The sequence below is a fragment of the Pseudomonas sp. KU26590 genome (assembly GCF_026153515.1).
Taxonomy (GTDB): Bacteria; Pseudomonadota; Gammaproteobacteria; order Pseudomonadales; family Pseudomonadaceae; genus Aquipseudomonas.
The window spans coordinates 3,107,337-3,165,007 of record NZ_CP110644.1 but is presented as its reverse complement, the minus strand read 5'-3'; the positions used below and the strand labels follow the sequence as shown (position 1 = coordinate 3,165,007).

Here is a 57,671-nt window from a genome sequence, read left to right as displayed (position 1 = left end):
GCAGTTGGAGCAGGAAAACCGGCAGCTCAAGACGGACAACGACATCTTAAAAAAGGCTACCGCCTTCTTTGCCCGCGAACTGAAGTGACGTATCGGCTGGTTCGGCAACTGCAACAGAAGGCTTATCCGGTGGCGCATGTCTGTCGTTTGCTGAACGTCAGTCGGTCGGGGTTTTACGAAGCCCAGAACCGTGCACAAAGGCCTGCTCGGCTCAGTTGCCCCATCGTCGCGCAGCTCAAGGCAGCTTTTGCCGCAAGCGACGGCTGCTCCGGCAGCCGCCCATTGACCAGGGCCCTGCGGGCCAAGGGCATGAAAATAGGCCTCTATAAAGTCCGCCGACTGATGCGAGCCAACGGTTTGCGCTCGGCGTGGAAACCCAAGTTTGTGCATACGACCGACAGCAAGCATGACCTGCCAATCGCCGAGAATGTGTTGAACCGTCAGTTTGAGCCGCAGGCTATGAATACCGCTTGGGTCGCCGACATTACCTACATCCGAACGCGCAGCGGCTGGCTCTACCTGGCCGTCGTACTGGACTTGTTCTCACGCAAGGTGGTGGGCTGGGCGATGGCCCCCAACATGCCTGCAGAGCTGGTGTGCAGCGCGATGCAGATGGCCGTCGCCCAGCGTCAACCTCCACCTGGCCTGATCGCCCACTCCGATCGCGGCAGCCAATATGCGAGTGCACTCTACAGATCGCTGCTGGCCAGACACGCCATGCAGCAAAGCATGAGCCGTAAAGGTAACTGCTGGGATAATGCGGTGATGGAACGTTTCTTCCTGAGCCTGAAAATGGAGCGGGTATGGCGGCGCAATTACGCTAACCATGGCGAAGCGACACGCGACATCACTCAATACATCGTTGGGTATTACAACAACGAGCGGCTGCACTCGAAACTGGGGTACCTGCCACCGACCGTTTACGAACGGACGATGGCGTCGAAACCACCTATCGAGGTGTCCGGAATTAGTTGACCACTACAGTGGTCACACCGAAGATTATGATGGTGTACCCGAGTGCCCCTTCCCGGCTAAAGCCGGTCCTACAGAAGTAAACCGCGTGCATTCAGCAACAAGCACCCGGCGGACCATCGCTCAAATGAATTCTAATCAGGACACCCCATGACTGTTTTTTTCATCGGCGCCGGCCCTGGCGATCCGGACCTGATCACTGTCAAAGGCCAGCGGCTGATCCGCGAGTGCCCGGTGATCATTTACGCGGGCTCCCTGGTGCCTGAAGCAGTGCTGGAAGGTCATCAGGCGGTTCAGGTCACCAACAGCGCTTCGTTACACCTGGAGCAGATCATCGAGCTGATGAAATCCGCTCATGCACAGGGCCTGGATGTGGCGCGGGTGCATTCCGGCGATCCGAGCCTGTATGGCGCCATCGGCGAGCAGATCCGCTGCCTGCGCGAGTTACAGATCCCCTTCGAAATCATTCCCGGCGTCACCGCTACTGCTGCATGCGCCGCGTTACTGGGCACGGAGCTGACGCTGCCGGACATTTCCCAGAGCGTGATCCTGACCCGCTACGCCGACAAAACCGACATGCCCGCAGGTGAAGCGCTCGGCGATCTGGCGCGGCACAGGGCAACCATGGCGATTCATCTGGGGGTCAACAACCTCGGCAAGATCATCGCCGAGCTGACCCCACACTATGGCGCTGACTGCCCGATTGCCGTGGTGCATCGCGCCAGTTGGCCGGATCAGGACTGGGTCACCGGCACACTGGCGGACATCGAGGAGAAGGTGCGGATCAAGGGATTTCGCCGCACCGCGCTGATTCTGGTGGGTCGGGTGCTGGGCAACGACGTATTCAGCGAGTCATCGCTGTATCGCGCCGGCCACGCCCATCTGTTCAGGCCCTAGATGCTGGCTGCGAACGTGTACATCTGTAGGAGCCGGCTTGCTGGCGAACGCGATGGTCAACGATAAAAAGATCGCCTGGGCCAACGCTTTCGCCAGCAAGCCGGCTCCTACAGTCGGATTCAGCGGAGATCACTGGGATTGGGTGGCCAAACTACTAATAAACGCGCCCACAAAAAAGCCCCGAACCAGTCGGGGCTTTGCTTGCAACACGCTACTTCTTACTAATACGCGCTGACTCAGTAATACGCGTTTTCTTTCTGGGTGTGGTCGGTCACGTCACGCACACCGGTCAGCTCGGGAATGCGCTCCAGCAGCGTGCGCTCGATGCCTTCCTTGAGCGTCACATCTGCCTGACCGCAACCCTGGCAACCACCGCCAAACTGCAGAATGGCGACATTCGCCTCATCTTCTTCGACGACCTCAATCAAGGTCACCTGGCCGCCGTGGCTGGCAAGACCCGGGTTGATCTCGGTTTGCAGGTAGTAATTGATGCGCTCGTTGATCGGGCTGTCAGCCTTGACCATCGGGACTTTGGCGTTTGGCGCCTTGATGGTCAACTGGCCGCCCATGCGATCGGTGGCGTAATCGACGACGGCGTCATCCAGAAACGCTTCGCTGAACGCGTCGATCCAGGCGGTGAAGCTTTTCAGGCCGATGGCCGTGTCTTCAGGTTTCTCTTCGCCCGGCTTGCAATAGGCAATGCAGGTTTCAGCGTACTGGGTGCCAGGCTGGGTAATAAACACGCGGATGCCGATGCCGGGTGTGTTCTGCTTTTCCAGCAGATCGGCCAGGTAATCGTGGGCGGCATCAGTAATCGTAATAGCGGTCATGAAAATTCCTCGCAGACGTGGGACGGAGTTTACGCCAATCAACTGCGCCTGACAAAGCCCTAGTGTTTTAGTCGGGTAAACGACCCGACCACCACCCGGCGCCTGTCAGGACAGCGCCGCCTCCTTGTTCGCCCGTCGCTGGTCCAGCCAGCCTTTCATGCGCCGGTACAAGCCCTTCTCGATCCACTCATAACTGAGCCACGCACCCATCGCGATGACCGGCACACACACGGCAAACACCAGATACGGATTCAGGCCGTAGCGCTCGCTCACCAGCCAGCCCGCATACAGCACCAGCACATGGAGCAAATACACCGAGTACGAGCAATCACCCATGACCTTGAGCAGGCGGTAGTTGCGCAGATAGGGTTCGAGGGAGATGCAGGCCACTACGATCACCGCACTCGGCAGGCCCCAATTGATGATGCGCGGCGCCGGTTGCAAGTGGTCGATGGCGAACAGCGCAGCGCCGATCGCGATTAATGGCAGCCACAGCCGTTCGCTGATCCAGCCCCGGCGATACATCACGCCGACGAAGATGCCGAGCAGGAATTCATACACGATGTCATTGGCGTAGAACCGGCTGACCAGCCCGGATCGACCCAATACGTCGGTAATCGCGAACAGCGCCGCTGCAAGAATCAGCGGGCGCAGACGCTGCTGAAAGAGGAACACCATCGAGAACAGCACGTAGAACAGCATCTCGTAATTCAGCGTCCAGCCCACGTTGAGGGTGGGATAGAGGCCGTAGCCGCCAGGGTTTTCCGAAGGGATGAACAACAGCGACAGCACAAAGCTTTGCCAGTCGACGACCTGGTGGGGCAGCAGCGGCTGGGCGACCACGACCAACAGGCCCATCACCAGTGTGTAGAGCCAGTACGCCGGGACGATGCGAATGACACGGTTGAGCATGAAGCGGCCAGCGGGGATGTCCTTGTCCACGGTTGACAAGTAGATGACCAGACCGCTGATGACGAAAAAAACGTCGACGCCGACGGCGCCTTTTTCAGTGAAAAAACGGCCGACGGGCCCACTCGGATGGAAGTCGAAAAAAATCTGCATGAAGTGGTGACACACCACAGCCCACGCGGCGAGTGCCCGCAGGGCCTGAACCGAAATCAACATCTGCAACCTCTTGCTTCGTCTGGATTGGCCCTCAGTCCCACGCCCGAACAGGGCGGGTGTCGAGGAGCGACTCCCAAGGTCCGACTTCACAAGTTGCGAAAAGGTTCGGTTTCACTGACGGGCTGCATAATGGCTGCACGCCATGTATTACAAGGGTTTCAGCGTTTCAGACAGCGTATGCGGGGCTGACAGCTGAAGCAGCGTTTCGCAAAACCTGTAGGAGCCGGCTTGCTGGCGAACCAGTCCGGCCGCTCGCTGCGGTGTTGGATGAAATGCCGCTTTCGCCAGCAAGCCGGCTCCTACAGGTCGATAACGGTGTTCGCTCAAGCCATGCAATCAGAATGCGCCCGGCTCAGAAACAATCGCCCGCGCAACGTGAGCCAAATTCATGTAAATCCCGGAATGATTTAAAACCGCGCAGGTTTGCTATTATTTCGCACTTTTCAGCGTCACCTTATTTCGTACTTCTTCGTCCGGGTAACCTCATGTCAGATCGCAGCGCGCGTCTTCAAGCACTCCAGCAGGCTCTTCAACAGCGAATCCTGATCCTCGATGGCGGCATGGGCACGATGATCCAGAGCTATCGGCTGGAGGAAGAAGACTACCGCGGCAAGCGTTTTGCCGACTGGCCGAGCGACATCAAGGGCAACAACGACCTGTTGATCCTGACCCGGCCCGACGTGATTGGCGCGATCGAAAAGGAGTACCTCGACGCCGGCGCCGACATTCTCGAAACCAACACCTTCAACGCCACCCAAGTGTCCCAGGCGGATTACGGCATGGAGGCGCTGGTCTACGAACTGAACGTGGAAGGCGCGCGCCTGGCACGTAAGGTCGCCGACGCCAAGACCCTGGAAACCCCCGACAAGCCGCGCTTTGTCGCCGGCGTGCTCGGCCCGACCAGCCGCACCTGCTCGCTGTCGCCGGACGTCAACAACCCTGGCTACCGCAACGTGACCTTCGACGAGCTGGTGGAGAACTACACCGAGGCCACCAAAGGCCTGATCGAAGGCGGTGCGGACATGATCCTCATCGAGACCATCTTCGATACCCTCAACGCCAAAGCAGCGATCTTTGCCGTTCAGGGCGTGTTCGACGAGCTGGGTTTTGAGCTGCCGATCATGATCTCCGGCACCATCACCGACGCCTCCGGCCGCACCCTCTCCGGCCAGACCACCGAAGCGTTCTGGAACTCCGTGCGCCACGCCAAGCCGATCTCCGTGGGCCTCAACTGTGCGCTGGGCGCCAGCGAGCTGCGGCCGTACCTGGAAGAGCTGTCGAACAAGGCCGAGACCTACGTGTCGGCGCACCCGAACGCCGGCCTGCCCAACGAATTCGGTGAATACGACGAAGCCCCGGCAGAGATGGCCAAAGTCGTCGAAGAGTTCGCACAAAGCGGCTTCCTGAACATCGTCGGCGGTTGCTGCGGCACCACGCCGGCGCACATCAAGGCCATCGCCAACGCCGTCGCCCCGTATGCGCCGCGCCCGATTCCGGAGATCCCGAAGGCCTGTCGCCTCTCGGGTCTGGAGCCGTTCACCATTGATCGCAGCTCGCTGTTCGTTAACGTCGGCGAGCGTACCAACATCACCGGGTCTGCCCGTTTCGCCCGCCTGATCCGTGAAGATAACTACACCGAAGCCCTGGAAGTCGCCCTGCAGCAGGTCGAAGCCGGCGCCCAGGTGATCGACATCAACATGGACGAGGGCATGCTGGACTCGAAGAAGGCCATGGTGACCTTCCTCAACCTGATTGCCGGCGAGCCTGACATCTCCCGCGTGCCGATCATGATCGACTCCTCGAAATGGGAAGTCATCGAAGCCGGCCTCAAATGCATCCAGGGCAAGGGCATCGTCAACTCGATCAGCATGAAAGAAGGCGTCGAGCAGTTCATTCATCACGCCAAGCTGTGCAAGCGCTACGGCGCGGCGGTGGTGGTGATGGCCTTCGACGAAGCGGGCCAGGCCGACACCGAGGCGCGCAAGAAGGAAATCTGCAAGCGCTCCTACGACATTCTGGTTAACGAAGTGGGCTTCCCGCCGGAAGACATCATTTTCGACCCGAACATCTTCGCCATCGCCACCGGCATCGAAGAGCACAACAACTACGCCGTCGACTTTATCAACGCCTGCGCCTACATCCGCGACGAGCTGCCGTACGCGTTGACCTCGGGCGGCGTGTCCAACGTGTCGTTCTCGTTCCGCGGCAACAACCCGGTGCGCGAGGCGATCCACTCGGTGTTCCTGCTGTACGCGATCCGCAACGGCCTGACCATGGGCATCGTCAACGCCGGTCAGCTGGAGATCTACGACCAGATCCCGGCCGAACTGCGTGACGCGGTAGAAGACGTGGTGCTCAACCGCACGCCGGAAGGCACTGACGCGATGCTGGCCATCGCCGACAAGTACAAGGGCGACGGCTCGGTCAAGGAAGCCGAAACCGAAGAGTGGCGTGGCTGGGAGGTCAACGAGCGCCTCAAGCACGCGCTGGTCAAGGGCATTACCACGCATATCGTCGAAGACACCGAGCTGTCGCGCCAATCGTTCAAGCGCCCGATCGAGGTCATCGAAGGCCCGCTGATGGCCGGCATGAACGTGGTCGGCGACCTGTTCGGCTCGGGCAAGATGTTCCTGCCGCAAGTCGTTAAATCCGCCCGCGTGATGAAACAGGCCGTGGCGCACCTGATTCCGTTCATTGAAGAAGAGAAAGGCGACAAACCCGAGGCCAAAGGCAAGATTCTCATGGCGACGGTCAAGGGCGACGTCCACGACATCGGCAAGAACATCGTCGGCGTGGTACTGGGCTGCAACGGTTACGACATCGTCGACCTTGGCGTGATGGTGCCGGCGGAGAAGATCCTGCAGGTCGCCCGCGAGCAGAAGTGCGACATCATCGGGCTGTCGGGCCTGATCACGCCGTCCCTGGACGAAATGGTTCACGTCGCCCGCGAGATGCAGCGTCAGGATTTCCACCTGCCGTTGATGATTGGCGGCGCAACCACCTCCAAAGCCCACACGGCGGTGAAGATCGAGCCCAAGTACAGCAACGACGCGGTGATCTACGTCACCGACGCCTCCCGCGCCGTGGGCGTGGCGACGCAATTGCTGTCCAAGGAGCTGAAAGCCGGCTTCATCGAGAAGACCCGCGCCGAGTACGTGGAAGTGCGTGAACGCACGTCCGCCCGCAGCGCCCGCACCGAGCGCCTGAGCTACGGCGCGGCCATCGCCAAGAAGCCGCAGTTCGACTGGGCCGGCTATCAGCCGGTGAAGCCGACCTTCACCGGGGTCAAGGTGCTGGAAGACATCGACCTGAATGTGCTGGTGGATTACATCGACTGGACGCCGTTCTTTATTTCCTGGGACCTGGCCGGCAAGTACCCGCGCATCCTCACCGACGAAGTGGTGGGTGAAGCGGCCACGTCGCTGTTCAAGGACGCCCAGGAGCTGCTGCGCAAACTGATCGACGAGAAACTGATCCGCAGCCGCGCCGTGTTCGGCTTCTGGCCGGCCAATCAGGTCGATCACGACGACATTCAATTGCTCGACGACAACGGCGCGCCACTGGCCAAGCTGCATCACCTGCGCCAGCAGATCATCAAGACCGACGGCAAGCCGAACTTCTCCCTGGCCGACTTCGTCGCGCCTCAGGGCAGCGGCGTCACCGACTACGTGGGCGGCTTCATCACCACCGCCGGCATTGGCGCCGAAGAGGTGTCCAAGGCGTATCAGGACCAGGGCGACGACTACAACGCGATCATGGTCAAGGCGTTGGCGGATCGGCTGGCCGAGGCCTGCGCCGAGTGGCTGCACCAGCAGGTGCGCAAAGAGTATTGGGGTTATGCCCGCGATGAGCAGTTGGGCAACGACGAATTGATCAAGGAGCAATACACCGGCATCCGCCCTGCCCCCGGCTACCCGGCCTGCCCGGACCACACCGAGAAAGGCGTGTTGTTCGAGCTGCTCGACCCGGCCCAGGGCGACGGCAAACCTGGGGTCAGCGGGGTATTCCTCACCGAGCACTACGCGATGTTCCCGGCGGCGGCGGTCAGCGGCTGGTATTTCGCTCACCCGCAGGCGCAGTACTTCGCCGTGGGCAAGGTCGACAAGGATCAGGTGGAAAGCTACACGGCGCGTAAGCACCAGGAGTTGAGCGTGACCGAGCGCTGGCTGGCGCCGAATCTGGGGTATGACGAGTAAGGCCCAGGCAGACCGCTCAGGACCAAGGCCTGGAGCACAGGCCGGGACAGATTGATTGACGCTGAGACGCGGTCAATCAATCAGCCCCCTATGATCGCTACTGCTGCCGATGCTGCAGGTATTCAACGACGGCCTGCTGATCGCCGGCGAATTCGATCCGCACGTCTTTGCTGTCGCGCTGGTAGGCGTACATCGGGTCGTAGTATTCGCTCAACATCCCGCTGATCCAGCCACGGTGCAGATCGACTGCGCCGCTGCGCGCCTGTTCCGCCAGCGCACTGTCCATGATCGCGGCCAGCCGCTGATAACGCTCCCCGCCCAGGCGCCGAACAATGCTCGACAGGCTCTGCTGCAAACGCTCGGCGTAGGCCGCGAAGCCTGTTTCAGCGCCTTGCACGGCAATGAACTCGGCGCACAGGTCGGTCACGTAATCCTTCAGGATCCGCTCGACCCGGCTGTCGAAACTGTCTTCCAGCCAGACCAGCGGCGCCTCCTGCATGGTCCGGTACAATTCGACGGGCACCGCACGACTGCCGACGATCCGCCCTTCGTCCTCCAGCACAAACTGATTGAGCTGCCGCGCGCGTTTTTTCAGAATGTCCACGGCCAGCAGATTTTCGAAATCGATCTGCCCCGGCTGCGGCGTTGCATGTTTGCCAAAGCTGGAACCGCGATGATTGGCATGCCCTTCCAGGTCCAGCCCGTTGTCGAGCTGTTGCAGCACCTCGGTCTTGCCGCTGCCGGTCAGGCCACCGATCAGCACGAAATCGCACTCGGCCACGGCCTGTTCGGTCACCTCGATCAAAAAGCTGCGCATCGCCTTGTAGCCACCGATGACCCGGGGATACTCGATGCCCGCTTCGCTTTTCAGCCATTGCTGAGTGATCTGCGAACGCAGGCCACCGCGAAAGCAATACAAAAAACCTTCTGGCTGGTGACGCGCAAAACTTGCCCACGCTTCGATTCGCGCCTGTTTCAAGTCGCCGGACACCAGCGTGTGCCCGAGCTCGATGGCGGCCTGTTGCCCGTCCTGCTTGTAACTGGTGCCGACCTTCTGCCGCTCGGCGTCATTCATCAGCGGCAGATTGATCACACCAGGGAACGCGCCCTTGGTGAATTCCACCGGCGCGCGCACGTCCATCATCGGCACGTCGTTGAGGAAAATCTCGCGCAGGTCGGCGCTGTTGTCGCGCATCAGAACACCTCGACCGCGAGTGGCTGTCGTTCGACCAACTCGCCAATCGGCGCAAGGCTCAGGCCCAGTTCTTCGGCCATGGCCAGGAACGCCGCTTCTTCGGCAGGCTCGACGGCAATCAGCAGACCGCCGCTGGTTTGCGGGTCGCACAGCAGCAGTTTCTGCGCCTCGGTCAACGTGCCAATGCGCTCGCCATAGCTGTCGTAGTTGCGATGGGTGCCGCCGGGAATGCAGTCCTGCTCGATGTAGTAATCGACACTGCCCAGTCGGGGCACGGCAGCAGCGTTCAGCCGTGCGGTGACCTGGCTGCCGTCGGCCATCTCGACCAGGTGCCCGAGCAAGCCGAAGCCTGTGACGTCGGTCATGGCCGTGACGCCGGCCAGCCTGGAGAAACGGCTGCCGGGCTTGTTCAACGTGCACATCACGTCGCGCGCCAGGCCGATGTCTTCGTCGCGCAGCAGGCCTTTTTTCTCAGCCGTGGTGAGGATGCCAATGCCCAAGGGCTTGGTCAGGAACAGCTTGCAGCCAACGGTCGCGGTGTCGTTGCGCTTCATGAAGCGTTTTTCAACGAGGCCAGTAACGGCCAGACCGAAGATCGGCTCAGGCGCATCGATGGAGTGACCACCGGCCAGCGGGATGCCCGCCGCATCGCACACCGCACGCCCGCCACGGATCACTTCGCGGGCAATTTCCGGGGCCAGCACGTTGACCGGCCAGCCGAGAATGGCGATGGCCATCAACGGGTCGCCGCCCATGGCGTAGATGTCGCTGATGGCGTTGGTCGCGGCGATGCGGCCGAAGTCAAACGGATCATCGACGATGGGCATGAAAAAGTCGGTGGTGGAGACGACGCCCTTTTCATCGTCGATGGCATAGACCGCCGCGTCATCGCGCGAAGCATTACCGACCCACAGGCGCGGGTCGAGGTTCTGCGCGCCGCTGCCGGCGAGAATGGTTTCCAGCACCTTGGGCGAAATCTTGCAGCCGCAGCCGGCGCCGTGGCTGTATTGGGTGAGACGGATCGGGTCGGTCATGGGAAGCCCCTGAGTTTCAAGGCGCCGAAGTCTACCAGAGGCGCCAGTGGGTTGAAGGGTTGCTGGATGGCTGGCTGGATCGGCGGACTCTCAGACGGTCTTGTAGGAGCCGGCTTGCTGGCGAACACGGTAGGCCAGAAAAATAGATGTCGACTGACACGCCGCCTTCGCCAGCAAGCCGGCTCCTACAGATCGAAGGTTCGCGTGAGTGCGTTTTAACCCTTGGCCATGCGCCGTGCCGTCAGCACCTGCGCGAGCATCAGCGCGCCGACGCACAACAGCGCTTCCCGCAGGCCTACCACGTGCGCGGCAAAACCAATCAACGCCGGCCCCAGCAAAATCCCGCAGTAGCCGATACCGGTAATCACCGCGATCGCCAGCCCCGCCGGCATCCGCGTTTGCGCACCGACCACCGAGCAATACACCGGAAAGGTGTTGGACAGCCCCAAGCCGATCAGCGCGAAGCCCAGCAGGAACAGTGGCCACGGCTCCAGCAGGATCGCCATGGTAAACCCCACCATCACCAGCAGCCCGCCGCCGATCAGCAGGTTCACCGCGCCGAAGCGGTTCCTCAACCAGTCCCCGGAAAACCGCCCGGCCGCCATGGCCAGGGAGAACACCGCGTAGGCGCCGCCGGCCACCGCCACATCGATCTGGTGCATGCGGTTCAGGAACACCGCGCTCCAGTCGAGCATCGCGCCCTCCACCAGCAGCGCAACGAAGCAGAGAATGCCGACGATCATCACGTGGGTGGTCGGCCGGGCGAAGGGCGCCGAGGGATCGTCCGCGCCATGGGGCACCAAGTAGCGCGCGTGCCAGAGCAGCATCCCGGCAATCAACGCCACCACCACGGCCACCGCCAGTAACGGCGACGCGCCCAGCCACAGCAGCAAGGTCATCAACAGCGCACTGCTGATGCCGCCGAGGCTGAACAAGCCATGGAAGCCCGACATCATCGGTCGCCCGTGATCGCGCTCGACCATCAGGCCTTGCACGTTCATGGCCACGTCGATGCTGCCCAACCCCGCGCCGAACACGGCAAGGGCCACTGCCAGCGCCGGCAGGGATGACAACGTGGCGAGCAGCGGCAGCATGCAGCAGATCAACGCGCCGCCCATTAGCGACACAAACCGGCAACCCTTGCGCGTGGTCAGCATTCCCGCCAGCGGCATTGCCAGCATCGAACCGAGGCCGAAGCACAACAGCAGCAGGCCGAGCTGGGCTTCTTCAAGACCGGCACGGTTGCGAGCGAATGGCACCAGCGGCGCCCATGCGCCCAGCGACATGCCGGACAGCAGGAACGTCAGGCGGTAACTCCACAGGTGAACGAAAACGGGGGCACGAACGGACTGAGCTACTGACACAAAAAACGACCTGAACGGGTCTGCGCGAACGGCAGACGTTGAAAAAAAGTGATCCCTCACTGCACGCATCCCCTCGTAGGACCGGCTTCAGCCGGGAAAAGGCCAAGCCGTACGCCCTCATTTTAGGGTGTGACCGCTGACGTCTTCCCGGCTAAAGCCGGTCCCACGATTGGAACCCACCCCAGCCCTGCGGGTGTGCAATATCCCCAGTAGGACCGGCTTCAGCCGGGAAGAGGCCAGTCCGTACGCCCTCATTTTAGGGTGTGACCACCGACGCTTTCCCGGCTGAAGCCGGTCCTACGAGAGCCCCGATCACATCATCGGTGCCGCCATGCTGACCACGCGCAGCGCCAGGCCTTCGTAGGCGTCCAGCGTGATGGTGAATTCACCCTCTTCGCTCAGATCGCCTTCGACCCGCTCGTTGATGATGTCCACCACCGGGCCCGGTGCGATACCGGGCAGGTGCAGAGTCTCGACGATGGGCTCCCCACTGAAGTTCAGCGCAGTGATCTGCGTGCCCTTCCCGGCCGGCAGCTCGTGGACCATGATCAGCAGCCCCGGGTGTTCGACATCCGGAATCAGAATCTGGCGGCTGGCGGCGATGTCGTAGGCGCGGCGCACGGCCAGCAGTTTCTTCAGCTGCGAGGCGAACGAATCCGGCCGCTTCAACTGCTCGACGAGGCTGCCGTACAGCGCGCGAGCCCGCGGCATGCCGCCCTCCGAGATCTCGCAGTCCGGGTCCATGTCGACCAGATCGTAGCCACCGCGATGGATCCAGCGGGTGTCGCCGTCGCCCATCAGGTGCTCCACCTGCTCGGCCGGCAGCGGCAAGGCGCCCACCAGGTCCCAGCCCGACAGCGCGAACACGCCCGGTTGCATGGCGTTGAACATCACCAGCAGCAAATGGATGTGCTGGATCTTGTCGATGTCGGCGGCGGTCATGCTGTCGAGCTCGCGAATACCCAGCGCCGCGGTGATGATGCTCGCCGTGGTGCAGGACACGCCGTTTGTGACGAACTTCAAGTTGTACGGCGCGTGCTCGCCGGCCAGACGCTCGTACATCTCCTCGCGGATGTGCTCGCGCAGGATGTTGCCCGGGAAGGTCTGGCCCTGATACAGGTACTGATCGTGGGCGTGCAGCGTCCAGAAATGCACCAGCTCCAGGGTCAGCTCGTCGTGGTTCTGCAGCGCGTGGATCAGCGACGCAGGGTCGATGCCGAACTCATGCACCTGGCGCAGCATCAGCCGCAGGAACTCGGTGCGGCCGGTCAGCAACGCATGCTGATACGCCGGGCGGGTGATGAAGTCATAGGACAGATCAGCACCGCCGTGGGACATCGCCGCTATATCGTCGATGGTCAGGTTCAGCTCCTGGAAGCTGAAACCGCCGGCCTTGCGAATCGCGCCGGCGAGCAACTGGTTGCCGGTGATCGACAGCGGATGGCTTTCGGACCACGCCGTGCCGTCGGCCTTGCGCTCGACGCCGAGGAAGCCGTTGGCGTCCAGACGCAGGACCCGCGCGCCCATCACGTCGATGGCGTGCAGGGCATCGCCGATGATCATCTGTTGCGCGGCGAAACTGGGGTCCAGCCAGTTCAGTGATGGCTGGCCTTCTTTGAAGTAATGCAGATAGACCCAGCGGCGGTCCTTGCCGTCGACGCCGGTGACGATGGGCGTGGCGCTCCAGTCAGTCTCTTTGACGCCGGGTTCGAAGAAGATCACCCGCTGCAACTGGCCAACGATGTAATGCTTGTCGCGCAACGCATCGACGGTGGCCGGCTGCAGGTTGACGGCGTCACGGCCGGCGGGGACTTCAGGCAGCAGCGACCAGTCTTCTTCCTTGATCTCCACCATGTGGTAGAGGCCCGGGTACTCTTCGTAGGCCATCTCGGCCAGGCGGAAATCCGCGCCCTTGCCGGTGTGGGACGGGATCACGTCATCCACGACGATCGCGTTGTGCGCGGCTGCAATGCGGCTGAGGTTGAGAAACTGCGCGTCGGTGCCCAGGGACGAATCCACTTCAAAGCTGATGCGGTCGAAGTTGCCGTCGATGCTCGGGGTGCGCTCGCGGCCTTTCAAACCGCCGGAGGCTTTCAAAGGGCCGTTATGAATGCCCTGGATGCCGACTTCCGACAGCGCGTGCCAGAGTGTTTCATCGGCCAGCGCTTCGAGGACCGAGCCGCCTTCGCGGGTGATGATCGACGCCGGGTAGGCGGTAAACCAGACCGAGCCGATGGCCGAAGCATCCCTTGGACGGGCCTGGGCGTAAGGCCGCTGCCAGAGACGGCCCTGGCCGCCATACAATTTTGCGCGTTGCTTTGCGGCGTTGAGCATCGATTGCTCAACCAGCCATTCCACGTACTGCTTGTCCGGGGTGGTCATATGTTCGGGGTTCCATCTTCAAGTGGATGGGAGCGGCGGCCCAGGGCTCTGCGAGCGCTGTCCGGACCGTCCTGCCTGTGCGTGTCAGGTTTATGCCTAACTCTAAGAGCACCTTGGCGCGTAAACGTTGCATCGGTTGCTGTGACGCGCGCTGCTGCACTGGCTAAAATCCACCGGTGTGCATCCGCACCGCCGGCGCTGTTCAGGGGTTTGCGTGGAATTACACATCGTTATCGAGGGCCGCAAGGACCTCGCCCATCAAGTCTATGAACAGCTGCGCGACAGTATCGTGTCGGGCCGGCTGGCGGCGGGCGTGCAATTGCCGCCCAGTCGCCTGCTGGCCGCGCAACTGGGGCTGTCGCGCAAAACCATCTCCGACACCTACAGCCGGTTGACCTACGAAAACTACCTGGTGGGCAAGGTCGGCAGCGGCACCTTCGTCAACGCCTTGAGCGCTTACAGCCCGCCTCGGCCGGCACCTTCGGCGCTGGCCAGCGCCCACATCGTGGCGAAATGGGAAGCTATCTCCCTGCCCCTGCGCCACCCGACCCGCGCGGGCACCCTGCGCTTTGATTTTCTCGGCGGCGCGACGGCAAAAACCCAGTTTCCCCATGACGAGTGGCGGCGCTGCGTGCACCACGCGGTGCGGCAGATGTCCACCGAACGCGGCTTCTATAGCCAGCCCGAAGGCCTGCCCGCCCTGCGCGCCGCGATTGCCGGGCACATTGCCTTTGCCCGCGGCGTCCGCTGCGTGGCCGATGACGTGGTGGTGTGCAACGGCGCGCAACAGGCCCTGGACCTGATCGCCCGCGTGCTCATCGAACCCGGCAGCCCCGTCGCCGTGGAAGACCCGGGCTACACACCGGCGCGGCTGCTGTTTGCCGCCCAAGGGGCCGAGGTCGCCAGCGTGCCGGTCGACAGCGAAGGCATCATCGTCGAGCAGATCCCGGACAACGTCTGCGCCATCTACGTCACGCCCTCCCATCAGATGCCGCTCGGCATGCCCATGAGCCTGGCGCGTCGACACGCCTTGCTGGAGAAAGCACGCCGGATTGGCGCGATCATCATCGAAGACGACTACGACAGCGAATTCCGCTACGAAGGGCGCCCGACTGACTCGTTGCAGAACATGGACGAACACGGCGTCGTGGCCTACGTCGGCACCTTTTCCAAAACCCTGCTGCCGGAACTGCGGCTGGGTTACGCCGTGCTGCCGGCGGCGATCCTCGAAGCGGTGATCAAAGCCAAGCAACTGACCGACTGGCACACCTCGACGCTGCCGCAATGGGCGCTGAGCAAATTCATCAGTGAAGGCCTGCTCAACAAACACATCCGACGCTGCCACAGCACCTACGCCGGACGCCGCGAACGCATCCTGGCGCGCATCGGGGGCGATCTGTCGCCCTGGCTGGAAACCATCCCGTGCACGGCCGGCTTCCACATGGCGGTGATGCTAAAGCCCTCGCTCGACCGGGCGGTCGATCTGCACCTGCTGGTCGACCGCGCGCGGGACAAAGCGCTAGGCCTCTACCCCCTCCACGGTTTCTACAGCGACGCGCCGCCGCGCGACGGACTGATGCTCGGCTTTGGTGCGATTGACCTGCTCGACATCGACCCCGCGCTGGACCGGTTGCGGGATCTGCTGATGGAATTTGGTTGAGCAGGGAAGTTGATAGCGCCCACACCGGCCCCTTCCCGGCTAAAGCCGGTCCTACATACCCACTCCGCGCGCATTCAGCAGGATCGGGTTCAGCCGGAATGGACGCGGAGCGTCCCGGGATGCATGCCCACGCAGAGCGTGGGTACGATCATAAATGATAGCGCCTGCACCGGCCTCTTCCCGGCTAAAGCCGGTCCCACTAAAAAACAGCGCGTGCACCCAGTGGGATTGGCGGCGCCCCCTGTAGGACCGGCTTCAGCCGGGAAGCTGTTGATCTGCTGTTGATCTGCTGTTGATCTGCTTTTGATCTTCGTACGCATAAAGCTCAGTCACCGCCAATCGCGACTTGGGTGCAGGCTGAACGCAGGTCTCGCGCAGTGGGCCGAGCCGCAGGGATGCGGCGAGAGCGCCGTCAGGACATGGATGTCCGTTCGGCGCGGGCCCACGGAGCGGGACCGGAGTGAAGGAACCCCGACGCAGGAGGGGCCCAACCACGAGCAAGCACCTTTGGTTACTTGGGGATGGTGCGACTTTCGACTTTTCCAAGTAACTCGCCGAAGGCGAAACAGTCTGCCCTTAGGCAGACGCCCTTGACCTTGATCTTGATCGTGCTAAGCCCCACCGCAGGGTTCACGAGGGACGATTGGATTGAACTTCTGCCCCCGCCACCTGCCGACTACAGAGCTGCCGGACACACCGTCCGCTGAGAAATGGAGGCTTATACATGCCAGACGCAAACGGCAAAATCCGCTACGCAGTGGTCGCTGGAGGCTGGATCTCCCAAGGCGCATTCATGCCGGGGCTCGAACAGACCGACAACTCCGTCATGACCGCCCTCGTCACCGGAGACCCCATCAAGGCCGACCAGTTGGCGGCGCTCTATGACCTCAAAAGCTACCACTACGACGAATTCGACACCCTGCTCAACTCCGGCGAAATCGACGCCATCTACCTGGCCACCCCCAACTTCCGCCATCGCGAATTCGCCGTTCCTGCCCTGGAAGCCGGCATCCACGTGCTGCTGGAAAAGCCCATGGCCGCCAACGAAGAAGACTGTCTGGCCATCGCCGAAGCCGCTAAACGCTCGGGCGCCAAACTGATGGTCGCCTACCGCCTGCACTTCGAGCCCGGCACCGTCGAAATGGTCCACCGTGTGCGCGCCGGTGACCTCGGCGACCTGCGCCTGTTCACCGCGACCTTCGCCCAGACCACCGACCCGGCCAACCACCGCATGCAGAGCGGCTTCGACGCAGGTCCCGTGGCCGACATGGGGCCTTATCCGATCAACGCCGTGCGCAACCTGTTTGCCGCCGAGCCGATCGAAGTCCACGCCGTCGGCATCAAAACGCCTGGCCGCGAGATCAACACCTTCGACACGGTCAACGTGACGTTGCGCTTTGCAGAAGAACGCCTTGCGACCTTCACCGTGAGTTACAGCCTGCCGTCCACCGAGCGGTTCCAGCTGATCGGCACCAAGGGCGAGTTCGAAGCCTCGCCATGCTTCGGTTTCGGCGAAGGCGTAGCGATTGGTTACCGCGCGATCATCGACGGCAAGACCACCGAGCACACGCACCCGGTGGTCGACCAGTTTGGCGGCGAGACCCAGTACTTCTCCGACTGCATCCTGCAGGACCGCGAACCCGAGCCGGACGGCGACGAAGGCTGGCGCGATGTGCGGGTGGTCGAGGCGATTGAACGCGCGCTGACCACCGGCCAGCCGCAGAAGCTCGAGCCACTGCCGGAGCGCCCGGGCATCGGCATCGAGCAGGCCCGCCGCCTGCCGCTGGCCAAAGTGCCGGAGTACATCAATACAGACGAGCCGAATGCCTGATCGTCTTATTGATAGTGCATGACTGGCGTAGGCCCGTTGATCGCAATCCAGAGCCCGGCTATTTTGATGGCCGGGCTTGCTCGGTACCTCATCGCTGCGCGCCTTGCGGCTGAAAAAATGCAGTTGTATGATGACTGTCGACTTTACGATGAGCCCCTGAGCTCTTCCCGCTACGCTTCATACGATTTCGAATTCCTCCATCAGGCCCACGCCTGATCGATTCGCCCCAAAAATAACAGGAGAAGCAGATGCCTACCGTTCTCGGTCAGAACTTCATCGGCGGCGCCCGCAGCGGCCTCGGCGAAGCACGCCATAAAAGCCTCGACGCCACCACTGGCGAAGCACTGCCTTACACCTTCTATCAAGCCACTGACGCGGAAATCGACGCCGCTGCATCGGCCGCCAAAGACGCCTTCCTTGAATTCCGCCAGCTGAGCCCGGCCCGTCGCGCTGAATTCCTCGATGCCATCGCTGACGAACTCGACGCCCTGGGCGATGATTTCGTGGCCCTCGTTTGCCAGGAAACCGCGCTGCCGGCCGGTCGTATCCAGGGCGAGCGTGGCCGTACCTCAGGCCAGATGCGCCTGTTCGCCAAAGTCCTGCGTCGCGGTGACTTCCTGGGCGCGCGTATCGATCAGGCGCTGCCGGATCGCAAGCCGCTGCCACGTGTCGACCTGCGCCAGCAGCGCATCGGCGTCGGCCCGGTGGCCGTGTTTGGCGCCAGCAACTTCCCGCTGGCCTTTTCCACCGCCGGCGGTGACACCGCTTCGGCACTCGCTGCCGGTTGCCCGGTTGTGGTGAAAGCCCACAGCGGCCACATGGCGACTGCCGATCTGGTGGGTAACGCCATCGTTCGCGCCGCCGAGAAGACCGGCATGCCAAAAGGCGTGTTCAACATGATCTTCGGCAGCGGCGTCGGCGAAGGCCTGGTCAAGCACCCGGCCATTCAGGCCGTCGGTTTCACCGGTTCCCTGCACGGCGGCAACGCCCTGTGCAAACTGGCGTCCGAGCGTCCGCAGCCGATCCCGGTGTTCGCCGAGATGTCGAGCATCAACCCGGTGGTCCTGCTGCCCGGCGCACTGACGGCGCGCGGCACGGCCATCGCCGGCGAACTCGCGGCGTCCGTGGTCATGGGCGCAGGCCAGTTCTGCACCAACCCGGGCGTGGTGATCGGTATTCGCTCCCCTGCCCTGACCACGTTCACCGAGCAGCTGACCGAGCACATGGGCGGTCAGCCACCTCAGACCATGCTCAACGAGGGCGGCCTGCGCAGCTACAGCAAAGGCGTCGAGAAGCTGCTGGCGCACAAGAGCGTCACGCACCTGGCCGGCAAGGCGCAGGAAGGCAAGCAGGCCCAGGCCCAGCTGTTCAAGGCTGACGTCAGCATGTTGCTAGAAGGCGACGAGTTGCTGCAGGAAGAAGTGTTCGGCCCGACCACGCTGCTGATTGAAGTGGCGGACGACGCGGAACTGAAAGCCGCACTGCTGGCCCTGCGCGGCCAACTGACCGCCACCCTGATCGGCGAAACTGCCGACCTGCAGAAGTATCAGTGGCTGGTGCCGGTGCTGGAAGAAAAAGTCGGCCGCATTCTGGTCAACGGTTACCCGACCGGCGTTGAGGTTTCGGACGCGATGGTGCACGGCGGTCCTTACCCGGCGACCTCCGATGCGCGCGGCACTTCGGTGGGCACCCTGGCCATCGATCGTTTCCTGCGCCCGGTCTGCTACCAGAACTACCCCGACAGCCTGCTGCCGGCGGCGCTACAAAACGCCAACCCGCTGGGCCTCAAGCGCCTGGTGAACGGCGAATGGAGCACTGACGTCATCGCTTGATGGTGATTGGCCCGTTCACTCAGGCCAATGAAAACGGCGTGACCCTGTAAAGGGCCGCGCCGTTTTTTTTTGCTTTGCAATGTGCGGGAGCGTTGCAAGGGGGCGATGGGCTGACTAGCATCTCGCGCCATCTCGCCGTGGAAATCTGAACATGACTGAAGCACTGAGCATCATCGATCTGCAGGAAGGCACCGGAAAAGCCGTCGTCAAAGGCGCGCTGATCACTACCCAATACACCGGAACGCTGGTGGACGGCACAGTGTTCGATTCCTCCTGGGAACGCGGCAAGCCCTTTCAATGCGTGATTGGCACGGGGCGCGTGATCAAAGGCTGGGACATTGGGCTGATGGGCATGAAGGTCGGCGGCAACCGCACGTTGCGGGTGCCTGCGGCGCTGGCGTACGGCGCGCGCTCGATGGGCGCGCACATTAAACCGAATTCGGATCTGGTCTTTGAAATAGAACTGCTGGAAGTACTGACCCGGGATGATGAGTAGTCACGCCTGACGCTGATCCTGTAGGAGCGCGCTTGCCCGCGAATTCGGTGTGTCAGACGTAGCCGATGTCGAATGTGCCTACGCCTTCGCGGGCAAGCGCGCTCCTACAAGGTATTGCGGCGTACACAACATTCCAGTAGGACCGGCTTCAGCCGGGAAGAGGCCAGTGTGTACGCCATGAATCTCGCGGTGTGGCTCCCGACGCTTTCCCGGCTAAAGCCGGTCCCACAATCGAAATCCACCGCCAGTGCTACGGGTGTACGCAATTTCCAGTAGGACCGGATTCAGCCGGGACAAGGCCAGTGTGTTCGCCATGAATCCCGCGGTGTGGCTGCCGACGCTTTCCCGGCTAAAGCTGGTCCCACAATGGGAGTCGACCGCCAGTGCTGCGGGTGTACGCAACTGCCAATAGGACCGGGCGCAGGATTTACGGGCCAGCCGAGGCGTTCATCAACACACGGGCCAGTTTCTTCGCCAGTTCTTCTTCCTTGTAGGGCTTCTGCACGATCAGCTTGGGGTCGACGTCGAGGATGTCGATGTCGGCAAAGCCGGTGATGAACATGATCGGCAGCTGCGGCCGCTCTCGGCGGACGATTTCGGCCAGTTCGCCGCCAGTCATGTTGGGCATGGCGAAGTCGGTGAGGAGCAGCTCGATGCTGGCGTCGAGTTTCTTCAACGCATCGTCGCCGCTGTCCGCCTCGACCACCGAATAACCCAGCGACACCAGCATCATCGCCGTCACCGAGCGTACGTCCGGATCGTCGTCGACAAGGAGAATCGTGCGGTGCTTGTCGTCGGCGTCGGCGCGGCCGGGCATGTCGGAGGCGCTGATCACCGGGACCGCCGTGCGCGCAACGCTGGGCAGGTAAACGCGCAGCGTGGTGCCGGCGTTTTCAGCCGTGTCGATGCTCACGCCGCCGCCGGACTGCTTGGCGAAACCGAACACCTGCGCCAGGCCCAGCCCCGAACCCTTGCCCACCGCCTTGGTGGTGAAGAACGGTTCGAACGCCTTGGCCAGCACCTCTGCGCTCATGCCGCAGCCTGAATCGCTGACCGACAGCACCACATACGCACCGGGCTCCGGATCTTCAGGCCGTAGCGGCAGGCGATAGACCATCTCGTTCCAGGTGCTCAGGCGCAATTGCCCGCCCTGGGGCATGGCGTCCCGCGCGTTGATCGCCAGGTTGAGGATGATCATTTCGGTCTGCGTCGGGTCCACCAACGCACTCCACAGGTCCTCGGCCAGTTCGGTTTCCACCCAGACGCTGCCGCCCAACGCACGACCCAGCAGCTCGCGCATGCCGGCAATCGTGTCATTGAGGTTCAGTGCGACGGGCTCCAGACGCTGGCGACGGGAGAACGACAGCAACTGACTGGTCAGCTTCGCGCCCCGCTCGCCCGCTTCACGGATGTTCTGCAGGCGCTGAGGGGATTTGGTGAACACCCCTTTTTCCAGATCCCGGCTGAGGAAATTCGCGCTGGTCAGAATCACCGTCAGCAAATTGTTGAAGTCATGGGCCACGCCAGCGGTCAACTGGCCGACCACCTCCAGCCGCTGCATCTGCTGCAGGGCAGCTTCGACGCGTTCACGTTCCTTGATCTGATCGCGCAAGCGCTTGTTGGTCGCGGCCAGTTCGTCCACCACTGCGCGCTCGCCGGTGATGTCGCGCACGGCGGCGTACATCAGGCCGTCGTCCGGCACGATGGTCCATGACAACCAGCGAAAGCCACCATCGGCATGGCGCATGCGGTTGACGAAGCGCGTGGTCACATGGCCGTCGGCGATGCTGGCGGTCTCGCGCAACGTGGCGGCAAGATCATCCGGGTGTATGAATTCGCTCAACCGCTGCTGGCCGACTTCATCGCGGCCCCAGCCCAATGTCGCTTCCCAGGCCGGATTGAGGGCAATCGGCGTCATGTCGAAATGCAGCACGCCGAGCAGTTCGCGGGACAGCTCCCAGGTGCGGTCGCGCTCGCGGGTTCGCTGGACGACGCGTTCGCCGAGAATGTCGTTGAGCTGATGCAGCGCCTGGGTGGCGTGTTTGCGCTCGGTGATGTCCTGCATGACACCGGTGAAGCGCACGCACTGGCCGTCTTCGAATAGCGAGCGGCCATTTAAAAACACCCAGCGCTCGGCGCCGTCGTCGGTGATCAGTCGGTGTTCGATCTGGAAGGTGGTGTCCACCGTCAGCGCGGCCATGACCTTGCTGTGCAGGTGATCGCGGTCATGCGGATGGCAGAGCAGAAACATGAGGGCCAGGCTGACGGAGGTGTCGGCGCCAACGCCGTAAAGCATTTTGCAGCGTTCGTCCCACAGCAGCGTGTCGGTGCGCGGATCGTAGGTCCACACACCCATGTCTGCGGCTTCTATCGCCAGCTGAGCGCGTACTTCCGCCACTTGCAGGGTTTTCTCGGCGTACAGGCGCTTTTCCCGCTCCCGCACTTCAGCCACCGCGCGCATCACCGCCTTGGGCAGCATCTTCATGTTCTGCTTGAGGACGTAATCGATGGCGCCCATGCGCATCATTTCGACGGCATGCTGCTCACCGAAAATCCCGGAGAGAAAAATGAACGGTGTCTGCGGCGCCAGGCGCAGCGCGCTGTTGAGCACATCTGCCCCTGAAGAGCCAGGCAGCAGATAGTCGCTGAGAATGAGGTCGAACCGCGCGGCCAGGAGCTCGCGTTCAACTTCCTGGTGGTTGTAGACCAGCGTCGCGTCGATCTCTAGCCCGCTGTTTTCGAGGGTGAGCAGAATCAGCTCGGCGTCGAGCGAACTGTCTTCGACCAAAAGCAATTTAAGCTGCGATAACGACATGGATAAAAGTCATTGTTCCAGTAAGGGCGTGCGAGAAATGCGTTTACGCAGGCCGGCAAGCGCCTGAATCAGGAGCCTGGGCGACGGGCGAGTCGCAGGGAACCCGGTGGTGGCTCGTTCAGGACTGCCCAGAACACGCCAAGATCCGAGATCGCCGAGACAAACTCCTTGAATTCGACCGGCTTGACCACGTAAGCGTTCACCCCTAACGAGTACGCACGATCTAAATCGGGCTCCTCGCGCGAGGACGTCAGCATCACCACGGGAATACTGCGCAGCTCCTCGGTCTCACGGATGGCTTTGAGCACTTCAAGGCCGTCGACTTTCGGCAGTTTGAGGTCCAGCAGCAGTACCGCCGGGTTGCCTGCCACACGGTCGTGATGCTGGTTGCGGCGCAGCAGGTAATCAAGCGCTTCGGCACCGTCACGCAGCACAATCACTTCGTTGGCCAACTGGCTACGTTCAAGAGCGACAAGGGTCAGCTCGAGATCGTTTGGATTGTCTTCCACCAGAAGAATGGGTTTAAGCATTGGGCGTCTCCTTCGACACTCAAAGGGTTACAGTCGAACCGCGCTTTGGCAGCGCAAAGTAAAAGGTGGCGCCATGGCCCAGCTGGCTGTGCGCCCATACGGTGCCGTCATGGCGTTCGATGATCCGCCTGACGCTCGCCAGGCCGATGCCGGTGCCTTCGAACTCGTCCATGCGGTGCAGGCGCTGGAATACGCCAAACAGCTTGCCGGCGTACGCCATATCGAAGCCGACACCGTTATCGCGGATGTACACGACCACCTTGCCGTCCTCCTCGTAACTGCCGACCTCAATCACCGCCGCGTCCTGGTTGCGGGTGTACTTGATCGCATTGGACAACAGATTGCGCATGGCCAGGTGCAGGAACGCGGCGTCGGCGATCACCACCGGCAGGCGTTCCTTGATCTTCCACTCCAGCGCACGGCCTTCATAATCGGGCAGCATTTCCCGGCGGATCGACTCGACCATGGCATTCAGGTCAACGTCGGAAAAGCGCATCGCCGACCGGCCCATCTGCGAAAAGCTCAGCAGATTGTCGACCAGCGTACCCGCGAACCGTGCCGAATCGGTGATGTTTTCCAGAAAACGGACGCCACGTTCGGACAACTTGCTGCCTTCAACGTCGCTCAACAGCTCGGCGTAACCGGCGATGTGTCGCAACGGGGCGCGCAAGTCATGGGAAACGCTGTAGGAAAACGCTTCAAGCTCCTTGTTGGACTTCTTCAGCTCATCGGCGAGTGCGGCCATTTCTTCAGCCTTGCGCAGCACGATGCCCAGCACCGCCGTGCGCAGCTCGAGCACGGCTTCGCAGACCATGTCGTTCCACGGACTGGAAAAGCCGCTCACGGTCTGTTCCCACAGGGCGAAGCTGTGACGCGGACTCAGGGAGCCGGTCGGACCGATGTTCTTCTCAAGTTTGCCCGCCCAGTTCACCACACGCGTGAGCTCGGGCCGGAACCAGATGATGAAATTGGAATGCAGCTCGGAGATCGTCGTCGCCAGCACGCCGCTGACCGAGGTCGCCAGCGCAGGCAGCTCGGGAATGTCGCGGCTGACGTTGTCCGAGCGAAAGACGCCATGGGGATCGCGGTCGCCCAGCCACTGGGAGAGTTTCACCAGCTGCTCACGATCGGGCGTGTCTCCGTAGACATCGACGCTGGCGCCGGAGATCACCGCCGCGCCGGTCGCGCCCGCAAAATCCAGCAACACCTGGGGCATGGAGCGCAGGCCGCCGGTCACGCTGTCGAGGTCGGCCATGGCCGCCAGCATCTGCACGATCTGCCGGCGCAGGCTGAGCATGCGCTGGTTGTCGACGTGGGCTTCCTTGCTCTCGATTTGCAGCGACAGCAGGCTGCCCAGCAGTTCGCACGCGGTGCGGGTCTGGAAACTGACCCGCCGGGGCGTGGCATGGTGACAGGACACCAGGCCCCACAACTGCCCGCGAACCACAATGGAGATCGACATCGACGCCAGCGTCTGCATGTTGCGCATGTACTGCAAATGCGCGGGCGACACCGCGCGCAGAGTGGCGAAGGTCAGGTCCAGCGGTGCGCCGGTCAGTGGATTGTGAGTGGGTATGAGCGGTGATGCCTGGTAGTTGGCGTCTTCGATGACGCGAATACGGTTGGCCAGATACATCGCCCGTGCCTGGGCCGGAATGTCGGACGCCGGGAAGCTCAGGCCGAGCATGCTTTCATAGCCGTCATCGGCTATTTCAGCGCTGACCAGGCCGTTGCCATCGACGTCGAAATGGTAGGCCAGAATCCGGCCGAAACCGGTAATGCGCTTGACCTCGGCCGCCGCGCGCTGACACAGCGCGTCGATGGTTTCCAGCTCATTCATCTGGCTGATGAAGCCGCGCATCAGCGGATACACGTTGCCGTAGGCGGCGCTCATGTCCCCGGCCGGCTCGAACTCGGCGATCAGCACCTGATCATGACGATGCACCATCATGGTCATCGGTTGACCGGCCCTAGAACCCTGCAGGAAGCGCACTTCACCCAGGTGGAAGGGGTTTTGCTCCTCATCGGGCAGCGCCTGCAAGCGCTGGAGCAGTCGCTCGTGTTCGGCGAACACGCCGGACAGCGTTGCGCCAATCAACGACTGCGGATCAAGCCCCAGCCAGTCGCTGACGTTGGCACTGACCTGAATGACGGTCGAGGTCGCCTCATTGATGACCAGCAGAAAGCCCTGGGGCTGAATGCTCCCGGGAATCTGGATCGGCTCGCGCGCGCACTGGTCTATCGCGCTTTGAAGGACGTCATCGGTGAGGGTCAAGGTTTTGCTCCTTCAACCTTCAACGTTTGAGCAAACGGCGTCGGCAGGTGTGCCAAAGGACGGCACGGGTGGGAATGGGCTACACGGTAACAAAAACCAGCTGCCTCAAACACTTCAAAGTCACTGATTAGCGAAAAAAACCATCCATTCACATCAGGCATCCAGCATGGCGCGCACCTTCGACAGAAACTCCACCAGCTGAAACGGCTTGAGAATCATGTCCATGCGCTCACCGAGAAAATCCTGGCGGTTGAGCGCGTTCTCGGCATAACCGGTCATGAACAGCACCGGCAGGTCAGGACGCCACCCGCGACCGCGCTGGGCGACCTCGCGGCCATTCATCTCGGGCATGCCCACGTCGGTGAGCAACAGGTCGATGGTGCCGTCGTGCTCAAGGCACGACAGCGCCGTGCCGACGTCGGCGACCGGGGTGCAGCGGTACCCGGCATCGGTGAGCACTTCATTGACGAACATGCGCACCGACGCCGTGTCTTCGACGATGAGCACGTGCTCCCCTGCCCCCTGCGCCGCAACGGCAGCGGGCGGCTGGGGTTCGACGCTCTGCTCGTCCGCCGCCGGCAACATCAACGTCACTTCGGTGCCGTGGCCGACGACGCTGCGAATCTGCACGTCGCCGCCCGACTGCCGGGCGAAACCGTAGATGGTCGACAGGCCCAGGCCAGTGCCCTGGCCGATCGGCTTGGTGGTAAAGAACGGGTCGAACACCTTGTCGATCAAGTGGTGCTCGATGCCGAGGCCGTCATCGCGCACGGTCAGGGCGATGTACGCCCCATCCGCCATACGCGAATGGCCTTGGGAATAGGTTTCGAAGGTGCTGATCCAGATATTGCCGCCCGACGGCATGGCGTCACGGGCGTTGATCACCAGATTAAGCAGGGCGCTTTCCAGCTGGCCCGCGTCGACCATCGCCACGGCGCTGCGCGAGGTCAGCTCCAGTCTCAGGCAGATGCCTTTGCCGATGGTGCGGCCCAGCAGGTCCTCAAGGGAACGCACGTACTGGTTGACGTCCGAAGCGCGCGTGTCGAGGGGCTGCTGGCGGGCGAACGCCAGCAGACGATGGGTCAGTGCCGAGGCGCTTTTTGCCGACGCCAGGGCGGCATCGGCATAGGCCATGACCTTTTCCGTGCGGCCGTCTTCCGTGCGTTTCTTGATCAGCTCAAGCCCGGTGACGATACCCGTCAAGAGGTTATTGAAGTCGTGGGCGATGCCGCCGGTGAGTTTGCCGATGGCGTCCATTTTCTGCGCTTGCAGCAGTTGCTCTTCGGTCCGCGCCCGCTCGGCGACTTCATGGGCCAACCGGGTGTTGACCGAGTCCAGTTGCTGCAGGTGCGACTGCTCGCGGCGGCGGTGCTCGGTGACGTCCTCAATGAAGACCAGGCTCATGCCGCTGATCCTGTACGGCGACACCTGCCATTCGGTGTCGCGCGTTTCACCCTTGACCCGCATGCTCAGGGTGCCCATCCAGCGCTCGCCCGCTTCCAGCGCTTCACGCAGCCCGTCCAGCGCCGAACCCTGGTCTTCGCTGAAGCTGCGCAGCACCGACCCCTCATCGGCGCCTTGACCGAGCAGCTGGGCAAAGGCGTGGTTGGCCTCGTGGACTTTCAGGCTGCCGTCCATGACCGCAATCGGCGCCGAGACGTTGGCGAATATCTCGCGAAAACGCTCCTCGCTGTCGCGCAGCGCGTACTCGGTGTCACGCACCCGCAGCAACGTGCGCAGGGTGGCGAGCAGCACGTCGGGGTCGACCGGGTGCACCAGATAGGCGTCCGCGCCGGCTTCCAGGCCGGTCACGATATCGCCGGTCTGAATCGACGCCGCCGACACATGCACCACCGGCAACAGCGCCGTGCGGGGCGCTGCGCGCAACTGGCGAACAATGTCGAAGCCGCTCATGTCCGGCAAGTTGACGTCGAGGATCAGCGCGTCGGGGAGTCGCTCGGCGATCAGCGCCAGGCCTTCGGTTCCGGTGCCGGCTTCGGACACCAAAAAGCCCTGACGTTCCATGCGCCGACGCAGAGCGTAGCGGGTCGCGGTGTTGTCATCGACGATCAGCAGCCGGGTTTCAGGCTTCATCGGCAGGCCCCTGGGCCAGGGCCAACGGGATCACCACATAAAAGGTCGAGCCCACGCCGGGTTCACTGTCCACGCCAACCCGGCCACCGAGCAATTCGGCGAAGCGTTTGCACAGCGACAGGCCCAACCCTGTCCCGCGCAGGCGTTTTTGCAGCGGCGAGTCGACCTGAGTGAAATCTTCGAACAGCGCGCCATGCAGTTCCGAGGGAATGCCGATGCCGGTGTCGGTCACCGCAAAGCGAACCGAGTCATCGGACTCCAGCCGCGCCGAGACGCGCACTTCGCCGCGCTGGGTGAATTTCAGGGAGTTGGAAATGAAGTTGCGTAGAATCTGCGCCAGCTTCTGGTCATCGGTGTAGAGCCTCGGCAGACCCGTCGGCTCTTCGAAGATCAGGTCAACGGCCGAGGTGTCGACGATAGGCCGGAACATGCCGCGCAGGGCCGAAAACAGATCGAACATGTCGAACCACGCCGGCGAAATACTGATGCGTCCGGCTTCTATCTTCGCTAGGTCCAGCAGGTCGTCGACCATGTCGCTCAGCTCACGGGCGGCGGTGCTGACGAAGGCGACCTGCTTATGCTGTTCAGGGCTCAGGGGGCCGTCCAGCTCATCGGACAGCAGGCTGGCAATGCTCAGGATCGAGCCCAGCGGCGTGCGGAATTCGTGGCTCATGTATGACAGGAAGCGACTCTTGAGGTCCGACGCCTCGCGCAGCTGGTCGGCCTGATCTTCAAGCTCGGCGTACAGGGCCAGCACGCCCTGATTGGTTTCATCCAGTTCTGAACGCAGCGACTCGGCTTCAGCGCGCAAGCGTTCAAGCTCCAGCCGGGTCTCGACGTCGAGCACGGCGGCACCCTCGAGGGTCCCACGGGCGTTGTTGTCAGTCATTGAACGTCTCCAGAGCCATCACCAATACCGTCACATCGTCCGTGCCACGGCTGTAATCGCGGTGCAATACCGCTGCAATGATTGCCGGGTGTCTGTACATCAGACCGGGGTAATCGCGAAGATTCCAACGCGATTGCAGGCCGTCGCTGAACATAATCAACAACTGCCCGGTGCAGTCGGCGTAGTCGATCGGGGCAACCTTGCGGTATTGCAAGCCGACGATCCCGGGGTGCGATGGAATGCCACGGTTTTTGTCATCGCCGATCAGGGTCGCGCCGATGTTACCGATGCCGGTAAAACGCAGCTTGCCTGTCGCGCCGTCGAACTGCACCAGCGCTGCGGCGCCGCCACGGCTGCCACGCATGTCGAAGTGCAGGTCGTCCAGCAGCGCGCCGGGGTCGGCAAAAGGGTTGCGAATGAACGCCCGAGCACCGGCCATGCCGGCTTCTTCGGCTTCCGGGCCGTGACCGAGGCCGTCGATCATCATGATCGACACCTGCTGCCCCTTGACCGCGACTTCCCAGACATCGCCGCAGGCCGGGTCATCGTGCAGCGACTGCTGGGTGATGCCCATGGGCAGGTCTTTGACGATCGCTTTGCGCGGAAAGAACCGCGCCAGCAGCACGCTGCCGCGCGGGTCGCTGTGCACGTCGAAAACCTGTGCCTGACGCAGCACCGAACCCAGGCCGATACCTTGGGTGCCACGGCTGGAGAAGCCATCAGCCATGCAGTTCTGCACGTCAAAACCCTTGCCCCGGTCGATGGCAATGATCTCGACGCCCGCCACGCCACCCGAGACGTCGCCCGGCAGCAGGCGCACATGCAGCTCGCCATGCTGCGCGTGCTTGATGATATTGCTGGCCAGCTCGGTCACCACCAGCGCGACGCGGCCGCAATCGGTCTCGTCAAAACCCGCCTGCTCGGCGAGTCGCTGCACCGTGCGCCGGGCATGGCCCACCTGGCTGACATCCTCCACCGACAACACCTGGGTCAGGTGGCTGTGCAGGTTCACGTCCATTTGCAGATCGTCACGCGCGTGCCCGCACCGGGTGCGGTGTCCAGCTCGAAATCATCCACCAGCCGCTTGGCGCCGGTCAGGCCCAGGCCAAGGCCGCCGCCGGAGGTCCAGCCGTCGGTCATCGCCAGCTTGAGGTCGGGAATACCGGGGCCTTCGTCGCGAAAGGTCAGGCGCAGGCCGACGCGCAGGCCGTCTTCGATGATCTGCCAGTCCATGTCACCGCCGCCGCCGTAGACCATGGTGTTGCGCGCCAGCTCGCTGACCGCCGTGACCAGCTTGGTCAGGTCGATCAGGCGCAGGCCGCATTCCTGAGCCAGCTTGCGCGCGGTCTGCCGGGCCAACACGACATCCTGCTCGATGCGGATGGGCTGAGTGCCGCTGCTGCGCACGGTCATTGGGAATAGGCTCGCTCACGCAGCAGCTTCATGCCGCGCTCGACGTTCAGCGCCGTGCTGACGCCGGGCAGGGTCATGCCCAGTTCCACCAGGGTGATCGCCACGGCGGGCTGCATGCCGACCAGCACGGTTTCAGCGTCCATGATCCGCGACAGGCCGGAGATCATGCCGATCATCCGGCCGATGAACGAATCGACCATGTCCAGCGCGGAGATGTCGATCAGCACGCCACGCGCCGAGGTGCGGCTGATGCGTTCGGACAAATCATCCTGCAGCGTCAGCGCCAGTTGGTCGTGCATGTCTACCTGGATGGTCACGAGCAGAAAGTCGCCCATCTGCAGAATCGGGATGCGCTCCATGGGCTCATACCGCCTTGGTGAGTGTGACGCCGAGACGGCGCAGGGCCAGCGCGAGGGCATCGGCCAGATTGGCTTTGGTCACGACGCCTTGCAGGTCCAGACCCAGGTGCACGATGGTCTGGGCAATCTGCGGACGCACGCCGCTGATGATGCAATCGGCGCCCATCAGGCGGATCGCCGTGACGGTCTTGAGCAGGTGCTGGGCAACCAGGGTGTCGACGGTCGGCACGCCTGTGATGTCGATGATGGCAATTTCCGCGCCGGTGTCGACGATGCGCTGCAACAGCGATTCCATGACCACTTGGGTGCGTTGCGAATCCAGCGTGCCGATCATCGGCAGCGCCAGAACGCCGTCCCACAGTTTGACCACCGGCGTGGACAGCTCGAGCAGTTCTTCCTGCTGACGCTTGATCACCGCTTCACGGGACTTCTGATAGGTGCGGATGGTGTGCAGACCCAGACCATCGAGCAGTTCCGACATCTGCAGCACTTGCTCGGCAATCAGCAACGGCTGGTCGGCGAAGGCATTTTGCAGTTGGGTGAAAAGCGGGCCCTTGAGGGCGAAGATGAAGCTGGCGGTCTGCTGGGAATCCTGACCGGCCAGCGCGCGCTGGCTGGACAGTTTTTCCAGGAAGTGGCGAACGTCATCCCACTCGGCGGTGGTGATATTGGCAGAGCCACCCTTCTCCAGCGTCGAGGTCAGCAGGCGCAGGAAGTCGGCGACTTGCTGGCGGATTTCCTCGGGCTTGAGATTGCGCGTTGCGCCGCTGGCTTCCAGGTCGGCGTGCCACTGAACGGCCAGCTGGGCTTCGGAGCGCTTGAGGGCGTCAACGGTGATTTGTTGCAGTGCTGCCATGAGGGTGGCTCCAGTGAGTGCAGGTCGAGAATTAGAATGAGTCGACGTGAGCAGGCCTGTGAAATATGCGAAAGGGTCAAAAAAACGGCGCAGAATGTTGCGCGGCAGTTTGTTGCAAGGTGTGGACCAAGAAGCTGTCTGGCCCATGGGATGGCAGCCGCTGCAACCCGCGCGAACCGGGCACACGAAATACGCCTGCCGCCTTTGGGTGTCAAGGTAACATCACCCCGCTGCCCATGTTTCTTTAGCCAGTTAACTGCCGGCGCCTTAAAACACGCTGCCGACGACCTGCACGTAGATCGAAAACGCCCCCAGCAAAAACCAGAACACCGTGAACAGCCACGGCGTGCGCATGGAAAACATCAGGGACTTGCGATAGCCCTTCTCGCTGGATTCATGCTCGCTGAACAAGGGCGAGTCGTCATAGGCAAGTCCCATGGCGGGCTGGCTGCTGAGCAACTGGGCCTGCTTGAAATGCCAGTGATCGATGATCTCGTACGCCGCGCGGATGCCCGGCCAGGCGTGCATGGAGCTGATCAGTCCGAGCAATGTCAGAAACGGCGGCACCACCAGCGTGAACAGCTTGCCCCACTCTGGATTGAGGTTGGCCATCGACGAGGCGAAGGCGATCACCAGAAAGGACTGCGCGGACAGGTAGGCGTTGGTGCGGTTGGAGAGGATGGTCGTTTCGTACTGGATTTCATTGCGGTAGAAATTCAGCCGGTCTTTTGGCGAGCCGAACAGCATGGCGTCGGCCACCTGATCACTCGCCGCCTGCTCTTCGACGGGCGGGTTGCTGCTGGTGATGATGATCGGTATTTCGGTGTCACGGCTCACAACGGTGCCTCCTGCAAAGTGAAAGGCGGCGCAGGCATCACCTGCGACGCACCTCTATTTCTGAATAAGTGATCCGCCCCGGGGTGCCCGGAACTGGACGAACGGCGTGGGAGGTCATGACCCCGTTCGCGGCTAAAGCCGGTCCTGCAAGTGCGGCGGTGTTTCAGTGGGACCGACGTTTGCTGCCTTTGTGGGACCGGCTTTAGCCGGGAAGCTTTTATGGATCGCACCCTCACTTCAAAGAACCCGACGCCCGCGCCATGCAGCGAACCCGCCGCTCTTCCACCCGCTGCGCGAACCAGGCCGTGGTCAGCGTGCGGGTGATCTTGGGGCTTTCCAGCACGATGCCCGGCAAAATAGCCCTGGGCAGCGGTTTGCCGGCGGCCTTGTCGCCCATGGCGAAAATCTTCGCGTACAGCTTGGTGTCTTCGAATCCCAGTGTTTCGCCCTTCTCCAACTGGCTGCGGATGGTCGTATTACGCATATCCAGCCGCGGGTAAAGGCTGCGCACCGCCAGCTCGGTCTGCCCCAGCGCCGGGCCGAAACCGTAGCTGATCAGGTCGCCATCCAACGCCAGACGCTTGCCGGACACCCGCGCCAGTGCGCTCTGAAACGCCGCATTGCGACTGGCGTACCAGCCGGCGTTGAAGTCGGCGAAGCGATACAGCGGCTTGTCGTAGCTGACCGGATAACCCAGCAAGTGGGCGATGCCGAAGTACATGCCGCCACGACGGCTGAACACTTCATGGCGAATGGAACCCTCGACCGGATACGGATAATCCCGGGCCTGCCGCTCGGCAAATTCGATGCTGACCTGCATGGGTCCGGCGGTGTGCACCGGGTTGAAGTTGCCGAACAGGGTCCGGCCCAGGGGGACCATGCCGATAAAGTCATCGAAAATCACGCTCAGGTCTTTTTCCGTGCGGGCGGCACTGAGGCGTTCACTGTAGGTTTTGCCCGTTGAGGAGCGGATGTCCAACGCGCTGCGCACCAACAGATTGGGGATGTGCGCCTTGCTGGCGCGGCGGTCGATTTCGTCCTGGGCGATCTTGCCCATGCCGGGGACGGCCGGATCGACTTGAAAATTCGACTCCTGCTCGGTCACGGCCAGCACGGAACAAAGGTTTTCAACGCTTGGGTTGATGTTCTGTGCTTCGAAGGCGCGCTGAATGTCTTGGGCCCAGCCTTGCCGGTCGGCGACGCTGGCGGGCAATAACCGCACAATTTCACGGCGTACCACCGAGGGGTCTGGCGCGGGTTCCTGGCTGCGTTGCGAGCTGCAGCCGGCAATCAGCGTCAGCAGGATCAGGCTGGCTAGGGCATGGAGGTGGCGGCTGATTCCATTCACGGGCATGTCTTCTCGTTGGTGACTCAACTAAGGTGGCGGCTTATGGACATCGACAAGCGCCGCTGATTCAAACGGGGCCGGTTGTGGTTCCTAAAGTGGGACTTGCTCTGACCTCAATTGCTCTGACCTCAATTGCAGGACCGGCTTCAGCCGGGAAAGCGTCGGGCGTCACGCCGCAAATTGATGTCGCACACGCTGGCCTCTTCCCGGCTAAAGCCGGTCCCACTGTCACTCCGAGTAGCCGGTTCCACTGTCACACTGCGTGCCCTCAACAGGACCGGCTTCAGCCGGGAAGACGGTGCTTGAGCGTACGATGCTGTCGTTGCTCGCCGCTCTGTTCAGGTGGTAATACTCTGTCCACACCCGACAACCCATGAACAAGGAAGGCTTTATGTCCACCACAGCGCTCATCGTAGTTGATATCCAGAATGACTACTTTCCCGGCGGAAAATGGCCGCTGGTTGGCGCCGACGCCGCCGCTGACAACGCCGCCAAGGTGATTCAGGCCGCCCGGGAGGCCGGGGATTTCGTTGTTTACATCCGCCACGAGGCCGGCAGCGCCGACGCCCCCTTCTTCGCCCCCGGCTCCGATGGCGCCAAGCTGCACCCCAAAGTCCTCAACCTTGAGGCTGAGCCGGTGGTGCTCAAGCATTTCCCCAACGCGTTTCGTGAAACCGGGCTGCAGGCGCTGCTTCAGGACAAGGGCGTCGAGCAGTTGGTGATCATCGGCGCCATGAGCCACATGTGCATCGACGCCACCACCCGCGCGGCGGCAGACCTCGGTTACACCGTCAAAGTGATTCATGACGCGTGCGCCAGCCGCGACCTGGAGTTCGAAGGCAGTGTGGTGCCTGCGGCCCATGTGCACGCCGCATTCATGTCCGCGCTGGGCTTTGCCTATGCCGAAGTACTGAGTACCGAAACGTATCTGGCCTGATAAAGGAGAAAACAATGAGCGAAAAGAAAGCCGACATTCTGGTCTGGGGCCCGATGCATGCCTCGCTGATGCACAATCTTGAGCGCGATTACAGCGTGCACAAACTCGCCGACATCACGGACATCGACGCCTGGGCCAACCAGCACGGGGACAAGGTGCGCGGCGTCGTTACCAGCGGCGTGTTTGGCACCGACAACGCCATCCTTGACCGCCTGCCGAACCTGGAAGTGGTCAACAGCTTCGGCGTCGGCTATGACGCCGTCGACACTCATTACCTGGCCAGCCGTGGCATCAAGCTGAGCAACACCCCCGACGTGCTCAACAACGCCGTCGCCGAAACCGCCATGGCGCTGATGCTCTGCGTCTCGCGCCGCATCAGCGAAGCGGAGCGCTTCGTGCGGGCCGGCCAGTGGCCCGACGGTAAATTCCCCCTCGGCAATGACCTCTGCGGCAAGACCTGCGGCATCGTCGGCCTGGGCAAGATCGGCAAGACCATCGCCAAACGCGCCGCCGCGTTCGAGATGAACATCGCCTATTTCCGCCGTGGTCGGGCCTATGATGATGTGCTCTACCCGCATTACGACAACCTTGAGCACTTGGCCCAGGACTCGGACTACCTGATCGTCATCGTCCCCGGCGGTCCCGACACCCAGCACCTGATCGACGCCCAAGTGCTCCGGGCGCTGGGCCCCAAATCGTTCCTGATCAACGTCGCCCGCGGTACGGTTGTCGATGAGAAGGCGCTGGTGGCCTCACTGCTGGCCTCGGAAATCGCCGGCGCCGGTCTCGACGTGTTCGACGATGAGCCCAACGTGCCGGCCGAGCTGTTGAAGCTGGACAACGTGGTGCTTACGCCGCACATCGGCTCGGGGACCTACGAAACGCGCCAGGCCATGGCCGATCTGGTGTTCGCCAACGTCAGTGGTCATTTCGAAAAAGGGATGCTGGTCACGCCGGTCGAGCTGTAACCGGCGCTTCACGTGCAGGCCCGACGATGTATCCGTCGGCCTGCTCGCATGGCCATTCAAAGCACTACACACCCGCCCCATGGACGGGATGCGCCGTACCGTAAGTCAGCGCCCGAACATCGACGCCAACTTTTCTGGATAATGCCGGTCGAACGGCCCCTACCCGGATTCCAGACATCTGCACACGCATTCCGATCAAGCAACCTGATCGAGCAACCCGATCGAGAAAGAAGGAGAGCCCTGTTTGAATATTGCCGGCGTCATTTTTGACTGCGACGGAACCCTGGTTGACAGCGAACGGCTGGCCGCCGGCCTGCTGCGCGACATCCTCAACACGCACCAGGTTTTGCTCAGCGTCGACGAAGTACTGCAACGTTTCCGTGGCGTGCAGTTCGCACTGTGCCTGGAAGGCCTGTGCCGCGATTATCCATGGCTGCCCGGCGACGACATCGAGACGGAATTCCGCACGCGCACGTTGCCACTGCTGCAGGAACAGCTGGAAGAAATGCCCGGCGCGGTCGAGTTCGTGCGCAGCCTCTCGCTGCCCAAATGCGTGGCGTCCAACGGCCCGCGCAGCAAGATCGAAACCTGCCTGAGCACCGTCGGCCTGCTGGACGTGTTCCACGGCCTGATCGTCAGCGCCTATGAAGTGCAATCGTGGAAACCGTCCCCGATCCTGATCGAACACGCCGCAGAATTGCTGGGCCTGCCGCCCACTCAGTGCCTGTTGGTGGAAGACAGCATTCCGGGCGTCGAGGCCGGACTGGGTGCCGGCGCGCAAGTGGCGGGTTATGGCGACACGGATTTTTCGGCGTTCATGGGCAACGCCAACTTCCATCGCGTCAAAGATTTTGGCGAATTGAAGGCATTGGTACAGCGCATCAGTTGATCGACCCGCCATCCATCCGATCGGCCCTTGTTGATCCCCTGCTAACTCGATACTGTACATAAAAACAGTATCGAGAAAATCCATGCAGCTGATCGACAAGCTGAGCATCCTCGCCGACGCCGCCAAGTACGACGCTTCCTGCGCCAGCAGCGCCGCGCCCAAACGCAGTTCCGAAGGCAAATCCGGCCTCGGTTCGAGCACCGGCATGGGCATCTGCCACAGCTACACCCCGGACGGGCGCTGCGTCTCGCTGCTGAAAATCCTCCTCACCAATTTCTGTCTGTACGACTGCCAGTACTGCGTCAATCGCCGTTCCAGCGACGTGCCGCGCGCACGCTTCAGTCCGGAGGAAGTGGTCACCCTGACCATGGATTTCTACCGCCGCAACTGCGTCAGCGGCCTGTTTCTCAGCTCCGGGATCATCCGCTCGGCGGACTACACCATGGAGCAGCTGATCCGCGTGGCCAAGTTGCTGCGTGAAGACCACGAATTCCGTGGCTACATCCACCTCAAGACCATCCCCGAAGCCGACCCTGCGCTGATCGAAGAAGCCGGCCGCTACGCCGATCGCCTGAGCGTCAACATCGAGCTGCCGACCCAGTTGGGCCTGCAAACCCTGGCCCCGGAAAAGGAAATGGGCTCGATCAAGCAGGCCATGCAGACGATCTACACCGGTCAGCAGACGGTACTCAACGAGCCGAGAGCGCCGAAATTCACCCCCGCCGGGCAAAGCACGCAAATGATTGTGGGCGCTGACGACACCGATGACAGCACCATCCTGCACACCGCCGAATCGCTGTACGGCGATTTCCGCCTCAAGCGCGTCTACTACTCGGCGTTCAGCCCGATTCCCAACAGCCCGAAAAGCGTGCCCCACGCCGCGCCGCCGTTGATGCGCGAGCACCGTTTGTATCAGGCCGACTTCCTGCTGCGCAGCTATGGCTACAGCGCCAACGAGTTGCTGCAAGGCCCGGGGCATCTGGCCCTGGACATTGACCCGAAGCTGGCCTGGGCGCTGGAGCATCGCGACATCTTTCCGCTGGACCTCAACCGCGCGGAGCCGGCGATGATCGCGCGAATCCCCGGCATCGGCCTTCGTACCACCAAACGTCTGGTCGAGCTGCGCCGCCAACGTCGCATTCGTTATGAAGACCTGACCCGGCTGCGCTGCGTGCTGGCCAAGGCCAAACCGTTCATCATCACCAGCGACTACCATCCGCGTCAGGCCGAAAGCTCGAGCATCGATTTGCGCGAGCAGCTGCGCGACAAACCCCAGCCGCAGCAAATGGCATTGTGGGGATGATCATTCTCGATTGCGCCGATTCCTTCGACACCTGGCGGCAGCAGGCACGCTGGCTGCTGAGCCATCAGATCAACCCGGATCAGGTCAACTGGAGCGTGCAGCAGGACGCCGACCTGTTCGCCAGCGACACGGATTACCCTGACGAACCCGGTCCGTTTCGCGCGCGCATTCCATTGGAGCTACTGGAGCTGCTGCAAAACGCATCGCAATTCTGCGGTGATCAACGCTGGACTCTGTTGTACGAAGTGCTCTGGCGGATCAGCCACGGTGATCGCACGGCCATGATGGCCGGCGACAAACTGGGCAGCGAACTGCACCGGCGCTTGAAACAGGTCAGCCGCGAAGCCCATCACCTGCATGCGTTCCTGCGTTTCGTGGCGCTGCCGGTGATCGACAATGCCGAAGACATCGCGGCCAAGGCGGCATTGCTGGAGATGAGCTGCCTGCCGGAATACGTCGCCTGGCACGAACCCGCCCACGACATTCTGCGCACCGCCAGCGAGCATTTCATCGGGCGCATGGGTCGTCATCGCTGGATGATCGCAACCCCTAAAGACGGTGTGTTTTATGACGGCGAACAGCTGATTTATCAGCCGGTGTGCCCGCAGGCGTGGCAGGCGCTGGCGCGCAACGCCGATGATCCCCACGGCAATCTGTGGCTGACTTACTACAGCCACATTTTCAATCCGGCGCGGCTCAATCCGAAAGTCATGCAGGGCCATCTGCCGGCGCGATTCTGGAAAAATCTGCCGGAGGGGCCGTTGATTCCGGCATTGATCAGCGAGGCGCGCACCGGCGGGCAGCGTGATGGTCAGGCGCGGGAGATCGCCGAGCGGCGCGGCAAAGTCATTCGTGGCAAACCCGCGCCCTCTCCTGAGGCTGACACGGGCGTCCGTCTCCCGATAAGTGACTGACTCGCCGGGCATCGCTCGCTCCCCTCAATGCCCGCGCTTATGACGGCTTCTCGCTGGCCAGCAGATCCGGCAGCTCAAGCATGCTCTGGTCCACCGTCGGCACGGGCAGGTTCGCAAGCTTCGCGCTTTTGATCACCCCAGTCAGAAGGCTTGAAACGATCGGCACAGCGGCAGTCGCCAGCGCCGGCAAAACCGAACCCGCCGCCCCAGCGTCAACCGCGGTCGTCATCACTTGCGCAACATCCCAGTTCTTGCTCGGCAGCCCCTCAGTCACCGCCGCCTCTAACTGCGCCGGAAGATCCCCCTCACTCGGCGGCGTGGCCGGCCATTCGGGTTTGCCGATGACGCTGCCGTCGGTCCAGGTATCGGCCGGGTCCTTGCCGAAGGCCACCCTCCCCGGCCCCGGCGCGGCACCGGGAACGGTGGCGAAACCTTTGCCGTCGAGGGCGCCTTTGAGGCGATTGCCCAGCGCATCGATCACCTCAAAACCGCCGCCCTGAACGCCTTGCTGCCCCGCGTACTGGTTGAACAACTGAAGGTCGCCCTCACCCGGTTCCGGTGGCTCGGGGAACACGCCCGCGAGGTTTTTCGCCGAGGTGTAGGCAAAATTGGCGGCGTGTGCGGTGTACGGGCCGGTGGTGACGTGGGTAATGCCGGCGGCGTTGTAGGTCGTGGCGCTGCCGCCGCCCTGAATCACCAGCTCTGTTTTCGCGGTCAGAGTGATGCGCTCGGCGTTGGCGGTGATGTTGAGTTTGGCCAGCAGGTTAATGCTGTCCTTCAGGGCGCGCACGTCGATGTCGCCGGACGCCGCGACCAGACGCCAGCCGAGGCTTTGCACAAACAGGCGCATGCCCTGGCTGGCGCTGGCCAAGAGGCGTTTACCCACGGACAAGCTGGTGTGCCCCGTGCTGCTCAACGCCAGGTGCTCACCGGTGGCGATGTGGCTTGAACGCGGCGTGGTCAGGGCAATGCCGGCCGGGCTGGCAAGGACCAGATGCGGTTCGGTAAATTCGGGAAATTCGTTGGCGCTTTTAGTTGCCGGGCCGCTGCCGAGCACCCCCTGATGCTGGGCGTGCAGGGCTTTGGCGACGTCATCCTGATCCCCCGGTTCCTGGGCCTGCAGCTCCTTGGCTTGCAGCGCAAAGCCGTCCTGCTGATCGGCGGCAGTGGCCAGGCGTTCGGCAGTTTCCGGCAGGTCCTTGTGGTGCTTCGATTCGTTGGGACGCGGCTCGGTGGTGATCAACAAGCCAGCGGCCGCGCGTACGGCGCCGTGGCGGTCGGTGCGCAGCTCGAAACCTTCGCCCCGGGGCTGGCCGCCGGCGGGCCGCGGATGGGTCAGGTAGCCAAGGTTGATGGCACTGGCGCCATGATCGCTGCGCAGGGCAATGCTGATCTCGCTGGTGGTGTCGTCGATGCGTAATTCGTTGGCGCGGCTGCCCTTGTATTCCTTGCTCTTGACCGTGGCCACGGTCTTGAAATCGGGCAGCTTGTACGGCGGCAAATGGGCGCCGTGGTACAGGCAACCGGTGATAAGGGGCTGGTCGGGGTCGCCTTCGAGGAAGGTGATCAGGACTTCCATGCCGACCCGTGGCAGGTTGATCGCACCGAAGTTCTGGCTAGCCCAGTTCGAGGCCACGCGCATCCAGCAGCTGGTCTTGTCGTTGTGCTGGCCTTCACGGTCCCAGAAAAACTGCACCTTCACCCGGCCATGCTGATCGCAGTAAATCTCTTCGCCTTCAGGACCGGTGACCACGGCGCTTTGTGTGCCCAGCACCTTCGGTTTCGGATGCTCCAGCGGTGGCCGGTAGTGCACGTCCCACGGGGTGGCGCTGAAACGGTTGCGATAGCCCTGATGGAAATCGCTTTTCAGGTCAGTGACGTCACTGGTGATCACTTCTTCAAGCACCTGCGGCTGCTTGCCCTCGTGGAAGACCTCGGTCAGCAGCCACAGGTCATTCCATACCGGGTTGGCGTGTCCGGTCAGGGCGAGAAAATGACCGCTGACCAGCCGGGGCTGATCGCTGCTGCCTTCGGCCAGGCGATAGTCACTGCGGTGGCGCTCCAGGGCGCGATTGGCCAGGTGCCGGCCACGTTCGCGATCGGCGAAACGGCCGGGGTAGTCGTAATCTTCCAGGTCCGGGACGGCCGCACTTGCGGCGCTGCTTTCGAGCTGGAACTTGGGCTTGGTGAAGTCGTAATCACGCCGCGTGGTGCGACTGGTGCGGGTGTTCATGCGCAGGCCGAAGCGCTTGATCACCTGGGCGTCGGCGACCAGTCCCGTGTCCTGTTGATAGAGCACCGGCGCCAGTTTCGGGAACACCGTCTGGTCGTCTCCGAACACCAGCAGATGGCCCTTGGCGCTGTGCTGGAAGTGGAAGTGAATGCCTTCCTCTTCGCACAGGCGCTGGATGAAATGCAGGTCAGATTCGTCGTACTGCACGCAGTAGACGCGCTCGGGGTAGGTCGCGCCGAGCTGGAACCGGTAATCGATGGCGAGAATGCCGTGCTCTTCCAGGACCTGGCTGATGATCTGCTGCACCGTCATCTGCTGGAAAATGCGCTGGTTGATCCGGTGCGCCAGGTAAGCCAGCTGCGGTCGCAGGGAAATCCGGTAGCGGGTCAGGCGTTTACCGGCATCACCCTGGGCGATGCTGTAGGCCAGTCCGTGCACGCCGGTGCCGTCCTCGGCCAGCTGTAGAAACGTCTGGGCGTGCAGCAGGCTTTCAAGGTCGAGCGCGGCCTTTTCGCTGACAAGCTCCAGCTCGAATTCAAACGGTTGGTTGAGGCGCTCCCGGCCGGTGAAAGACAGCACTTGAAACAGAGTGTCCTGCCCGTTGAGGGTCAGGCTGAATGGGGCTTGGTTGGCCGGTGCGAACATCCCTTGTTCCTTATGCGCTGTGGCGGCAGACGTCGATGCAAAGGGGACGATCAACGACTGCATGCGTGGAAGGACAACAAGCCGCCTCGCCTTTGCAGGCGTCGGCGGTGCTCTCCGCGGTCTGGACATCGCGACTGACCGGGGTTGATCGCGTATCCAGAGGACGACGGAGATATCAAGGGCCGTGCCAGAACAGGCGTAGTCCTTATGCCGCAAGGGTTTGCAGGGGATTTTTGGGGCGTAAGGGGGCGTTCGGTTAAGAATTCAGGGAAATGTGCGCAAGAAGTTGCGCAACCCTGCGCAACTTCTTGCGCACTCCTTTGCAGGCCACGAGTGGCGTGGCCTGCAAAGCGGTGAGCAGGTGGTTATCGAGGATTGACTGCGCAACTTCTTGCGCATGATGGCGATGGGGAATGACGAGGAAGTGAGGCCGGTGACAAGGTGTTCAATGGTCCGGACAGGATCGACGGCGTTGCGCCGCCGATCTTGATCGCGCCAGATCAGTACTCGGCGTCGGGGTCCGTCAGATGGGTGGTGAACGCAGGCCGCGTCCCGCCCACTCGTGCAAGGAAATACAGCGCCACCCCCACCAGCATCAGCGCACCGGCACGCAGCCAGGTTTCAGCACTCTGTTGCGTCAGCAGGATCAGGCACGACACGATCGCCAGCACCGGCACCCAGGTCGGCACGCGGAAGTGGTCAGCCTCGACCGTGTCCTTGCGCAGGACCAGCACGGCGAGGTTGGTGCTGATAAACACGAACAAGAGCAGCAGGACCACGGTTTCCGCCAGTGTTGCCAGCGAGCCGGTCAGGGTCAGAATGATCGCGACCACTGTCGTCGCGACGATGGCCACCCACGGCGTCCGCCGCTCCGGCAGCACGTTCGACAACGCGCGGGGCAGCAGGCCCTGGCGCGACATCCCGTACGCCAGACGGCTGGACATGATCATGGTCAGCAGGGCGCCATTGGCCACGGCCACCAGCGCAATAAAGGCGAACAGCTTCGATGGAATGCCGAGATGCGAGGCCTTGACCACTTCCAGCAGCGGGGCCGATGAGTGGACCAATTGCTCGATGGGCATGACCGTCGCGGCTGCGATACCGACACCCATGTAGATCGCCCCGGCGATCAGCAGCGCACCGAACAACGCGCGGGGGTAGACGGTGCGCACGTTGCGCACCTCCTCCGCCAGATTGGCCGAGGTCTCGAAGCCGACGAATGAATAAAACGCCAGCAACGCAGCGCCGAGCACGGCGAATGCAGGGTTGACGCCTTCCTTGACTTGCACGGCGCGGGACAAGTCCGCATCGCCGGAGCGGAAAAACCACGCGGCCGCGATGATCACCAGCAGCAGCCCGGACACTTCGATCACGGTCATCACCAGGTTGGCGGACAAGGACTCCTTGATGCCGCGGGCGTTAAGCAAGGCAATGACCACCAGGAAGATCAACGCCACGACATGGGGTGGCAGGTCGATGAAGGGCGCCATGTAGTCACCGGCAAACGCCAGAGACAGGCCCGCCGCGCTGGTGACCCCGGCCGCCAGCATGCAGAAGCCCACCAGAAACGAGATCAAGGGCGACTTGAATGCCTTGCCGGCAAACACGGCTGAGGCACCGGCGTGGGGGTATTTGGTGACCAGCTCGGCGTAGGAGCCGGCGGTGAGCATGGCGAAGCACAGCGCGATTAGCAGCGGCACCCAGATCGCCCCGCCCACTTCACCGGCGATCGTCCCGGCCAGGGCGTAAACCCCGGCGCCGAGTACGTCGCCGAGGATGAACAGCAAGAGCATCGGCCCGGTGACCGCGCGTTTCAGTGCCCTGCCTGGCTGAGATGGGGGAGTGTTCATGGGCTGGCTCCGACAGTGCTGGGTATGGAAGATGGTTTATGGCTGACCCGGTAAGTGGGGCGAAGTTGCGCTGGTAGGCGACTGATTCCCTGGTAGGAGACTCATTTATTTACCGTGCGTCACCGTAAATGAATTTGTCCCCAAAGGAGTGCCAGTCCCTTTTCAATGCCTGTGAGCGCACGTGAAGCAGGACCGGTATTAGCCGGGAAGAGCCAGTTTTAAGCGGCAGGATTTTTTCCCGTGATGCGATGTTTGAAGCGCATCTAAGCAGAGCTTCCCGGCTAAAGCCGGTCCTACGGGGCGCGCGGTCATTGCAGGACCGGCTTTAGCCAGGAAGGGGCCAGTATCGGCAACCGATAACTAACGGGATGCCAGGGGACTGATTCATTCACAGCGCTTCACCGTAAATGAATCAGTCCCCACTTTGCGAATCGCATCTGACTTACGCCGGCTTCCAGCTCACCGCATCTATCCCCAATCGCTCGGCCTTCGGCTTGGACAGTTTGATCGCTCTGTCGATCCGGTATTTGGGGATGTCGGCCACACCGGCGTCCACTGTCGCCCAGTGCCACGCCTCAGCGTTGTCCATTTGCTTGGCGCACACGTAGAACCAGCGTGGTTTGCCATGGAAAAGGTATTCGATGCGGTAGTGTTGGGTATGTTGCATGGTCTTGATCTCGTTCACGGGGTCGATTTCGTTGTTTGGTTTCCATCTTGGGTGGACGACTGACTCACCGCAGGGAGTAAAGCTGCAAACTAGGGATCGGCTTGTGGCGCAGCGGATCGGCTATTGATGCCGGGAGCATCACCCGCGCTACAACCCAATGCACTACTGTCCAACGTGACCAACGGCGCAAGGGTCGGGGCGAAACAGGCCAACTTCTTTTCAGGGGATAACCGCATTGAAAGTCTCCCTCATTGAAACCTCAGGCTTTCAAGGGCGGCTTCGTGCCGCGTTATAACTGGGCGATGAACCCATTGATTCAAGGGATGTGAATAAAACCGGGCGTACAGCGCGCCGGTCAAAAGTTGACCTTATGAAACCGCCGGATGTTCATCCGGGATTTCACATTTCGGGACGAGCGGCTTAACGCGTGTTAACCCGATAGTTGGAGCCCTGCACCCACCAAAAAGATGCGTTAAGTGCATCAGACGACGCAACTCATTCGTTCGAATAGGTCAAGGACGTCGACAACTAAGGTTGTGCTCCGCTCATCCGCAACTCATCAATGCTTCTCACGGTTGACTATCGAAGCCCATCGGATTAGTGGTCCGTCAGCGATGTTGGATGCCACGCAAAAATGGATATCGGAGAGCCATCATGACAACCCTGAACACCCACCCAGGCAGATTTGCGAATGACCGCCAGCAAGCATCACAGGCCGGAAAAAAAGGCAGTCAGGCGAACGGCAGCTCCACGGACTCGCCTGCTGCAATGCGCTCGGCGTGATCGCGCCCTCGTTCGAGCCCCTGCTCCACAGTCCATTCCGACCCCGGCAGCCGTTGCATGTGCTCCACCACCTTTTCTCCGTCCGCCGCATAAACACACACCAGAACCTCGACGGCATCGCCATTGGCACGCGCCCGGACTTCCAGTTGACAGCCGTTTTCCGCCGCTTCGGTATAGTGCTCATCGCTCGCCGATAGTTGCATCCACTCGTTATAAACATCGCCGCGCGCAAACATGAAGGGGTCCTTTTTCTGATAGTCATTGAAGGTGGCTAATAGCATTGACTGGGGCCACGCCGAATGATTCCAGTGAACAGGCGCTGTCGCAGCGCCGCTTGAACGCATTGCGCCTGTGACACCACCCGCGGTGCAGGGAGTCTGGCGTTACAGAAACCCATTCCCCCGCCGATATCCTGGAACAGTCCTAAAGTTCTGCAGCACTGCAAGTTGTGGGTTTACCGTTTCTTTTCATTGCGCGTGTTGGGTTCCCAGTCATGAAATTCCCGTCTCTCGATCGATTAAAAGCGCTGGTCAGCGTCCAGCAGGACAATACGCGTCTGATGGAAGCGCAATACATCGCGCTGTCCAGACAGCTGCCCATGATGTACGTCATTCTGCTGATCAACACCCTCGCGCTGGCGGCCACCCATTACGGCATCGCTCCGGTATGGCTGACCGTTTACATCCCGCTGCTGTTGACCCTGGTGGGTGCCCTGCGAGCGGTACTCTGGTGGCAGAGCCGGGGTCAGCCCATCACCACCGCGCAGATCTTCAGAAAACTCACGCGCACCAATCAGCTCACGGTGTTCATCGCGTTCGGCTTCACGATATGGGCGCTGCTGCTGTTTCCCTATGGCGACACCTACACCAAGTCCCACGTGGCTTTCTACATGGCGATCACGGTCGTCGTCTGCATCTTCTGCCTGATGCACCTGCCGTCCTCGGCAATGATGACCACTGCGGTGGTCAATATCGCCTTCGTGGCGTTTTTCGCCACCGCCGGCAACGCGACCTACACCGCCATGGCGGTCAACGTGCTCCTTGTGTCGCTGGCGATGATCGTGGTGCTGCAGAACCACTATGGCGAGTTCACCCGGCTGGTGAACATGCAGATACGCACGGAAAAGCTCAGCGATGAAAACCAACGGCTGGCCAACGAAGACAGCCTCACCGGCCTGCCCAACCGACGACAGTTTTTCAACCTGCTCGACCGTGAACTGAACCACGCCCGGCAGAACAATGCGCGGCTGGCGGTGGGGATGATCGATCTGGACGGTTTCAAGCCGATCAACGATTCCTATGGCCACGGCGTGGGCGACAAACTGTTGCGTCAGGTGGGCCAGCGACTGCGGGCGTTTGCCAGCGAGCAGTTGCACGTGGCCCGGCTGGGCGGCGATGAGTTCGGGCTGATCATCGTCAGGGCCGACGACGAAAGCGAGCTGATCAAACAAGGCCAGTCGCTGTGTCGCACCATGCGCCAGCCCTTCGTGATCGGCGATATTCAGGTCAGCATCAGCGCCTCCATGGGCCTGGTGGTGTTCCCCGACCTGGCGAGCACCTCGACGGAGGCCTACGAATTCGCCGATTACGCCCTCTACACCAGCAAGCGCGAAACACCCGGCGAGCTGTGCATGTTCTCTTCCAGCCAGCATCAGCGCCTCAAGCGCGACGTGCTCACCGAGCAGGGCCTGCGCCAGGCCAACGTCGCCGAAGAGTTCAATCTGGTGTTTCAGCCGATCGTCGACATCCGCACGTCACGCACGGTGGCGTTCGAAGCACTGGCCCGGTGGATGAGCCCGAAGCTGGGCAACGTCGCGCCAGGGCAATTCATCGGGGTGGCCGAGCGCATCGGGTTGATGAACCGACTGACGCCAACCTTGCTTGAGAAGGCCCTGCACGCTGCGCAGTTGTGGCCTGCCGATATCAGGCTGGCATTCAACCTGTCGGCCCACGACTGCTCGTCGATGGACGCCGTCGAACAGTTGATCGAGGTGATCCGCCGCAGCGGCTTCGACGCCACCCGGCTGGACCTGGAAATCACCGAAACCGCCGTCATCAAGGACCTCGTTCAAGCGCAACGGGCGATCAACGCGTTCCGTGTACTGGGCTGCGGCATTTCCCTGGACGACTTCGGCACCGGCTACTCGAGCCTGACCCAGCTCCACGCCCTGCCGTTGACCAAGCTGAAGATCGACCGCTCGTTCATCACCGACATCCACCAGAACGCCGCGAGTTTCAAGATCGTCAAATCACTGCTGGCGCTGAGTCAGGACATGGATCTGCAATGCGTCAGCGAAGGCGTTGAAACCGAAGCGGAGCTGGAGGCGTTGCGGACCCTGGGCTGCACGCTGGTTCAGGGCTACCTGTTCTCACGCCCGATGCCCCTGAAGCAGAGCCTTGAATGGCTCGGCTCAACGCCGGGCGTGCCTGCGGCGGCGATCGTTCTGTGACAGCGTTCTGTGAAGGGAACAGCGGCGCTCATTACCGCTGACAGGATGGCAACGGACGTTGCCGATCAGGCGCTTTGCTGGACTTTCATCATGGCCAGGCCGATGAAGCGTCGCGAGTCTTCCTGAAAGTCCCGCACCTGGGCGGCAAATTGCTCTTCACGGCTATCCACGTGGCGGGTGCTGAAGCAGGTGGCGACGTCGACGATGACTTGAGTCGTGTCGTCAAGGCTCTGGTGCAGCGTGCCCAGAATGCCAACCGCGTTGCGGTTTGAAATAATGACGTCGCGGTTACTGCTCAGGACCGTCCTGGTCGGCAAGGATCGATCGTCGGCGTCGAGTCCGTCCACCAAACCGATGAGGCTATTACCGGAAAACAGGTAATGCATATCGACGCCGGCGTCGCAGACGCGCTGGAGGTAATCGGCTTTGGGTGATCGATGGCCACTTTCGTAGTGACCCTGGGCGTTAGGTTCGACGCCGCCAATTCTGGCGAACGCGATTTGCGTCAGGCCTAACCGTTTGCGCTCTTTTCTCAAACGCGTGCCAAGCTTTTCCATGAGCAAACTCCTGCTGAATTCACGCCACACGATGGACCGGTGGGTGGAATGGGGGGCTGGAGTGCGAGCTTCCTGGGTGAGCGAAATAGCCTCGTACGGTGGTAACTCACCACCTTACAGCCTTTGCAACATGAGCGAACAAGTATTTGGCTGGCCTCCTTGTGGGCGTTTTTTTAAAAACGCCGTGTTCTGGATCGTTTGCAGTCATTTAAAGAAGGCGCCTCTGCCCAACGGTCGGGCATCCAGGTGAATGTGCTTAACAAGATCGATCACGTCCCGGCGGCCATTGTCAGTCTTCCACTAATCGACTCGATAAACGCAAACGTTTCCACCCATACGGAGCCATTTGCGCAACGCGCCGACGACCGGTAGATCGTCATCTAATCCAGAATATTCTCAGCTTATTCATTGCGTTACGGCATATTCATTTCGTCACATGGCGAAACGTCAAACTATTTTCTATTGATATTGGGTGGTTCCAATCTAAATTAATGGCAAACGGCTTTCATCCTAATAAGAAACAAAGTTGCGCCTGATTCGATGATCGGGCGGCTGGTATGACACGCCATTAACCGCGTTGTTGTAGTGCCAAAAGCGAAGAAAAGGACTGTCAGAATGGACAATATCGTTGTAGCTAATAAAGCCACCTCCGAACTTACTGCCAAAACATGGGGGGATCTGTCACTCGATTCACCGTCAGTTGTTCAAATGCCTGTTCCACCCAGCCAAGTCGCTTCGGTCTCCCGCAACGGGCAAGACCTTGTCGTGAACTTGAAGAACGGCGAGCACATCAAAGTCGCCAACTTCTTTAACACCGCGCCTGAGGGTCCGAACAGCGACATGGTGTTCCAGAGCGAAGACGGTACCCTTTGGCAGGCGCAGTACGACACTCAGTCCTTCAACGGTTTTACCTTCGATAAAGTCAATTCGCTGGACGAATTAATCGCAGACGCCGGCCTGGTGGACGGTGCTACCCCCACCTTTGCAATTGCCGGGCTCGGCCTGTTGGGCGCCGGCGGTGCGGCAGCAGCAGCGGGGGGCGTCGCAGGGGGCGGCGGCGGTGGTGGCGGCGGCGGCGGAAACGCCGCTGACACGTCAGCCCCCGTGGCCCCGGGCAACCTGCTCGTCAGTGCAGACGGCACGTTACTGACCGGCACCAGTGAAGCCGGTGCAACCATTCAGGTACGAAACAACGCCGGCACCCTCCTCGGCAGCGGTGTCGTGGCGCCGGACGGCAGCTTCAGCGTGACGCTAAACCCCCCGCAAACGAGCGGCCAGCCCCTGGCGGTCAGCGCCACCGACGCCGCAGGCAACGTGTCCCCTTCCACTCAGGCGCCTACGCCCGATATCGACGGCGGAACACCCCCAGGGTCAGACACCACACCCCCTCCTGCGCCGGGTAACCTGGCGGTCAACCCCACGGGTAGCGTGCTGACCGGTACCGGTGAAGCGGGTGCCACCATTCAAGTGCGCGCCGCCGATGGCACCCTGCTGGGCAGCGGCATCGTTGCGACAGATGGCACCTTCAGCCTTACACTGAGCCCGGCGCAAACCGATGGCCAGTCGTTGACCGTGACGGCAACTGACCCCGCCGGCAATATCTCCGTACCCGCTCAAGCCTTGGCGCCGGACATCGACGTCACCCCCCCAGGCGACACCACGCCACCCGATGCGCCGGCCAATCTGGCCGTCAGTGCCAACGGCACCCGGCTGACTGGCTCCGGTGAAGCGGGCGCGACCGTTCAGGTGCGCGCCGCCGATGGCACGCTGCTCGGCAGCGCTGTGGTCGGGGCAGACGGCACCTTCAGCCTTACCCTCAGCCCGGCGCAAACCGACGGCCAGTCGCTGACCGTCAACGCGGTTGACGCCGCAGGCAACGTCTCCCCACCTGCTCAAGCGCTGGCGCCAGACATCGACGTCCCACCGGGGGGCGACACCACGCCACCCAATGCACCCGGCAATCTTGTGGTCAGCGCCGATGGCACGCGCATCACCGGCTCCGGCGAAGTCGGCGCGACCATTCAAGTGCGCGCCGCCGACGGCACCCTGCTGGGCAGCGGCACCGTTGGCGCGGACGGCACCTTTAGCCTCGGCCTCAACCCGCCGCAAACTGACGGTCAGTCGCTGACCGTCAATGCGGTCGACGCATCCGGCAACGTTTCCCCGCCCGCTCAAGCCCAGGCGCCGGACATCGACGTCACGCCGCCCGGCGGGGATGTGACGCCGCCGGATGCCCCGACCGGCATTGCCATCAGCGGCAACGGCTCGATTGTCAGTGGCCGTGGCGAAGTTGGCAGCACCGCGAGCGTCATCGATGCCAACGGCAACGTGCTCGGCACTGCCGTTGTGGGCACTGACGGGCTGTTCAACATCACCCTGAACGCGCCGCAAAACGCCGGTCAGCCGCTGCAGGTCACCCTCACCGATGCCGCCGGCAACACCTCCGCCAACGTTCCCCTGCAAGCACCGGACACCACGCCGCCGGCGGCGCCTTCGGATTTCGTTCTGTCGGCTGACGGCCTGACCCTCACCGGTCGTGCCGAAGCGGGCGCTCGCGTCCTCGTGCGCAACGCGTCGGGCGCGGTCATTGGCGCCACCCGCGCCGGCCTCGACGGCACGTTCAGCGTCACCCTGGACACGGCGCAGCTCAACGGTGAAAAACTCAACATCAGCGCCACGGATTCGGCGGGCAACTCTGCCTCGGCCGAGCTGACCGCCGCCGACACCACCCCACCCTCGCAAGTCACCGATGTGGTAATCAGCGCGGACGGCACGCAGGTCTCCGGCAAGGGCGAAGTCGGCGCCACGGTCACCATCGTCGGTGCCAGCGGCACACCCATCGGCACCGCGATCGTCGGGGCAAACGGCACCTTTGAAACCACGCTGACCACCCCGGTCAATCCCGGTGATCAGGTGCAGTTCACCCAGACCGACACCGCAGGCCTGCCTTCCCCCGTGCTGGTGGTGACGGCGCCGGACGCCAGTGGTCCGGCGACGCCTTCCGGCCTGGTCATCAATGCCGACGGCACCCAGTTGAGCGGCACCGCGAGCGCCGGTTCGGTGGTTCAGGTGCGCGATGCCAACGGCGTGCTGCTCGGCAGTGCGACAGTGGGCAGCAACGGCAGCTTCACCGTCGTACTCAATCCGGCCCAGGCCAACGGCGAAGTGCTCGACGTGGTCGCGGTCGACGGTCAGGGCGAAAGCTCGGTGACCGTTCCCGTCACCGCGCCCGACATCACCGGCCCTTCCGCTGCCACCGAGCTCAGCGTGGCCAGCAACGGACTGACCCTCACCGGCCGAGGCGAACCGGGCTCGACCGTTTCGGTACGGGATGCCCTCGGCAATGTCATCGGGACCGGCGTGACCTCCGCGACCGGTAACTTCACGGTCACCCTCGCTTCGGCGCAAACCAACGGTCAGGCGCTGCAAGTGGTATTGAACGACGCCGCCGGGAATCCATCGCCCGCCGCGCCAGTCAGCGCACCGGACCTTGACGGCCCGCTGCAACCGGCCGCCATCAGCATCGACGCCAGCGGCACCACGCTGACGGGCACCGGCGAGGCCGGGTCGACGATCACCGTCACCGACGCCAACGGGACCGTGCTCGGCACCGCAATCGCGGCGGCGAACGGGCAGTTCAGCGTGACCTTGAACACCCCGCAGAACAACGGACAAACGTTGTCGATCAGCGCCAGTGACAGCAGCGGCGGCGCACCCGCCACCGTGACCTTTGTCACCCCCGACACCCAGGCACCCGCCGCGCTGACCAACCTTGTTCTCGACGGCAACGGTCTGACCCTGACCGGCGTCGGTGAAGCCGGGGCCAGCGTGACGGTGCGTGATGCTGCGGGCAACGTCATCGGCACCGGCCAGGCTGGCGCCGACGGCAGCTTTACCCTGACCCTGACGACCGCACAAACCGACGGTCAGTTGCTGCAAGTCACCCAGGCCGACGCCGCCGGCAACCAGTCGGTGGCGGCTCCGGTCACTGCGCCGGACCTGAGCGCACCGGCACCTGTGACCAACCTTGATCTGTCGGCCAACGGCCTGATCGTGACCGGTAACGGCCAGATCGGTGCCACCGTCACCGTCAAAGACGCCCTCGGCGCAACGCTGGGCAGCGCCGTGGTTGGCAGTGACGGACGCTTTGAAGTCACCCTGTCCAGCGCGCAGATCAACGGCCAGAACCTCAGCGTCTCGCAAGTCGATGGCTCGGCCCTGGCGTCTCCAGCGGTGCCATTGCAGGCAGCGGACATTCAGGCGCCCGACGCTCCCACCAGCCTCACCCTGAGCGCCGACGGCCTGACGCTGAGCGGCCAGGGCGAACCCGGCGCCACCGTCAATGTACGGGACGCCAATGGCAACGTGCTGGGCACCGCAACGGCTGACCCGGTGACCGGTCGCTTCAACGTCACCCTCAACTCGACCCAGGACGACGGCCAGGTGCTGCAGGTCAAACAGACCGACGCAGCAGGCAACATCTCCCCGGCGTCCCCATTCACCGCGCCGGACACCACTGCGCCGGATGCGCCCACCGGGATCACCATCAGCAATAACGGCCTGACCGTTTCCGGGACTGGCATTGCGGGCGATACCGTGCAAGTGCGCGACGCCAGCGGAAACTTGCTTGGCTCGGCCGTCGTCGCCGGCAACGGCAGTTTTGCCGTGACCCTGAGTCCGGCGCAGCTGGACGGTCAGGTGTTGAGCGTGACCCAGACCGACGCCAGCACCCTGCCCTCGCTGCCGGGTTCTGTCACCGCACCTGATATCACCGCACCGCCGGCACCAAGCGGCCTGAGCCTTGACGGTAACGGCGTGCTCACCGGCACCACCGTGGCCGACGGCTCGGTGAAAATCCTTGATGCCAATGGCGTTCAGATCGGCACTGCGACCGCCGGGACTGACGGGACATTTACCGTCAATCTTTCCCCGATCCTGAGCAACGGCGAGACGGTGCAAGTGGTCGCCACTGACGGTCCTAACGATTCGCTGCCCACGGCAGTGTTTGCGCCTGACACCACCCGACCGGTCGATGTCACGAACCTGGCAATCAGCCCGGACGGCGCGAGCGTTTCCGGCGTCGGCGAGCCCGGCACCACCGTCACCGTTCGCGGACCGGGCAACCAGCAGCTCGGTATTGGCACCGTTGGCCAGGATGGCACCTTCGTCATCGGCCTTGATCAGCCTGTCGCCAGCAACACCACCGTGGACGTCATCAGCACCGACGCTGCCGGCAACGCGTCAAACCCGGTCGCTCTCGCAGGTCCGGACGGTACGCAGCTGGCAACCCCCAACGGCATGGCCATCAGCACCGACGGTTTCATCATGACCGGCGCGGCAACGGCGGGCAGCACAGTCACCATTCTCGACAGCAACGGGGTCAGTCTGGGCAGCGGCAGGGTCAACAGCTTCGGCCGCTTCAGCATCCTGATGCGTTTCGCTCAATTGAACGCGCAGACCCTGCACGTCGTCTCGACCGATGACGCGGGCCACACCTCGGTCACCGCGCTGGTGGTCGCCAACGACCTGACGGCGCCCGACGCCCCGGCCGGGCTGACCATCAACGCCGATGGCAGCGTGGTCTCCGGTCGAGGCGAAGCGGGCTCGACGGTGGCCATTGCCAACAGCGGCGGCACCGTGCTGGGTTCCGGCACCGTTGCGCCCAACGGTACGTTCGCGATCACCGTGACGCCGTCGCAGCTGGACGGCCAACCACTGACGGCCACGCAAACCGACCTGGCCGGCAACGTCTCGCAATCAGGCAGCGTTATTGCGCCTGACCTGACCGCGCCCAACGCCGCCACCGGCCTGACCATCAACAACGTCGGCACCGTGGTCAATGGCCTGGGTGAAGCGGGTGCGACGGTGACCATTCGCGACGCCGCAGGCAACATCCTCGCCACCGGCCTCGTCAACCAGAGCGGCCAGTTCCAGGTCACGCTGCCGAACGCCGTCACCACCGGTGCACCGCTGAACGTGACGCTCACCGACGCTGCCGGCAACGTCTCGGCCGGTGCCAGCCTGACGACGGTGGACACCACCCCACCAGCCCTGCCACAGAACCTGTTGATCAGCGCCAACGGCAGCACATTGACCGGTACTGGCGAGGCCGGCGCGACGGTGAAAGTCCTCGACGCCAACGGCACGTTGCTTGGCACCGCGCTGGTGGCCAGTGACGGCACCTTCACCGTGACCCTCGCACCTGCACCGAATAACGGCCAGGCCCTGGACATCAGCCAGACCGACCCGAGCGGCAACGTCTCGCCGTCGGCAAACCTCACGGCGCCGGACATCACGCCACCCGCTGCCCTCACCCAAGTGGCGGTGAACGCCGACGGCCTGACCGTAACCGGCCGGGGCGAACCCGGTGCGACGGTGTCGGTGCGCACGGCCGGCGGGGCCCTGTTGGGCACTGCGCTGGTGGCGGCCAACGGCGCATTCAGCGTCACGCTGAGCACCGCGCAGATCAACGCTGAAGTCTTGACCGTGACCCAGGAAGACCCGCCCGGCAACGTGTCGACGGCGGTCAACGTGACGTCCGTCGACCTCACTGCACCGGACAGCCCCACCGCCCTGTTGCTCAGCGGCAGCGGCGTGCAACTGGCGGGCAACGCCGAAGCCGGCAGCACGGTCACCGTGCGCGATGCGTCGGGCAACGTACTGGGTTCAGGCGTCGCCGGGGCCAATGGCGTGTTCCAGGTCAGCCTGTCCAGCCCACAACTCAACGGCCAGAGCCTGAGCGTGACCTCGACCGACGCCGCCGGTAATGTCTCGGTGGCGGCGCCTTATCAGGCCGCTGACACCACCGCGCCCGCCGCTGCCAGCAACCTCGCCGTCAGCGCCAATGGCCTGACCCTGGGCGGTACCGGCGAGGCCGGTGCAACGGTGGTCGTGCGCGATGCCAATGGCAACGCGCTGGGCACTGCGACCGTGGCGGCCAACGGCAGCTTCACTGTGGGCCTTAACCCAGCGGCAGTGGCCGGCAGCACGTTGACCGTGGTTCAGACCGACGCTGCTGGCAATCCTTCCGATGCCAGCACGGTGATTGCCCCCGGCAATCTCGCAGAACCTGCGCCCCTCAATCTGGCCCTCAGTGCCGACGGTCTGACCCTGACCGGCACCGCCAACGCCGGCAGCACCGTCAGCATCCGCACCGCCTCCGGTGTGCTGCTGGGCACGGCGCTGGTCAATGGCGACGGCACCTTCAGTGCGCAACTCAATGCCGCGCAACTCAACGGCGAGTCGCTCTCGGCCATCGCCACCTCCAGCGATGGCATCAACTCGCTGGCCACCGGTTACCTGGCGGCGGATGTCACCGCGCCCGGGCAACTCACCGATCTGGTGCTCAACACCAATGGCGTCACCCTGACCGGCCACGGCGAAGTGGGCGCAACGGTGACGGTGCTGGGCACCGGCGGGGTTATCCTCGGCACCGGGCAAGTGGGCGCCGACGGCAATTTCTCGCTGACGCTGAGCGCGCCGCAGATTGCCGGCCAGTCCCTGAGCATCAGCCAGACCGATGTCGCCGGTAATGAATCCGCCAGCGTCGACCTCACCGCCAGGGACCTGATTGCGCCGAACGCACCCCTTGCCCTGGCCGTCACGCCCGACGGCGCGGTGCTGTCGGGCACCGGTGAACCCGGCGCCACGGTCAACGTGTTCAACGCTGCCGGTGCCCTCGTCGGCTCCGGCAGCGTGCGCATCGACGGCACCTTCCAGCTCACCCTCACCACCCCGCAAGCCAACGGCGAACTGCTGGCGGTGACCCTGACCGATGCGGCCGGGAATATTTCCCTGCCCGCCAGCCTGACCTCTGTCGACACCACGGCGCCCCTCGCCCTGACCCAGCTGAACATTTCCAGCGATGGCGCGACGCTGACCGGCCGCGGTGAAGCCGGCGCGATTGTCACGGTGACCAACACCCTCGGCACCGTGCTCGGCACGGTAACGGTGGGCGTTACCGGGGCGTTTACCCTGGTGCTGGCCCCGGCGCTGACCAACGCCGAAGTGCTGACGCTTGTGCAACGCGATGCCGTCGGCAACGTGTCACCGCAAGCCAGCCTGACCACGCCGGACTTCACCCCGCCCGATCAGCTGGACAATGTGCGCATCAACGCAGCAGGCGCGGTGATCACCGGTACCGGTGAAGCCGGCGCCACCGTCACCGTCCGCGATGCCGGCGGCACACTGCTCGGTACCACGCTGGTGCTGACGGACGGCACGTTCAGCGTCACCCTCTCCACCCCGCAGATCAACAACCAGGTGCTGAGCGTTCAGCAGGCCGACCCGCCCGGCAACGTCAGCGTGCCGGCGACGGTCATTGCTCCGGACCTGACCCCGCCAGCGGTCGCCACCGACCTGCAGTTCAATGCGTCCGGCAGCGTACTCAGCGGCAGCGGCGAAGCCGGCGCAGGGGTGCGAATCACCCTGGCCGATGGCACGCAAGTCGGCACCGGCACCGTGGGCGTCGATGGCAAGTTCCTGATCACCCTGACCCAGACGCAAAACGCCGGTCAGCCGGTGTTTGTCGTGCTCACCGACGCCGCTAACAATGCGTCGGCGGCAGGCTCCCTTGCTTCACCGGACCTGACGCCGCCCGCAGCGGTCACCAACGTGCAAATCAATGACACCGGCGTGGTGGTCAGCGGTCGCGGGGAAGCAGGCGCCAGCCTGTTGATCACCGATGCCGCAGGCAACATCGTCGGCACCGGCGTGGTGGGTGTGGACGGCAATTTCGCGGTCTCGCTGTCGGTGCCGCAAACCAATGGCGAGCTGCTGTCGATCGTGCAACGTGATGCTGCGGGCAACCCGTCCGCCGGCGCGCCCGTTACCGCGCCCGACATCACCCCGCCCGCGCTGCCGGTCCTGGCGCCGCTGAGTGCCAACGGCCTGACGCTGACCGGCACCGGTGAAGTGGGCGCCACGGTCAAGGTGACCAGCGCCACCGGCGCCAGCCTCGGCACTACCACGGTGCTGGGCGACGGCACGTTCAGCGTCACGCTGTCATCTGCCCAGCTTAACGGCCAGACACTCAACGTCACCCAGACCGACGCTGCCAACAACGTGTCAGGCACGGTGGTTTACCAGGCCGCCGACGTCACCGATCCGCTCGCCGTGACCAACCTCTCGGTCAGCCAGGACGGTCTGACCCTCAGCGGGCGCGGCGAACCCGGCGCCACGGTCAGTGTCGCACTGACGGGCGCGGCCCAAGGCACGCCTGCACTTGGCACTGCCATCGTGCGCGCGGACGGTACGTTCAGTGTTCCGTTGACGACTGCTCAGCTCAATGGTCAGTCATTGTCGGTGGTGCAAGTCGACGCCGCGCAAAACGATTCGATATCGGTTGCTGTCACTGCGCCGGACAGCACGCCGCCAGCGGTGCCGGTGTTCACCTCGCTCACCGGCAACGGCACGATCCTGCAAGGGACCGCCGAAGCCAACAGCACGGTGACGGTGACGTCGGCCAATGGCACCTTGTTGGGTTCTGCTCAGGTGGGCGCCAACGGGCAATACTCGGTCACGCTGAGTCCGGCGCAGACCAACGGACAAGTCATCTCCATCGTGGCGACGGATGCCGCCAACAACCACTCCGCGCCGCTGGTCCAGCAGGTGCCAGACACTCAGGCGCATGATCCGGTCAGCAACCTGACCATCAGCGCCGATTACCTGCTGTTGGCAGGCCGCGGCGAAGCGGGCGCGACAGTGACCGTCAAAAACTCCCTGGGCGCCACACTCGGCACCGGGCAAGTCGCGGCCAATGGCACCTTCGTGGTGACCCTGGTCCCTGGCGTCACGGCCAATAACGTCCTCACGGTCGGTCAGGTGGACGCCAGCAACAACGTGTCCGGTACGCTCGACCTCACCGTGCCCGTGACCCCGCCACCGAATGCGCCGACCAGTCTGTTGGTCAGCGCCGACGGCCTGAGCGTGACCGGCAACGCCGCAACGGGCACCACCATCACGGTGTACAGCGCAACGGGCGTTGTCCTCGGGACGGCGGCCACCAATGCGGGCGGCACGTTCAACGTCACCCTCAATAGCGCGCAGACCAACGGCCAGAGCCTGGGCGTAACGGCCAGTACCGGGGCGGGCGGCGCATCGTTGCCGGCGGCGGTGCTGGCGGCGGACACCACGCCGCCGGCTGTGCTCAGTGATCTGGCGGTGAGCGCCACCGGCACCCTGGTGAGCGGTCGCGGCGAAGCCGGGGCGACGGTGACCATCACCACCGCCGCCGGTGTCACCCTTG

36 protein-coding genes (2 of these 36 cut by a window edge) are annotated in these 57,671 nt (G+C 62.9%); 14 read left to right on the top strand and 22 right to left on the bottom strand.

What is annotated here, in order from left to right:
- Both OKW98_RS13770 and cobM read left to right on the top strand, forming a co-directional pair.
- A protein-coding gene (locus tag OKW98_RS13770) for an IS3 family transposase (protein ID WP_265385233.1) occupies nt 1-975 on the top strand; the annotation gives its coding sequence in 2 pieces (ribosomal slippage) (nt 1-56 and nt 56-975; 1,185 coding nt in all) (it extends 209 nt beyond the left edge of the window).
- Nucleotides 976-1,122: 147 nt separating this feature from the next.
- Nucleotides 1,123-1,869 carry a precorrin-4 C(11)-methyltransferase gene (gene cobM, locus OKW98_RS13765; protein WP_265385232.1) on the top strand — a complete coding sequence of 249 codons (747 nt, stop codon included), beginning with the start codon at nt 1,123-1,125 and terminating at the stop codon, nt 1,867-1,869.
- Nucleotides 1,870-2,105: 236 nt separating this feature from the next.
- Here the strand turns inward: cobM and nfuA are convergent, their stop codons facing one another.
- Both nfuA and OKW98_RS13755 read right to left on the bottom strand, forming a co-directional pair.
- Nucleotides 2,106-2,699, bottom strand: a complete 594-nt coding sequence (gene nfuA, locus OKW98_RS13760) for a Fe-S biogenesis protein NfuA (RefSeq protein WP_265385231.1) — start codon at nt 2,697-2,699, stop codon at nt 2,106-2,108.
- Between the two features lie 105 nt (nt 2,700-2,804).
- Nucleotides 2,805-3,824: an acyltransferase family protein gene (locus OKW98_RS13755; protein WP_265385230.1), complete on the bottom strand. Its 1,020-nt coding sequence runs from the start codon at nt 3,822-3,824 to the stop codon at nt 2,805-2,807.
- Nucleotides 3,825-4,309: 485 nt separating this feature from the next.
- On the opposite strand from OKW98_RS13755, the gene metH reads away from it, so the two are divergent.
- A complete protein-coding gene (gene metH / locus OKW98_RS13750) occupies nt 4,310-8,020 on the top strand; it encodes a methionine synthase (protein ID WP_265385229.1) in 3,711 nt (1,236 codons plus the stop codon).
- Between the two features lie 97 nt (nt 8,021-8,117).
- Here metH and mnmH read toward each other — a convergent pair whose 3' ends face one another.
- From mnmH to treS, 4 genes are all read right to left on the bottom strand, one after another.
- A complete protein-coding gene (gene mnmH / locus OKW98_RS13745) occupies nt 8,118-9,215 on the bottom strand; it encodes a tRNA 2-selenouridine(34) synthase MnmH (RefSeq protein ID WP_265385228.1) in 1,098 nt (365 codons plus the stop codon).
- Nucleotides 9,215-10,249, bottom strand: a complete 1,035-nt coding sequence (gene selD / locus OKW98_RS13740; RefSeq protein ID WP_265385227.1) for a selenide, water dikinase SelD — start codon at nt 10,247-10,249, stop codon at nt 9,215-9,217. Before selD ends, mnmH begins: the two co-directional genes overlap by 1 nt.
- A gap of 215 nt (nt 10,250-10,464) precedes the next feature.
- Nucleotides 10,465-11,613 carry an MFS transporter gene (locus OKW98_RS13735; protein ID WP_265385226.1) on the bottom strand — a complete coding sequence of 383 codons (1,149 nt, stop codon included), beginning with the start codon at nt 11,611-11,613 and terminating at the stop codon, nt 10,465-10,467.
- A 312-nt stretch (nt 11,614-11,925) separates the two neighbouring features.
- The gene (gene treS, locus OKW98_RS13730; protein ID WP_265385225.1) at nt 11,926-13,995 is read right to left on the bottom strand and encodes a maltose alpha-D-glucosyltransferase; all 2,070 of its coding nucleotides are present in this window, start codon (nt 13,993-13,995) and stop codon (nt 11,926-11,928) included.
- 214 nt (nt 13,996-14,209) lie between these two features.
- On the opposite strand from treS, the gene OKW98_RS13725 reads away from it, so the two are divergent.
- The 4 genes from OKW98_RS13725 to OKW98_RS13710 all read left to right on the top strand — a co-directional run bounded on the left by OKW98_RS13725 (nt 14,210) and on the right by OKW98_RS13710 (nt 19,814).
- The gene (locus OKW98_RS13725; RefSeq protein WP_265385224.1) at nt 14,210-15,655 is read left to right on the top strand and encodes a PLP-dependent aminotransferase family protein; all 1,446 of its coding nucleotides are present in this window, start codon (nt 14,210-14,212) and stop codon (nt 15,653-15,655) included.
- 724 nt (nt 15,656-16,379) lie between these two features.
- Nucleotides 16,380-17,486, top strand: coding sequence for a Gfo/Idh/MocA family protein (locus OKW98_RS13720; protein ID WP_265385223.1), 1,107 nt, complete (start codon nt 16,380-16,382; stop codon nt 17,484-17,486).
- A gap of 248 nt (nt 17,487-17,734) precedes the next feature.
- Nucleotides 17,735-19,318: an aldehyde dehydrogenase (NADP(+)) gene (locus OKW98_RS13715; protein ID WP_265385222.1), complete on the top strand. Its 1,584-nt coding sequence runs from the start codon at nt 17,735-17,737 to the stop codon at nt 19,316-19,318.
- 151 nt (nt 19,319-19,469) lie between these two features.
- The gene (locus OKW98_RS13710) at nt 19,470-19,814 is read left to right on the top strand and encodes an FKBP-type peptidyl-prolyl cis-trans isomerase (RefSeq protein WP_265385221.1); all 345 of its coding nucleotides are present in this window, start codon (nt 19,470-19,472) and stop codon (nt 19,812-19,814) included.
- A 427-nt stretch (nt 19,815-20,241) separates the two neighbouring features.
- On the opposite strand, the gene OKW98_RS13705 is transcribed toward OKW98_RS13710, so the two are convergent.
- From OKW98_RS13705 to OKW98_RS13655, 11 genes are all read right to left on the bottom strand, one after another.
- Complete coding sequence (locus OKW98_RS13705; RefSeq protein ID WP_265385220.1) at nt 20,242-22,629, bottom strand: response regulator; 2,388 nt, start codon at nt 22,627-22,629, stop codon at nt 20,242-20,244.
- Nucleotides 22,630-22,697: 68 nt separating this feature from the next.
- Nucleotides 22,698-23,159: a response regulator gene (locus OKW98_RS13700; protein WP_265385219.1), complete on the bottom strand. Its 462-nt coding sequence runs from the start codon at nt 23,157-23,159 to the stop codon at nt 22,698-22,700.
- A 19-nt stretch (nt 23,160-23,178) separates the two neighbouring features.
- Complete coding sequence (locus OKW98_RS13695) at nt 23,179-25,434, bottom strand: ATP-binding protein (protein WP_265385218.1); 2,256 nt, start codon at nt 25,432-25,434, stop codon at nt 23,179-23,181.
- A 153-nt stretch (nt 25,435-25,587) separates the two neighbouring features.
- Nucleotides 25,588-27,528, bottom strand: a complete 1,941-nt coding sequence (locus tag OKW98_RS13690; RefSeq protein ID WP_265385217.1) for a response regulator — start codon at nt 27,526-27,528, stop codon at nt 25,588-25,590.
- Nucleotides 27,518-28,417, bottom strand: coding sequence for a sensor histidine kinase (locus OKW98_RS13685; RefSeq protein WP_265385216.1), 900 nt, complete (start codon nt 28,415-28,417; stop codon nt 27,518-27,520). Before OKW98_RS13685 ends, OKW98_RS13690 begins: the two co-directional genes overlap by 11 nt.
- A complete protein-coding gene (locus OKW98_RS13680) occupies nt 28,410-29,435 on the bottom strand; it encodes an ATP-binding protein (protein WP_265385215.1) in 1,026 nt (341 codons plus the stop codon). Before OKW98_RS13680 ends, OKW98_RS13685 begins: the two co-directional genes overlap by 8 nt.
- Nucleotides 29,426-29,830, bottom strand: coding sequence for an anti-sigma regulatory factor (locus tag OKW98_RS13675; protein ID WP_265385214.1), 405 nt, complete (start codon nt 29,828-29,830; stop codon nt 29,426-29,428). The genes OKW98_RS13680 and OKW98_RS13675 overlap by 10 nt, the downstream gene beginning before the upstream one ends.
- On the bottom strand, nt 29,827-30,189 hold the full coding sequence (locus OKW98_RS13670) for an STAS domain-containing protein (protein ID WP_037010489.1): 363 nt from the start codon (nt 30,187-30,189) through the stop codon (nt 29,827-29,829). The genes OKW98_RS13675 and OKW98_RS13670 overlap by 4 nt, the downstream gene beginning before the upstream one ends.
- Nucleotides 30,190-30,193: 4 nt before the next feature.
- Nucleotides 30,194-31,045, bottom strand: coding sequence for an STAS domain-containing protein (locus OKW98_RS13665; protein ID WP_265385213.1), 852 nt, complete (start codon nt 31,043-31,045; stop codon nt 30,194-30,196).
- Between the two features lie 267 nt (nt 31,046-31,312).
- Nucleotides 31,313-31,864: a hypothetical protein gene (locus OKW98_RS13660; protein ID WP_416148467.1), complete on the bottom strand. Its 552-nt coding sequence runs from the start codon at nt 31,862-31,864 to the stop codon at nt 31,313-31,315.
- Between the two features lie 250 nt (nt 31,865-32,114).
- On the bottom strand, nt 32,115-33,236 hold the full coding sequence (locus OKW98_RS13655) for a DUF1615 domain-containing protein (RefSeq protein WP_265385212.1): 1,122 nt from the start codon (nt 33,234-33,236) through the stop codon (nt 32,115-32,117).
- A gap of 385 nt (nt 33,237-33,621) precedes the next feature.
- Here OKW98_RS13655 and OKW98_RS13650 point away from each other — a divergent pair, with 385 nt between their 5' ends.
- The 5 genes from OKW98_RS13650 to OKW98_RS13630 all read left to right on the top strand — a co-directional run bounded on the left by OKW98_RS13650 (nt 33,622) and on the right by OKW98_RS13630 (nt 38,241).
- Nucleotides 33,622-34,167: a cysteine hydrolase family protein gene (locus OKW98_RS13650; RefSeq protein WP_265385211.1), complete on the top strand. Its 546-nt coding sequence runs from the start codon at nt 33,622-33,624 to the stop codon at nt 34,165-34,167.
- A 14-nt stretch (nt 34,168-34,181) separates the two neighbouring features.
- The gene (locus OKW98_RS13645) at nt 34,182-35,135 is read left to right on the top strand and encodes a 2-hydroxyacid dehydrogenase (RefSeq protein WP_265385210.1); all 954 of its coding nucleotides are present in this window, start codon (nt 34,182-34,184) and stop codon (nt 35,133-35,135) included.
- A gap of 244 nt (nt 35,136-35,379) precedes the next feature.
- Nucleotides 35,380-36,024 (top strand): HAD family hydrolase, encoded by a 645-nt coding sequence (locus OKW98_RS13640; RefSeq protein WP_265385209.1) that lies wholly within the window; start codon nt 35,380-35,382, stop codon nt 36,022-36,024.
- Nucleotides 36,025-36,106: 82 nt separating this feature from the next.
- Entirely contained in the window at nt 36,107-37,327 is a 1,221-nt protein-coding gene (locus tag OKW98_RS13635; RefSeq protein ID WP_265385208.1) for a putative DNA modification/repair radical SAM protein, read from the top strand.
- Nucleotides 37,324-38,241, top strand: a complete 918-nt coding sequence (locus OKW98_RS13630) for a TIGR03915 family putative DNA repair protein (protein ID WP_265385207.1) — start codon at nt 37,324-37,326, stop codon at nt 38,239-38,241. Before OKW98_RS13635 ends, OKW98_RS13630 begins: the two co-directional genes overlap by 4 nt.
- A 37-nt stretch (nt 38,242-38,278) precedes the next feature.
- On the opposite strand, the gene OKW98_RS13625 is transcribed toward OKW98_RS13630, so the two are convergent.
- The 4 genes from OKW98_RS13625 to OKW98_RS13610 form a co-directional block, all read right to left on the bottom strand.
- Nucleotides 38,279-41,119: a type VI secretion system tip protein VgrG gene (locus OKW98_RS13625; protein WP_265385206.1), complete on the bottom strand. Its 2,841-nt coding sequence runs from the start codon at nt 41,117-41,119 to the stop codon at nt 38,279-38,281.
- Between the two features lie 500 nt (nt 41,120-41,619).
- Nucleotides 41,620-42,969, bottom strand: a complete 1,350-nt coding sequence (locus OKW98_RS13620; RefSeq protein WP_265385205.1) for an APC family permease — start codon at nt 42,967-42,969, stop codon at nt 41,620-41,622.
- A gap of 442 nt (nt 42,970-43,411) precedes the next feature.
- The gene (locus OKW98_RS13615; RefSeq protein ID WP_265385204.1) at nt 43,412-43,636 is read right to left on the bottom strand and encodes a DUF6555 family protein; all 225 of its coding nucleotides are present in this window, start codon (nt 43,634-43,636) and stop codon (nt 43,412-43,414) included.
- 731 nt (nt 43,637-44,367) lie between these two features.
- Nucleotides 44,368-44,700, bottom strand: coding sequence for a hypothetical protein (locus OKW98_RS13610; RefSeq protein WP_265385203.1), 333 nt, complete (start codon nt 44,698-44,700; stop codon nt 44,368-44,370).
- Nucleotides 44,701-44,912: 212 nt separating this feature from the next.
- Between OKW98_RS13610 and OKW98_RS13605 the strand changes: the two genes are divergently transcribed.
- Nucleotides 44,913-46,868, top strand: a complete 1,956-nt coding sequence (locus OKW98_RS13605) for a putative bifunctional diguanylate cyclase/phosphodiesterase (protein WP_265385202.1) — start codon at nt 44,913-44,915, stop codon at nt 46,866-46,868.
- Between the two features lie 65 nt (nt 46,869-46,933).
- Here the strand turns inward: OKW98_RS13605 and OKW98_RS27340 are convergent, their stop codons facing one another.
- Nucleotides 46,934-47,425 carry a helix-turn-helix transcriptional regulator gene (locus OKW98_RS27340; RefSeq protein WP_322114145.1) on the bottom strand — a complete coding sequence of 164 codons (492 nt, stop codon included), beginning with the start codon at nt 47,423-47,425 and terminating at the stop codon, nt 46,934-46,936.
- Between the two features lie 615 nt (nt 47,426-48,040).
- Here OKW98_RS27340 and OKW98_RS13595 point away from each other — a divergent pair.
- Nucleotides 48,041-57,671, top strand: partial view of a BapA/Bap/LapF family large adhesin gene (locus OKW98_RS13595; protein ID WP_265385201.1) — the 5' portion only. 3,518 nt of this gene lie beyond the right edge of the window; the window shows 9,631 of its 13,149 coding nt (coding positions 1-9,631); it begins with the start codon at nt 48,041-48,043; its stop codon lies off the right edge, out of view.

Coding starts and splice junctions, on each gene's coding strand:
- cobM (WP_265385232.1), top strand. CDS start 1,123: ATGACTGTTTTTTTCATCGGCGCCGGCCCTGGCGATCCGGACCTGATC.
- nfuA (WP_265385231.1), bottom strand. CDS start 2,699: ATGACCGCTATTACGATTACTGATGCCGCCCACGATTACCTGGCCGAT.
- OKW98_RS13755 (WP_265385230.1), bottom strand. CDS start 3,824: ATGTTGATTTCGGTTCAGGCCCTGCGGGCACTCGCCGCGTGGGCTGTG.
- metH (WP_265385229.1), top strand. CDS start 4,310: ATGTCAGATCGCAGCGCGCGTCTTCAAGCACTCCAGCAGGCTCTTCAA.
- mnmH (WP_265385228.1), bottom strand. CDS start 9,215: ATGCGCGACAACAGCGCCGACCTGCGCGAGATTTTCCTCAACGACGTG.
- selD (WP_265385227.1), bottom strand. CDS start 10,249: ATGACCGACCCGATCCGTCTCACCCAATACAGCCACGGCGCCGGCTGC.
- treS (WP_265385225.1), bottom strand. CDS start 13,995: ATGACCACCCCGGACAAGCAGTACGTGGAATGGCTGGTTGAGCAATCG.
- OKW98_RS13720 (WP_265385223.1), top strand. CDS start 16,380: ATGCCAGACGCAAACGGCAAAATCCGCTACGCAGTGGTCGCTGGAGGC.
- OKW98_RS13715 (WP_265385222.1), top strand. CDS start 17,735: ATGCCTACCGTTCTCGGTCAGAACTTCATCGGCGGCGCCCGCAGCGGC.
- OKW98_RS13710 (WP_265385221.1), top strand. CDS start 19,470: ATGACTGAAGCACTGAGCATCATCGATCTGCAGGAAGGCACCGGAAAA.
- OKW98_RS13705 (WP_265385220.1), bottom strand. CDS start 22,629: ATGTCGTTATCGCAGCTTAAATTGCTTTTGGTCGAAGACAGTTCGCTC.
- OKW98_RS13700 (WP_265385219.1), bottom strand. CDS start 23,159: ATGCTTAAACCCATTCTTCTGGTGGAAGACAATCCAAACGATCTCGAG.
- OKW98_RS13690 (WP_265385217.1), bottom strand. CDS start 27,528: ATGAAGCCTGAAACCCGGCTGCTGATCGTCGATGACAACACCGCGACC.
- OKW98_RS13685 (WP_265385216.1), bottom strand. CDS start 28,417: ATGACTGACAACAACGCCCGTGGGACCCTCGAGGGTGCCGCCGTGCTC.
- OKW98_RS13680 (WP_265385215.1), bottom strand. CDS start 29,435: ATGGACGTGAACCTGCACAGCCACCTGACCCAGGTGTTGTCGGTGGAG.
- OKW98_RS13675 (WP_265385214.1), bottom strand. CDS start 29,830: ATGACCGTGCGCAGCAGCGGCACTCAGCCCATCCGCATCGAGCAGGAT.
- OKW98_RS13670 (WP_037010489.1), bottom strand. CDS start 30,189: ATGGAGCGCATCCCGATTCTGCAGATGGGCGACTTTCTGCTCGTGACC.
- OKW98_RS13665 (WP_265385213.1), bottom strand. CDS start 31,045: ATGGCAGCACTGCAACAAATCACCGTTGACGCCCTCAAGCGCTCCGAA.
- OKW98_RS13655 (WP_265385212.1), bottom strand. CDS start 33,236: ATGCCCGTGAATGGAATCAGCCGCCACCTCCATGCCCTAGCCAGCCTG.
- OKW98_RS13650 (WP_265385211.1), top strand. CDS start 33,622: ATGTCCACCACAGCGCTCATCGTAGTTGATATCCAGAATGACTACTTT.
- OKW98_RS13645 (WP_265385210.1), top strand. CDS start 34,182: ATGAGCGAAAAGAAAGCCGACATTCTGGTCTGGGGCCCGATGCATGCC.
- OKW98_RS13635 (WP_265385208.1), top strand. CDS start 36,107: ATGCAGCTGATCGACAAGCTGAGCATCCTCGCCGACGCCGCCAAGTAC.
- OKW98_RS13630 (WP_265385207.1), top strand. CDS start 37,324: ATGATCATTCTCGATTGCGCCGATTCCTTCGACACCTGGCGGCAGCAG.
- OKW98_RS13625 (WP_265385206.1), bottom strand. CDS start 41,119: ATGTTCGCACCGGCCAACCAAGCCCCATTCAGCCTGACCCTCAACGGG.
- OKW98_RS13620 (WP_265385205.1), bottom strand. CDS start 42,969: ATGAACACTCCCCCATCTCAGCCAGGCAGGGCACTGAAACGCGCGGTC.
- OKW98_RS13615 (WP_265385204.1), bottom strand. CDS start 43,636: ATGCAACATACCCAACACTACCGCATCGAATACCTTTTCCATGGCAAA.
- OKW98_RS13610 (WP_265385203.1), bottom strand. CDS start 44,700: ATGCTATTAGCCACCTTCAATGACTATCAGAAAAAGGACCCCTTCATG.
- OKW98_RS13605 (WP_265385202.1), top strand. CDS start 44,913: ATGAAATTCCCGTCTCTCGATCGATTAAAAGCGCTGGTCAGCGTCCAG.
- OKW98_RS27340 (WP_322114145.1), bottom strand. CDS start 47,425: ATGGAAAAGCTTGGCACGCGTTTGAGAAAAGAGCGCAAACGGTTAGGC.